The 51,175-nt window shown below is 45.7% G+C and carries 45 protein-coding genes; 5 read left to right on the top strand and 40 right to left on the bottom strand.

Features of this window, described 5'->3' with window-relative positions; genetic code table 11:
* Positions 1 to 588 precede the first annotated feature (588 nt).
* Complete coding sequence (locus NV381_RS30855; protein WP_258217160.1) at positions 589 to 1,512, top strand: aldo/keto reductase; 924 nt, start codon at positions 589 to 591, stop codon at positions 1,510 to 1,512.
* Between the two features lie 123 nt (positions 1,513 to 1,635).
* Here the strand turns inward: NV381_RS30855 and NV381_RS30850 are convergent, their stop codons facing one another.
* Complete coding sequence (locus NV381_RS30850) at positions 1,636 to 2,196, bottom strand: SLOG family protein (protein WP_258217159.1); 561 nt, start codon at positions 2,194 to 2,196, stop codon at positions 1,636 to 1,638.
* Between the two features lie 88 nt (positions 2,197 to 2,284).
* On the opposite strand from NV381_RS30850, the gene NV381_RS30845 reads away from it, so the two are divergent.
* Positions 2,285 to 3,643: a hypothetical protein gene (locus tag NV381_RS30845; RefSeq protein WP_258217158.1), complete on the top strand. Its 1,359-nt coding sequence runs from the start codon at positions 2,285 to 2,287 to the stop codon at positions 3,641 to 3,643.
* Positions 3,644 to 4,542: 899 nt separating this feature from the next.
* On the opposite strand, the gene NV381_RS30840 is transcribed toward NV381_RS30845, so the two are convergent.
* The 5 genes from NV381_RS30840 to nadX form a co-directional block, all read right to left on the bottom strand.
* A complete protein-coding gene (locus NV381_RS30840) occupies positions 4,543 to 5,370 on the bottom strand; it encodes a sugar phosphate isomerase/epimerase family protein (protein WP_258217157.1) in 828 nt (275 codons plus the stop codon).
* Positions 5,371 to 5,581: 211 nt separating this feature from the next.
* On the bottom strand, positions 5,582 to 7,003 hold the full coding sequence (locus NV381_RS30835; protein WP_258217156.1) for a TPR domain-containing glycosyltransferase: 1,422 nt from the start codon (positions 7,001 to 7,003) through the stop codon (positions 5,582 to 5,584).
* Positions 7,004 to 7,153: 150 nt separating this feature from the next.
* Entirely contained in the window at positions 7,154 to 10,585 is a 3,432-nt protein-coding gene (locus tag NV381_RS30830) for an Ig-like domain-containing protein (protein WP_258217155.1), read from the bottom strand.
* A gap of 985 nt (positions 10,586 to 11,570) precedes the next feature.
* Positions 11,571 to 12,974 carry an NAD-dependent malic enzyme gene (locus tag NV381_RS30825; protein ID WP_258217154.1) on the bottom strand — a complete coding sequence of 468 codons (1,404 nt, stop codon included), beginning with the start codon at positions 12,972 to 12,974 and terminating at the stop codon, positions 11,571 to 11,573.
* A gap of 34 nt (positions 12,975 to 13,008) precedes the next feature.
* Complete coding sequence (gene nadX, locus NV381_RS30820; protein WP_258217153.1) at positions 13,009 to 13,815, bottom strand: aspartate dehydrogenase; 807 nt, start codon at positions 13,813 to 13,815, stop codon at positions 13,009 to 13,011.
* 218 nt (positions 13,816 to 14,033) lie between these two features.
* Between nadX and NV381_RS30815 the strand changes: the two genes are divergently transcribed.
* Positions 14,034 to 14,369 carry a 2Fe-2S iron-sulfur cluster-binding protein gene (locus tag NV381_RS30815; protein WP_171656000.1) on the top strand — a complete coding sequence of 112 codons (336 nt, stop codon included), beginning with the start codon at positions 14,034 to 14,036 and terminating at the stop codon, positions 14,367 to 14,369.
* Positions 14,370 to 14,455: 86 nt separating this feature from the next.
* Here the strand turns inward: NV381_RS30815 and rbsK are convergent, their stop codons facing one another.
* The 19 genes from rbsK to NV381_RS30720 all read right to left on the bottom strand — a co-directional run bounded on the left by rbsK (position 14,456) and on the right by NV381_RS30720 (position 34,213).
* Positions 14,456 to 15,388 carry a ribokinase gene (gene rbsK / locus NV381_RS30810; protein WP_258217152.1) on the bottom strand — a complete coding sequence of 311 codons (933 nt, stop codon included), beginning with the start codon at positions 15,386 to 15,388 and terminating at the stop codon, positions 14,456 to 14,458.
* A gap of 88 nt (positions 15,389 to 15,476) precedes the next feature.
* Entirely contained in the window at positions 15,477 to 16,316 is an 840-nt protein-coding gene (locus tag NV381_RS30805; protein WP_258217151.1) for a carbohydrate ABC transporter permease, read from the bottom strand.
* 12 nt (positions 16,317 to 16,328) lie between these two features.
* Positions 16,329 to 17,198, bottom strand: a complete 870-nt coding sequence (locus NV381_RS30800; protein WP_258217150.1) for a carbohydrate ABC transporter permease — start codon at positions 17,196 to 17,198, stop codon at positions 16,329 to 16,331.
* A gap of 77 nt (positions 17,199 to 17,275) precedes the next feature.
* Entirely contained in the window at positions 17,276 to 18,607 is a 1,332-nt protein-coding gene (locus tag NV381_RS30795) for an extracellular solute-binding protein (RefSeq protein ID WP_258217149.1), read from the bottom strand.
* A gap of 31 nt (positions 18,608 to 18,638) precedes the next feature.
* Positions 18,639 to 19,535, bottom strand: coding sequence for a nucleoside hydrolase (locus NV381_RS30790; protein ID WP_258217148.1), 897 nt, complete (start codon positions 19,533 to 19,535; stop codon positions 18,639 to 18,641).
* A gap of 122 nt (positions 19,536 to 19,657) precedes the next feature.
* Entirely contained in the window at positions 19,658 to 21,280 is a 1,623-nt protein-coding gene (locus NV381_RS30785) for a response regulator (RefSeq protein WP_258217147.1), read from the bottom strand.
* A complete protein-coding gene (locus NV381_RS30780) occupies positions 21,258 to 23,012 on the bottom strand; it encodes a sensor histidine kinase (RefSeq protein ID WP_258217146.1) in 1,755 nt (584 codons plus the stop codon). Before NV381_RS30780 ends, NV381_RS30785 begins: the two co-directional genes overlap by 23 nt.
* 258 nt (positions 23,013 to 23,270) lie before the next feature.
* Positions 23,271 to 25,121: a hypothetical protein gene (locus NV381_RS30775; protein ID WP_258217145.1), complete on the bottom strand. Its 1,851-nt coding sequence runs from the start codon at positions 25,119 to 25,121 to the stop codon at positions 23,271 to 23,273.
* Between the two features lie 490 nt (positions 25,122 to 25,611).
* Entirely contained in the window at positions 25,612 to 25,911 is a 300-nt protein-coding gene (locus NV381_RS30770) for a hypothetical protein (RefSeq protein WP_258217144.1), read from the bottom strand.
* 63 nt (positions 25,912 to 25,974) lie between these two features.
* Positions 25,975 to 26,445, bottom strand: coding sequence for a RidA family protein (locus NV381_RS30765; protein WP_258217143.1), 471 nt, complete (start codon positions 26,443 to 26,445; stop codon positions 25,975 to 25,977).
* Between the two features lie 71 nt (positions 26,446 to 26,516).
* Positions 26,517 to 26,801 (bottom strand): 2Fe-2S iron-sulfur cluster-binding protein, encoded by a 285-nt coding sequence (locus tag NV381_RS30760; protein ID WP_258217142.1) that lies wholly within the window; start codon positions 26,799 to 26,801, stop codon positions 26,517 to 26,519.
* 35 nt (positions 26,802 to 26,836) lie between these two features.
* Positions 26,837 to 27,514 carry a GntR family transcriptional regulator gene (locus NV381_RS30755; RefSeq protein WP_258217141.1) on the bottom strand — a complete coding sequence of 226 codons (678 nt, stop codon included), beginning with the start codon at positions 27,512 to 27,514 and terminating at the stop codon, positions 26,837 to 26,839.
* Between the two features lie 78 nt (positions 27,515 to 27,592).
* Positions 27,593 to 28,123, bottom strand: coding sequence for a chromate transporter (locus NV381_RS30750; RefSeq protein ID WP_258217140.1), 531 nt, complete (start codon positions 28,121 to 28,123; stop codon positions 27,593 to 27,595).
* On the bottom strand, positions 28,120 to 28,707 hold the full coding sequence (locus NV381_RS30745; protein ID WP_258217139.1) for a chromate transporter: 588 nt from the start codon (positions 28,705 to 28,707) through the stop codon (positions 28,120 to 28,122). Before NV381_RS30745 ends, NV381_RS30750 begins: the two co-directional genes overlap by 4 nt.
* A gap of 124 nt (positions 28,708 to 28,831) precedes the next feature.
* Positions 28,832 to 29,305 carry a GlcG/HbpS family heme-binding protein gene (locus NV381_RS30740; RefSeq protein ID WP_258217138.1) on the bottom strand — a complete coding sequence of 158 codons (474 nt, stop codon included), beginning with the start codon at positions 29,303 to 29,305 and terminating at the stop codon, positions 28,832 to 28,834.
* Positions 29,306 to 29,346: 41 nt separating this feature from the next.
* Positions 29,347 to 30,825: an aldehyde dehydrogenase family protein gene (locus NV381_RS30735; RefSeq protein WP_258217137.1), complete on the bottom strand. Its 1,479-nt coding sequence runs from the start codon at positions 30,823 to 30,825 to the stop codon at positions 29,347 to 29,349.
* Positions 30,826 to 31,180: 355 nt separating this feature from the next.
* On the bottom strand, positions 31,181 to 31,885 hold the full coding sequence (locus NV381_RS30730; RefSeq protein WP_171656014.1) for a TenA family transcriptional regulator: 705 nt from the start codon (positions 31,883 to 31,885) through the stop codon (positions 31,181 to 31,183).
* Between the two features lie 174 nt (positions 31,886 to 32,059).
* Positions 32,060 to 33,463 (bottom strand): hypothetical protein, encoded by a 1,404-nt coding sequence (locus NV381_RS30725; RefSeq protein ID WP_258217136.1) that lies wholly within the window; start codon positions 33,461 to 33,463, stop codon positions 32,060 to 32,062.
* Between the two features lie 3 nt (positions 33,464 to 33,466).
* Entirely contained in the window at positions 33,467 to 34,213 is a 747-nt protein-coding gene (locus tag NV381_RS30720) for a creatininase family protein (protein WP_258217135.1), read from the bottom strand.
* 183 nt (positions 34,214 to 34,396) lie between these two features.
* On the opposite strand from NV381_RS30720, the gene yyaC reads away from it, so the two are divergent.
* Positions 34,397 to 35,002, top strand: coding sequence for a spore protease YyaC (yyaC, locus tag NV381_RS30715; RefSeq protein ID WP_258217134.1), 606 nt, complete (start codon positions 34,397 to 34,399; stop codon positions 35,000 to 35,002).
* A gap of 37 nt (positions 35,003 to 35,039) precedes the next feature.
* Here yyaC and NV381_RS30710 read toward each other — a convergent pair whose 3' ends face one another.
* The 7 genes from NV381_RS30710 to NV381_RS30680 all read right to left on the bottom strand — a co-directional run bounded on the left by NV381_RS30710 (position 35,040) and on the right by NV381_RS30680 (position 41,828).
* Positions 35,040 to 36,497, bottom strand: a complete 1,458-nt coding sequence (locus NV381_RS30710) for a hypothetical protein (RefSeq protein ID WP_258217133.1) — start codon at positions 36,495 to 36,497, stop codon at positions 35,040 to 35,042.
* Positions 36,498 to 36,967: 470 nt separating this feature from the next.
* The gene (locus tag NV381_RS30705; protein WP_258217132.1) at positions 36,968 to 37,849 is read right to left on the bottom strand and encodes an ABC transporter permease; all 882 of its coding nucleotides are present in this window, start codon (positions 37,847 to 37,849) and stop codon (positions 36,968 to 36,970) included.
* A complete protein-coding gene (locus tag NV381_RS30700; RefSeq protein ID WP_258217131.1) occupies positions 37,830 to 38,609 on the bottom strand; it encodes an ABC transporter ATP-binding protein in 780 nt (259 codons plus the stop codon). The genes NV381_RS30705 and NV381_RS30700 overlap by 20 nt, the downstream gene beginning before the upstream one ends.
* 4 nt (positions 38,610 to 38,613) lie before the next feature.
* On the bottom strand, positions 38,614 to 39,666 hold the full coding sequence (locus NV381_RS30695) for an ABC transporter substrate-binding protein (RefSeq protein ID WP_258217130.1): 1,053 nt from the start codon (positions 39,664 to 39,666) through the stop codon (positions 38,614 to 38,616).
* 92 nt (positions 39,667 to 39,758) lie between these two features.
* Positions 39,759 to 40,805: a Nif3-like dinuclear metal center hexameric protein gene (locus NV381_RS30690; protein WP_258217129.1), complete on the bottom strand. Its 1,047-nt coding sequence runs from the start codon at positions 40,803 to 40,805 to the stop codon at positions 39,759 to 39,761.
* A gap of 373 nt (positions 40,806 to 41,178) precedes the next feature.
* The gene (locus tag NV381_RS30685; protein WP_258217128.1) at positions 41,179 to 41,493 is read right to left on the bottom strand and encodes a DMT family transporter; all 315 of its coding nucleotides are present in this window, start codon (positions 41,491 to 41,493) and stop codon (positions 41,179 to 41,181) included.
* Complete coding sequence (locus NV381_RS30680; protein ID WP_258217127.1) at positions 41,493 to 41,828, bottom strand: DMT family transporter; 336 nt, start codon at positions 41,826 to 41,828, stop codon at positions 41,493 to 41,495. Before NV381_RS30680 ends, NV381_RS30685 begins: the two co-directional genes overlap by 1 nt.
* Positions 41,829 to 42,005: 177 nt before the next feature.
* Between NV381_RS30680 and NV381_RS30675 the strand changes: the two genes are divergently transcribed.
* Positions 42,006 to 42,860 (top strand): LysR family transcriptional regulator, encoded by an 855-nt coding sequence (locus tag NV381_RS30675; protein WP_258217126.1) that lies wholly within the window; start codon positions 42,006 to 42,008, stop codon positions 42,858 to 42,860.
* A 72-nt stretch (positions 42,861 to 42,932) separates the two neighbouring features.
* Here NV381_RS30675 and NV381_RS30670 read toward each other — a convergent pair whose 3' ends face one another.
* From NV381_RS30670 to NV381_RS30635, 8 genes are all read right to left on the bottom strand, one after another.
* The gene (locus tag NV381_RS30670) at positions 42,933 to 43,817 is read right to left on the bottom strand and encodes an ABC transporter permease (protein ID WP_258217125.1); all 885 of its coding nucleotides are present in this window, start codon (positions 43,815 to 43,817) and stop codon (positions 42,933 to 42,935) included.
* Entirely contained in the window at positions 43,798 to 44,577 is a 780-nt protein-coding gene (locus tag NV381_RS30665) for an ABC transporter ATP-binding protein (protein WP_258217124.1), read from the bottom strand. The genes NV381_RS30670 and NV381_RS30665 overlap by 20 nt, the downstream gene beginning before the upstream one ends.
* 4 nt (positions 44,578 to 44,581) lie before the next feature.
* Positions 44,582 to 45,637, bottom strand: a complete 1,056-nt coding sequence (locus NV381_RS30660) for an ABC transporter substrate-binding protein (protein ID WP_258217123.1) — start codon at positions 45,635 to 45,637, stop codon at positions 44,582 to 44,584.
* Between the two features lie 36 nt (positions 45,638 to 45,673).
* Positions 45,674 to 46,720: a Nif3-like dinuclear metal center hexameric protein gene (locus NV381_RS30655; RefSeq protein WP_258217122.1), complete on the bottom strand. Its 1,047-nt coding sequence runs from the start codon at positions 46,718 to 46,720 to the stop codon at positions 45,674 to 45,676.
* A 544-nt stretch (positions 46,721 to 47,264) separates the two neighbouring features.
* Positions 47,265 to 47,618: a Na-translocating system protein MpsC family protein gene (locus NV381_RS30650; RefSeq protein WP_171656027.1), complete on the bottom strand. Its 354-nt coding sequence runs from the start codon at positions 47,616 to 47,618 to the stop codon at positions 47,265 to 47,267.
* Positions 47,619 to 47,710: 92 nt separating this feature from the next.
* Positions 47,711 to 48,922, bottom strand: coding sequence for an MFS transporter (locus tag NV381_RS30645; RefSeq protein WP_258217121.1), 1,212 nt, complete (start codon positions 48,920 to 48,922; stop codon positions 47,711 to 47,713).
* Positions 48,923 to 48,933: 11 nt separating this feature from the next.
* Complete coding sequence (locus tag NV381_RS30640) at positions 48,934 to 49,389, bottom strand: MarR family transcriptional regulator (protein WP_308862373.1); 456 nt, start codon at positions 49,387 to 49,389, stop codon at positions 48,934 to 48,936.
* Positions 49,390 to 50,261: 872 nt separating this feature from the next.
* Positions 50,262 to 51,035 (bottom strand): sporulation protein, encoded by a 774-nt coding sequence (locus tag NV381_RS30635; protein WP_258217120.1) that lies wholly within the window; start codon positions 51,033 to 51,035, stop codon positions 50,262 to 50,264.
* Positions 51,036 to 51,175 lie beyond the last annotated feature (140 nt).

The following is a 51,175-nucleotide window of genomic DNA, read 5'->3' as shown; positions in this document are numbered from 1 at the left end:
AAGTTCGAGATATGACGGTTAAGTCCACTGCTCTTCGTCAGTTGCTAACTAATTTTTAAAAATTTTTATGGTTAGGTGTGTTTGAGTTACTCAAAAGTCAGTTTAAAGCTTATTGACATAGTACGCTGATATTATAAGAAAAGCTTCTGATCGAAGCCCTTTCGAGGAAGATACATTCGTGTCTAAGTTGTAGCTTTTCTTGCAATATCAGACTTCTTCAGCTCCGCTGAAAACTTATAAAGTCTGATATTATAAAATAACTGGTTAATAACAATATTTTAAGTCACGTTTATGTTATTTAATATAACATTAATTCTTATTATTAATAATTTACTTTAAATAAACGTATATTTCAATAGTTCATGTTATGTTTATTGACATTTTTCATATTATTTTTTAATAAATACGAACGTTTTCTAAAATAATTCATGTAATGTTCGCGTTAATCCAATAACAAAAACTTGCCCAATACTCCTCACGCCTCACATTGTTTAAACACAAAAACTCAAAGGTTTGACATCGCTTTTTCATGTATAATAAAGGAAGTCATTTGTAAGCGATTTCTACCAATTACTAAAGGAGTGGTGAATGATGATTTACCGCAGCTTCGGAAATACAGGATGGCAGGTTTCGTCTATAGGACTGGGTACTTGGAATATCGGGAATCAGTGGGGAGAGGTGGACGATGCAACCTCGTTTGCTACGATCCGTACTTCACTGGACCATGGCGTTAATTTGTTCGATACTGCTGAGTCTTATGGAATTCCAAACGGTTTATCCGAACAACGTCTCGGAAAAGGACTTGCGGGTGAACGGCACAAGGCTTATATCGTTTCCAAAATCGGAAATTTCGGCAAGCGTACCGGACAAGGAGTTCCTCTAACCACTCCCGATATGATCAGGCTTTGCGCACATGCTTCATTGCACCGTTTAAGAACCGACTGGGTGGATGTTATGCTCTGCCATATATCGAATATTGAGGATCCTTCTATATTTCTGGAGGGCTTCGAAATTTTGAAGCAAAATGGGGAAATTAGAGAATACGGCATATCTACAGATAGCCTGGAAGTGCTGAAGAAATTCAATGTTCATGGCAATTGTCGCGTCGTTGAAGTGGATTATTCCCTATTGAATAGGGCGGCCGAACAACAATTTCTGCCTTATTGCGAGGAACACGGCATTGGTGTCCTTGTGCGCGGTCCTTTATCCATGGGTTTATTATCCGGTAACTATTCGGCAGAAACTGTCTTTACCGATAGCGTACGTGTAAACTGGAACTCGGATGGCGCAGGGCGCCAGCAGTTCGAAAACCGCATCCACAAGCTGAACGCGGTCAAGCAGGTCCTGCACGATGGTGAAGATATGGCTACGGCAGCTCTGCGCTTCGTTATCTCTCACCCTGTGGCAGCCGTAGCTATCCCCGGTGCGAAGTCACCTAAGCAGGCTGCTGCAAACGCCCAGGCCGGCAATGAGCTATTCTCCAGGGAGCAGCTCGATAGATTCAATATGTAATATGTCAGCGCCATACGCTAGCTGATCCATGCTGGATTTATAATAAAATGCACAAAAACCACCTCAATGGCGTTGTTCAATCCATACACGCCTTGAGGTGGTTTTTAAGGCTTTTCCTTGAAGCTAATAATAATCAGGCTGCTGCTCATCTTCAGCAATACTTTGCAGATCGGAAGCCGTGATGCTAATAATACGGTAATTTTGCAGCTGAGCGAGCCTCGAAGCTTGCTCTTTAATAAACTTCGGCGAGCCCTCGTTATCCTCATCATATAACAGGATCATCCCATCGGAGTTGCGCAGCAGGAATTTATTTTTCTCTTTAAACTGCCAAGGCCCATCATACTTGCTCTTGGACACACTGTTTACATAATTGGCTTTTTGCATAATAGCTTCATAGATGCTTTTCTTCTCATCGCTCCACTTCTCTTCTTGCTCCAAGAAAGGCGTAATGACAGCCAATCTGAGATGGTTATACGACTCCTCCTGCTGCAATTCAAGCACAGCTTCCGCCGCCCACAGCTCCACTCCCCACTGTCCACTCACTATAACCCATTCCAAGCCTTCATCTATGAGGGCAATAATTTGCTTTTTGATGGCCTTCTTAATAATTTCAATTCCCTTATGCTTCAGCGAAAATATCCCCAGCTCAGAAGCCTTATATCCCATTACCAGAACTCTATTCACATGATTAACTCCTGTCCATTCAGATGCAATCCATGCTATAATACCCATGAATTTATTATAGTCATTTTTATCAGACAGGAGAATAGCTGTGATTTACTCCATGATGAACGCATCCAGATCTATCCTTTTCACCATGCTGGTCATTGCCTTTGTACTAGAGACTCTTACTGGATGGAGATGGCTGCAGGCAGTTGAAGGCACGCTCGCACTCCTCAGCTTGATTGTCTCCCTGCATGCCGCGAGAAGGATGTTTCAAATTGTTGCCGCTCTTTTTATCACTGCGGGTATTGCATGTATCGTGTGGGCGAATGTACCACTAACCGAGGTTCCTTTCTTAATGACGTCCAACGTCATGCTGATCTCCCTGTTGTATATGCTGCCGTTTGTAAACCGTGTCATTCGTATCGGGGGGTACGATCGGCATTTGAGCAGATGGCTCAATGTGCAGTCCGGTCACTTGGGGCATCTATATGTCCGTTCCTTGGCGGTCAGCTATTTGCTGAGCCTCTTTTTATTTTTTGCAGCCATTCCACTGCTTCACCGGGTGCTGAGCAAGCATCTTCAAGGGCAGGATTTAAGACTGACGAACCGCCTTATGAGCATGTCCATTCTTCGCGGATTCGGAATCGTATCTGTCTGGAGTCCTGTTGAGCCATTGGTTGCAACAGCCGTATTGATTACCGGGGTATCTTATTTATCCTTGCTGCCCTGGATGCTTGGACTGTCTGCCATTCTATTTATTGCAGGGGGATTATGGGGCTTGCAATTCCGTAAAATTCCACTGAAGCAAGAGACCGGCGTCACTCCATTAGCTCCCTCCTGGTCCAAAACAGGTGCTTTTCTGCTGGCTCTCGTGCTGTTAATCGCATCCGCTTTTGCGCTGCAGGCCGTGCTTGGCATTTCTTTTTTTGCGGCTATGACGTTCGCCCTGCTTCCCTTTTCCTTGCTGTGGTCCGTCATCTTGAGACGGTTTAAACGATTTGTGTCCACCAGCCGCAAACAGTGGAAGAACAGTGTGGACGGACTGCGTCATTTGCTTGTGCTGTTCTTATCATTCGGATTTTTCAACGGTGCGGTTTCCAAAACTCATTTGTTTCAGTTAATGGAAGAACCCGTCCAAGCCATGTCTCAGTGGCCCGTAGTGCTGTTTGTATTCATCTTTCTGGTCTGTTTGATTTTGCCGATAATCGGTGTGCATCCATTGGTAGTTATGAGCTTATTTGGAATCTTTTTGCAGCCCATCCTGCAAGTCATGAACCCGCTCAGCATCGCTATCGTTCTGGTTACCTCATGCTTATGCTCTTCTTTTATGGGGACCTTCAACACAACCGTCACAATAATGAGCGGACTCCTGCAAGTAAATCCTTACCGGATTACATTATGGAACTTTGTCTTCGGTCTTGTTTATGGAGTCATCGGCGTTATCGCCGCTCTTTGCTTGTTATAGTGAAGGGAAACACGGCGCTGACTCCATTAGAGGGAACCTACACATACCACCAACTCGTAACACTCCTTATTTCTCATAAGAAAAGCTTCTGATCGAAGCTCTTTCGAGGAAGATACATTCGTGTCTTAGCGGTAGCTTTTCTTGCAATATCAGACTTCTTCAGCTTCGCTGAAAACTTATAAAGTCTGTTATTATAAGAAAAATGCCTTACGGCGTCCTTGGCGTACGATCTACGTTTGTGCGCTTTGGAGGGATGGGTGTGGGATTATAGCCACTGGTGAAATCGTGTTCCTTTGAACGGAATGCTTTAAGTGAAAGGCAATGCGGAAGTAATTGTTCCTTTATCACCTGAAAAGTCCAAAAATCAGAGCGATACAGGAACAGCCAGTTCCGTTATTGCTCTATTTTTGTGCATACATGCTCCATTCGGCCTACATAACAGAATTCCTACTTCCGCTATCGATCCATATTGGGGGCGGCTGATGGAATAGCGGAACTCTCCGTTCCGTACAAAATCCTCCAGAGCTCATCGCCGCCGCTATCCCTATAAAAATCCCCCTTGATCAACTTATACTAGAAAGGGCATCTTACTTTAGCGCTGTAAAGCACTTAAACCTTCTTACATGGCAAGAAAAGACCTAGCCTATGCACTGCTGCATAATCCAGGTCTTTTTTATTTGTTCATATACAATCTCATATACTACTTATCTTTCTTAGCGTGTGAACCGTCACAGTTTCCTTCAGCATTCTTAGTGTTACCACAGGCACATTGTCCCATCGTATTCGCCTCCTTAGTTAAATTGGATAAGCCTATTGTACATTATACACTTACATAAGTAAAGCAATTTACTATTAATAAGTAAATGACAATGATTATCTTTCTCAAGCCATTGCCTAACTTACAAATAGGGTTGAACAATTGTGCGGATTCGCTCCAGTCCTTCCCACATGTCGCCCGGTCCATCATAAATAAGCACAACAGCACCCTTGTAATCAGCTGCCCTCAAAGTATCCAGACAGCTCACAAATTCTGTTTCATCCGGCATTCCCTTGTCATCATACTGCGCCTTGGCATGAACCGATACACTGTACGGCAGCGTCATAGCAAACTCTTCGTACTTAGATGGCAGCTTAAAATTGCCAAAATCGGTTATGAGCCCAACCTTATCACTGGCTTGCTCAAGAATCTTAAGGCAGCTCGCAGCTGTAGATGTAAGTGCCCGGAAATTTTCAGTAACGACCCGGACTCCCTGTATGGCTGCATAATCTGCAAGCTCCGTCAAAGCTTCAGCTGACTTGCGAATCGCCTCTTCATCGGAAGGCTCGGCGTCACCGGCAATTACACGGATTTGTTTAGCGCCAGCTGCTGCGGCAATATCGATCCAACTGCGGATCAGAGCATAATCAGCCTCGCGTCGAATGTCGTCCACTATAGTCAGATCGCCATAATCCAGCAGTAAAGTATCAAAGGAGATGCCTGCAGCAGCGAATTCTTCCCGCAGTTGTGCCAAATACGCAGCATCCGTGGATGGAAAATGAAAGTGGCACACCTCTATAGCCTTGTAGCCCCGCTTTGCGGCTTCCCCAGGCAGCTCCAACAGCGTCAGTACCTCCGGCTGCTCTTGTATACGAATTGAGTGTGTACTCGAATTGGCATCCCACTGAGTCCAGCGAAGCGGCCCTAACAGACGATGCAGGCTCCAGGTGCTTACGGATAAATAAGACATCGGTCATATCCTCCTAATATTTTTTAGAAATACTTATCAATTTTTACACAATTAGTATAAACGCTTTCATCATACCATAGCCTGTTGAAAATATGCGACTACATACTTGAGTAATATGCTTTATTTATTTAAAAAAAGCCTCCCGCTTCTACTTCAACAGCAGAAATGAGAGACTTCATTTTAAAAATATGGATTGCGAGTGGCAGCGGAGTCATTTCTCCAATTTTTGCAGCTTATTACGAACAGCCTCCAGACTCGGGTTACGTTCAAGCACCTGACGCAATATCGCGAGAGCATCTTGTTTTTTTCCTGAGATAAGAGCCAGATCTGCGATGGCCACATCGGTTTTCCACTGCGGAATTTGTGTATCGGCTGGCGTTGGACCACGGTAGGTTTGAAACTGCTCCTTAATACTGCGCAGCGATTTCTCGGAACTCTGAAGCAACTGAACTGCCTGCCTCATCTGAATTTGTGCAAGATAGTAGATTGCATCCGGAAAATTCGGTGCTTTGGAAAGTGCTCGCCTGCAAGCCTGTTCCGCCAAATCCAATTCTTTTCGCGACATGTAAATTTTCACGAGAAACATTTGGACATCCAGAGTACGTCCAAAGCGTGGATAGTCAGCAGCCTTTGCTTCAGCAGCCAAGAACAGCTCAATAGCCTTGTCTACGTTCCCGTAAGCCATACTTTCCCTGCCATAGTAGAGCAGCCAGCCTGGATTATCCGGTTCTTCGGCAACCATTTGCTCCAGTAGCCTGAGGTTGCGTTCAAGCTTTTTTTCATCTTTCACTATGGAAGGCTCGTAACCGTCGTGAAGCAGCCGTATTCGTACCGATTGACGGTAAGACTCTCCTTCAAACACACCTTGCCCCTCAAGAACAATTTGTTCATGAACACGCCCTCGGTAGAGCAAACCTCGCCTTGTCGGAAACATGCGCGTCTGTGTAAACTCATCCGAGAGCGTTCCGTCCATCTGATTAAGCTGCCAGATTAACAGCACAGGCGGAATCTCCAGCTCATCGAATATACCGGCTATATCGCGAACTGCATGCTTATCTTCAGCAACAAGATACTCATCGGAATCTACCCACAGTACCCAGTCACTTTCTACATGCTCAAGTCCACGATTTCTCTTCTCTGCAAAATCTTCACGCCACTCTACGTTAACAAGCTTAGCTTCAGGGAACTGTTTAACGATCTCTACGGTGCGATCTGTAGAATTAGAGTCTATTACTACGATCTCGTCTACCGCACCGATCAATTGGGTCAGACAACGTTCTATGGAACGTTCATTATTGTAGACCAGGATAGCTGCAGCAACGGTTACCTTTTTGACCTCAAGCAGCTCATTGATTGACGCTCTCTCCGGACCGTCAGAGACGTCCTTGACTGCTTTATGGACAGCATGTACCCAAGCCGACTGCGGGTCCAGCATCCATGCACGGTCAAATACCCGCCGCGCGGCCTTTCCATAGCCTTGATGCATCAAGGCTTCACCCAGATACACCCAGGCTTGCGCCAAGAGCCGATTGCTCCGCAGCACTTCGATGGACAGGGCTTCCGCTTCTTTGTAGCGTTTTGTTTTCAATGCGTCTATGATCGGTTGCAAGGGAATAGTTTGCAATGGTTTCACCTGTTTCCTCTTCCTCAAAATCGAATAATCTTTTTTTGATGTGCCAAATTAACGCCTTGCCTTGCCTTTTAGCATCCCTGTACTTCAAAAAGAAAGACCAACGGCGAGGTTGGCCTTTTTTTCATTTTTTCCATGAACCCAGCTTTTGATTTAAGGAAGGAGGTAATCGTAATAAAAATTAAACTTAATGGCTTTGGAAACCGTGTCTGGAGCATTGACATCAACGGTTATCGTAGTAGATCCGGTTAAAGGGAAGGGGCCCATTGAATCCTCATAGTATCTATCCAGAGTCAAATAATTTCCGTTTAAATTATAATTCAAAAAATAGTTTGTATAATTGGAGCCTGTATTAGGGATCGAAATAGCAGAGATAGGTAATGTACCAAATATATCACCCAAGTAAACATCGAACGACCCGAAAGCAGTAAGACTGTCATATACATAAACTTCATTAGGATCATAAACCTCAACATTAAATGAGTCTGCGACCGTATTTCCATGACCGTCATCGGCGGTTACTGTTATGGTGGATGTTCCCGCAGAGGCTCCTTGAATCATATACTTCCCAAATTCGGTGCTGCTTAAAGTTACTTTTGCTACTGCCCCATTATTGGATGTAACTGTATAGGATAATGGATCTCCGTCAGGGTCGATAAAATAAGAATTGGCTGTTCTGAAGACAAGACCGTTCCCCACGTTCAGTGCCCTGAGCGTAAATGGAATACCCTCGCCTTGTCTCAAAGTCGGTGGTGTACTCACATCAACGTCAAAGGTGCCGGTTACTTTACCCCCATGCTGATCATCTACAATTACAGTAACGGTTGTCGTGCCGGAATTCAAACCAGTCAGTTCTAGCGCTCCGCTGCTCGGATTGGCGCTAACAATACCTGTATTAAATCCGTAAACAGCAGTTATGGCCATATTGTCCTCATCCGCATCGTTAAAGATGTCACTGGCATACACGGTGACAGAGCCACCATTTGGCACATATTTGAGAACATCTGGTATGTGTTCAGGGATTCTGTTCACATTAACAATAAATGAATCGGTAACGCTGCCGCCATAATTGTCACTTGCTGTTAGTGTCACCACATTGGTACCAGCAGGCAGTCCCTCAATGTCCGCGTATATGTTGCCACTAGTTATCATTGTAACTGATAGATTCCCACCCAAATTCGATGCAGCGGAGTAATTAAGCGTGTCTCCATCTCCATCCCAGAATCGGCTGGAAACCACTACACGAGCCTTGCTGTTATGATTGATATTCATCTCAGGCGTAGGTGAACCAACCAGAATAGGCGCTTTGTTCAAAGTCATATCAAAGCTTGCTGTAGCAGCGCCTCCTTGGTGTCCGTCATTAGCCGTAACAGAGATAGTCGTCAATCCATGACCTGTAGGGGCGGGATATACCGTTAATTGCTTTCCAACAACTTCGACCGTTGCAAACTCAGTATTATCGCTTGCAGCACTATACATCAAGGTATCCTCACTGTCCTCATCAGTGAAGGCACCTGTTAAGTCAATTATTACAGGCTTGGCAAGAGACGGATCAACTATTAGGTTAGACAGGTAGCCAGCTGCGTACACCGGCGGGTTATTGGCTACATTCACGGTAAATTTATCCGTTACACTGCTGCCATAAGTGTCCGTTGCCCGAATCGTTACTATATTGGTGCCTATAGGCAGTCCACCTATAAAAGCATATGTACTGCCGCTGCTAAGTTGAGTTGTTACGTTCAAGATGCCACCCAAGTCTGATTCAGCGGAATAACTGAGCGTGTCTCCATCCGCATCCATAAATCGGGAAGAAACATTTACATTCACGATACTGTTATGTTTAATATTCTTCGTTGGAATAGCATCATTAATCAAAGCAGGCACTCTGTTCAGAGTCAGATTAAAGCTCGCTTGTGTCGCGCTATGGCCATCATTAGCACTCACTGTAACAGGAGTGCTTCCATGACTTGTCTGGGATGGGTATAAAGTTAAATTATTTCCGCTTACACCTGCCGTCGCCATCGCTAAATCGCTAATTATTGCATTGTATGTTAATAAATCGCTATCCGGATCGGTGAATGCTCCCGCCAAGTTAATCGTAACAGGACCGTTATCCGGACTGACCATCAGATCTGCTAAACTACCGGCAACATACACCGGAGCGTGATTCTCAGACACAACCTTCGTGTCAAAGCTGATCTGAGCTGTAGCGCCGCTATTATCCGTTGCTTTCAGCGTCACTGTCGTGGTGCCGATCGACCGGGGTACAAGGGATAATTGCCCGCTCACCAGGCTCGTATCTACTATACCTGCCGGAAAGGTTGATACGTTAAAGAACATGCTGTCCCCTTCATCAGGATCTGTAAAATGGCTGCGGGCATTGATCAGAACCGGAGGACCACCCATTGTTATCGTTTGGGGATCTATCGTTCCTGCTACCGGCGGATGATTAACAGGCGGTGCGCTCGCCACCGATACTACGAAGCTGCCCTGTGCCGACTCCCCCTTACTATCGTAAGCAGATGCCGTCACTGTCGAGGTACCTATTGCTGCACCATAAATTTTCAATAGCCCTTGAGTTTGTTCTACTTGAATGAAGTTAGGCGACGAAGGGCTAATGTAAACGGGATTAAATTGCATCGTATCCCCAGGGTCAATATCTGTAAATCCATTGTGTAAATCAATCGTGGCATAAGTCCCCTTGGTAACCGTTACAGCCGTAATTGAATTATTCCACACTGGAGCATGGTTAGCTCCATAAGTCGCATCTATTACGGACAATGGGTATGTATTGCTTGCTCTACCGCCGTGTCCGTCATTCACAGATACATTCAAGTCCAATAACCCCTGCTGCAGTCCGGTAACCGTGATACGATTGCCTGATAATGCGGTTGTTACGTTTCCTGATGTGCTAAGGCTGAAGGTTTCAATAGTAAGAGCATTGTTATCAATATCCTCGAACAATTGGTCAGGATTAATGATTAGAGATTCATTCTTATTAACAGAAAGTGATGTGCCCTTCGATTTTGGAGGGGTATTTGGAGTAAAGGGAGTCTGCGGCGCTATAAAATGAAGGATTTGATTCAAGCTTGTCCGGTCAACCGTATGGCTGCTTGCATAGGCTGCAATCTCACCAATATCAATAATGTTGTTATTATCTCGATCCATTGTATCCGGAATAACCGAAACATCGAACGTATCTGTCACTGTTCGCAAGCTGCCTGCCCTTCCGGTTATGCTTACCGTAGCTGTTCCCAGTCTGTCATTACTTAACGTAAGTAAATTACCGCTAATCGATGCACTAAAGCCCTGCAGATCGCTAACCGAGGATGAATATGCTGTAGCTCCATCAAAATACTGGCTTAAATCAAGCGTTATTGATTTTCCAACACCTGCCTTAATATCAGGCAGCGGACTTTTGACATAGGGAGCTATGAGAGGGGCTACTGGAGCAGAAAGCGCATGTACATAGGGTGTTGCGGATGGGAGCACATAAAACACGGGATTCATCACAAGTGATGCCGTTAATATCTTTGCTAATTTCTTGCCGGAACTTCGTTTGACGGCGTTTTTTTTCCTTTTCATCCATTCAATTCCCCTTAAAAAATCTATTATCCCGATTAAATCTATACCCTTTACTCTATCATAATTTCTACCAAAAAAGTGTGCATTTTAACACAGATTCATAGGTTTAAACAAAAATCGACATAATAATAATCGACAGCAGCTTCCTTTGGGGACCAGAACGCACACCCATTCCCTCTTTTGTTCTACTCTGTGCTTTGCGTTTCTTCTCTCACAAAAGAGGCTGCCCCAAAAGGGTATCAGTGAATGAATCAGTCCCAAATTATGAACAAATACGCCTCCAAAACCACTATGTAAGCGGAAATGGAAGCGCCTTTTTTGTAGGGAAATTCCCATCAGAGTGGGGGGGGGGGGAAAATCCAAAAATGAGTTCGGCCGCTTTTTGGATGTTGCTTAAGGGATGGGGCGAGAAGCGATGTTCAAAGGCTGCTTTCAATCTAGAGGAGGCCATGATTTGTCGGGGACGCTGCGGAAAGAAAAGAAATAGATGGAAATCCTCACGCTAATCCAGCGTGGATATCACCTTAAATCAATATAACTGGAAAAACTAACTCTAATAGAGGGGATATGGTGGATATCAGCCAAAATACGTAGAATTAGCATGAGAAATTCCAGCTATAAGGCTTGGAACGCTATTTTCGGAGTAACTAACTTGAGATTTTCCTGCTAATTGCACGGAGTGCGCCAGAATGCCATGCAATGCCGTAACCGAACCCCGAACCATGAACCACGAGCCATGAACCACGAGCCATGAACCACGAGCCACGAGCCATGAACCTGATACCCGCGATTAGCACGCGTTGGAAAGCTACCTCATCTTATGCGTCACTGAATACACAAGAATGTGTAAAAGAGCCTTCAATAATTAAAGTGGAATTGAGGGCTCTTTTACAACCATCTATTCAGAATAAAATGGTGGAGGGGCTGTCTCAAAATGTCTTTTGGGACAGCCCCTTTCATTGATCTCAATTTTCGGTTATTTAGCTTATCTGAATTCAGGCGGTATACGTCTTGCCACACCGGTTAATATTGCAGCTTCGATAGTAGCATGCCTTACTTTCGTAACGACCTGCTCGTTAAAAATACTAGGGATGATATACTGATCGTTCAGCTCCTTCTCGGAAACAACCGAAGCAATAGCGCGAGCCGCGGCAAGCTTCATAGGTTCATTGATGCGGCGGGCCCTGCAGTCCAATGCTCCTCTGAAAATACCAGGGAACACTAGCACGTTATTGATCTGATTCGGATAGTCGCTTCTCCCTGTGGCAAACACGCGAACATGCGGGAGAGCTTCCTCCGGGTCAATCTCCGGCTTAGGGTTAGCCATGGCGAACACAATGCTGTTCGGCGCCATTTTCTGAACGTCTTCCGCGCCCAAGAGCCCTCCCCTTGATACACCGATAAATACATCAGCACCCTTTATCACTTCCTTCAAGCTGCCCGATTCAGCTTCAACCTGAGGCTGCTCAGCCAGCCATTGCCACATGGGATAAGCATATTCGCCGCCTCGTACAATGGCTCCATCGCGGTCAACGGGAACCAGCCTCTTCACTCCTGCGGCTAGCAGCATTTTGCAAATGGACACACCTGCCGCACCAATCCCGTTTACAACTACCCGCACATGCTCCATACGTTTTCCTACTACCTTCAGGGCGTTCAACAGTCCCGCGATAACAACGATAGCCGTGCCGTGCTGATCATCATGAAAAACCGGCATATCCAGTTCCTCTGCCAAACGCGTTTCAATCTCGAAGCAGCGAGGAGAGCTGATATCCTCCAGATTGATCCCGCCAAATATGGGGCTGATCGCTTTGATCGTACGAATGATCTCCTCGGTATCCTTGGTGTCCAGGCAGATAGGGAAGGCATCCACACCGCCCAGCTGCTTAAACAGCATCGCCTTTCCTTCCATCACAGGCGCGGCTGCATGCGGCCCGATGTCTCCCAGCCCCAATACAGCCGTTCCATCGGTCACAACCGCCACCGTATTACGCTTGATTGTCAACGAATAAGCTTTCTGTGGATTTTCATGAATAGCGGTACAAACACGGGCCACACCCGGCGTATAAACTCTGGATAAATCGTCCCGGTTTTTAATAGGAAGATTCGGCTGAATGGATATTTTGCCTCCAAGATGCACCAGAAATGTACTATCGGATACATTGACAACTTGAATTCCATCCATCTGACGAAGTGACTCTACAATCAAGGCTTCCGCTTTATCCGCTATATGAACTGTGATGTCGCGAGTGGATGTTTCTTGTCCGGGACGGATAACATCAATAGAGGTAATATCCCCGCCCGCCTTACTAATGACCGATGCTACATCACCAAAATTGACTTTGGCATGATTTAATTCCAAACGCAGTATAATACTGTTGTACGCCATCCAATTCGCTCCTTTTCTTCTTTCCAAACCCAAATTATATGCCAATTACAAATGAAGAGCTCATATCCCGAAGCGTCTTAATTACACTCATCGCTACAATATATCCAGTTTTCGGATTTCGTGCGGATGGCGTGTTCTGAATTTGCAGCTTGATTTGTCCGAATTTGCCTCTGGCTTCTATCTCATGAATATTATGGCTAATATGTGGGTCTACGTATACTTTTACTTTCGTTTTATCAAAACCAATGCCAGCAAGACTCAACGCTGCTGATACATTCACACTTTCAGGAAATAATCGCGCCGAATCACGTGCAACTCCCTCGAATGCACAATACGGCTCACTTAATTCAGCCAAGTTGACTTGCTCTTCAATTAACGTTCCATACCAAGCCTTAGGCGGCTTTCTCGTAACCAGCGTTACTTCCTCCATCGGACCTACGCTTCCGGCTGCAATTCGATCCAATCCGCCTATCGCAGCAGAGGGAACTATGATTTTCCGCCCACTCTGTTCAGCTTTATCCCTGAGCAGCTTCTGCAACGATTCATCGGCAAAAGCTCCTATGCTGACCAATATAAGATCTGCGCCATGGTGCAATGCCCTTTCCCCATATTTCCTGACGGCTCCGTGACCGGCGCACTCTATAACGATGTCCAGATTTTGATTAAAAAACTCATCTTCATCTTCCGTAATTAAATATTCCGTCGAATTTGAATCCTCATATTTGGATTTATCCCTAACCAGGATCGCCTCCAGCTGCACCAAGCCAGCTCTTCCTTGATGCACCGCCTGGGCTACATCCTCTCCAATAGTTCCGTACCCGATAATCCCTACCTTTTTCATAAGCCCTCCTGCAAAAATTTCATAAAAAATAATTACCCTAAGTCTCTATTGGAATCTGCCTTGGCAAAACCAACTTCATAAACACATTCTTAAGTAAGCATAAGCTGAAATTTTTAATTTGGAACCACTTTTCTATCATATCAAAAATATCGCATTTGGTATACCATAAACCATATAGCTGTGTTATAATGGGCTTATACCGAAGGGGAGGGATACTTATGCCATCTGTGACTTTTCAAACATCAGGCAAAACTATCGAAGTGGATAAAGACGCGAATCTTCTTAGAACATCCATCAGATACGAGGGAGCCGTTCCCTTCAAATGCGGCGGAGGACTTTGCGGAACGTGTCGCGTACAGATCGTCGACGGAAACGAGCATCTCAGTAAAGTGATGAAGAAAGAAATCGATAGACTGGGAACCGAAAAGATTGAGCAAGGCTTCCGTCTCGCTTGTCAAACCTTCGTAACCGGAGACGTTACGGTCTTATGGGGCGAAGAGGATGTCGATCGTTTAAACAAAATCGCTCAAAGACGGATTAATGCAGCTCAATAAGAACTTATACTCATAATAGAATAAGCAAGAGCCCAGTTGAATTCCACTCGGGCTCCTTTTCATGTCCGGATACTTGTATTACAGATTTAGTTTCCAACCTTCTTATTGTTCAAAAACAAATTAACTTCGTCCGCAGACGGTATCGATTCTTGAGCTCCGGCCCGTGACACTGCAATAGCTGAAGCAGCGCTAGCCTGCTGCAGGGAATCGCTAATTGCCAAGCCTTGCTGCCTTGCCACAATAAAGGAGCCAATAAAGGTATCGCCCGCTGCAGTTGTATCCACGGTATTTACAGAAAAGGCAGGTGTGAAAATAGTTTCATCTTCCTTGTTCATATAGAACGAGCCTTTTTCACCCAATGTAACGATAACCTCCTTAACCCCTGACGCAAGAATCTGGGCTGCAGCTTGTTTAACGTTAGATAAATCTTCATCAAGCCGCACACTTGTAATGTATTCAACCTCAGATTCATTTAATATCATTACATCGATTAGAGGAAATACTTCCTCTGGTATAGCTAGAGCTGGAGCCGGATTTACATAAGTTTGTATGCCCTGTTGCCTAGCAGCTTCGAGAGCAAATTGCGTGCAGCTCCAAGGTATTTCATTCTGGACAAGCAAAACAGTCGACTCTTCAAACAGCCTCGGCAGCATTGCTAAATCCTCTACAGTCAAACAGCCGTTAGCCCCTTCGCTAAGGACAATACTGTTCTGACCTGATTCATCCACTGCAATAAAAGCTGTGCCAATGTCACTATCCTTCCTCAATATCCGGTCTATATTTACTTGGTAGCTTTTAAGGCCAGACACGATATCCCTGCTGTAGAAGTCGTTTCCAACGGCTCCGACTAAAGTTACCTTTCCACCCGCAAGCGCTGCTGCAACAGCCTGATTGGCTCCTTTGCCACCGGATTTCGTCTCCGTTTTATAGCTTTGAACCGTTTCTCCCGGCAGCGGAAGCTTGCGAATATAACAAACAAAATCCATGTTAATGCTGCCTACAACCACTATATTTCCCATTGAAACAACCTCCCTTTGTATAGGCCAAACGGATTTCTGTCTCTTCATCTTCATTTCAAGCAAAAATTCCATCAGTCGCTTCACGGCACTATTCTTTGGATCCTGTATTGGCGATACCGTTGACAAAATAACGCTGCAGCGGCAGTAAAACAAGGACGGGCACAATAACAGCTATGATGATACCAGCGAACATTTCATTCCAATAGGTTGCAAACTCGGTAACAAAATCGCTTAAAGCCACCTGTATAACCTTATACTCTTTCGAACGAGTTGCTATCAACGGCCACATGAAGGACTCCCACTGATGAATAAAAATTAACAATCCGGCACTTACCGTAACAGGCTTGCACAGCGGGAGGATGATGCCCGCATATATTTTGAACCATGAAGCTCCGTCAATCCGGGCCGATTCAATAAGCGCCTTCGGAAGATCAAGGAAAAATTGCCTGTAAAGAAAAATGACCAAACCATTGGCTAAACCCGGAACGATGATGCCTGAGTACGTGTCGATCCACCCCAAGCTGTCAACCAGGCCATACAAAGGGATTGCAATAACCTCAAACGGGATCATAAAAGTAAGAATAACGAGGAAAAACAATAAAGCTCTGCCTTTAAATTCAAAATATACAAAAGCAAAGGCAGCCATTGAAGCGATAACCAATCCCACCACAACATTGACAATAGAAACATAAAACGTGTTAAAGAAAATTCGGCCAAAGCCTCTATCTACAAATAAAGAGACATAAGCATCAAAAGTTATATGAGTCGGGATAAACGTCCTCCAGGAAACAGGGGACATGTAGCGAAAAATCTCATCCAGGGGCCGCAGCGAAGATACAAGTGCAAACGCCAAAGGAAGCAGAATGATTAACCCCAGAAGGATGTGAGCGATATACAGTAAAGGGACTGAGCCTTTATTACGTTTCATGGGATCTCCTCTCTAATGCTTTGCCTTCAGAAATTTGAATTGCAAGGCAACGATACTTAAAGTTAATAGCAGCAAAATAATAACGATCGCAGAGGCTCTGCCTGAATCGGAGTAAAGAAACGCGCTGTTGTAGCTCTCCAGCATCAGAACATTCGTGCTATGCTCCGGTCCGCCCTGAGTAAGAATATACATCGGGGAGAATAATAAGAAATTGGACACCGTCACCGATACTGCGACAAAGGTTATGGACCGTTTCATCATCGGAAAAGTGACCTGCTTAAACTGCTCCCAGCGGGATGCTCCATCCATAGATGACGCCTCGTATAAAGACACTGGAACCTCCTGCAAGCCCGCCAAGAAAAAGATAGCCCAATAGCCGATGCCTTTCCATGTTGCTATACCGATTATGGAAGCAAGGGCTTGTTTAGCTCCCGTTAGAAAAGGCTGCTGCTCCATGCCCAGACCGACAAGCATCGAATTGACGACTCCTTGCTCAGGGCTCAGCATGATGTTCCACAGGATACAAGCGGTAGAGACCGAAACGGCTACAGGAACAAAATGAATCCCTCTAAACCAACCGATATGTTTGAGCTTCGCATTAAGCAATAGCGCCAGCATAAAAGCAAGAATGACCTGAATCGGATTGACGAATACATTGAATAACAACGTAATTTTCAAAGAGCTCCAAAATACCGGATCGGTAAAAAGAAACCTATAATTCTGCAAACCGACAAACGCTTCGCTTGCATTTAAAAAGGACGGTGCATAGAAGCTGTCCTCCAAGCCTTTAAAAACGGGGTACAGCTTAAACATCAGCAAGCCTGCAATCGCCGGAAATAAAAATATATACGGGGTGATTCTCCCTGCTTTAATATCATTCACCTTCAATCATCTAAATTTCTAACAGCCCCAAAAAAGAAGGGACGGGGAACGGATTCCCCATCCCCAGCGCGGTTGTTTTACTTCACCACGGATTGATATTTCTTTAATTGGCTGTCTATTAAAGTCGCGGCATCATCCAATGCTTTCTTTGGATCCGTTCCATTCTTAATATCCTCGAATGCTTTGTTAACATTGTTTTCCCACTCCAGATAACCTGGCGTTTTCGGGCGTACAGCCGCTGTTTCACGCGCTTCGCCTGCGGCTAATTTCATAATGTTATTCGGGAAATCCTTATATTTGGGATCTTTATCGATTTGATCCAGCAGCTCCAGGCTGGCTGGCAGCGCACCATTTTCATTCAACCAAATTTGCGAGCCTTTGCCTAAAGTCAAATATTTGACGAACTTGGCTGCCGCTTCTTTTTTCGTTGAATATTTGGAAATACCCACGTGCCAGCTGCCTGTAGGAGTCGCAACCTTGCCTCCTGCGAAATATGGATGAGGCGCTATGCCAAAGTCCATGCCGGCATCTTTAATCCGCGGCATATTCTGGGTTGAAGCGAGGAACATCGCCACTTTACCGGAAATGAAGTAGTCCAGCGCTTCCTCACGTTTGATCTTTGGACTAACCTTCTCTTTATTGAACAGGTCCGAATAGAACTGAAAAGCGCTAACCATTTCCGGTGAATTCGTGTAGTCTTTGGCTGTTAGGCCGTTGTCGCTCAGCACCTTCGCATTTTTGCTTTGTCCAAGGGATATGAGCTGATAAGCCTTGCCTACCTGGTCGAAGCTGAAGCCAAATATATCATTTTGATTATCGCCGTTCGTATCTTTGGATAATTTCTTGGCGACTTCCAGTACGTTCTCCCAAGTCATGCGATATTGCAATTGATCCGATGGGAATGCAACGCCTGCTTTCTGGAATAAATCTTTATTATAAAACAGCACGACACTGGAGGTGTTCATCGGTGCAGCCATTAGTTGTCCTTGATAAGAGCCTGCGTCCGTTGCCGAAGAAATCCATTTTTGCTTGGCATCAGCGCCAATAAGAGCATCGAGCGGCTCCAAATATCCTTTTAACGAATAGCCCATGGTCAGCGGAACATCGACAGAGATAACATCCAGATCCTGCGCTTTGGAGGCCAGCTTGATCTCTATGGTTTCGGTCAGCTTGGTCGAAGGACTGAGCTGCAGATTAACCTTGATATTAGGGTTTTCCTTCTCAAACTCTTCGATAACCTTTTTGATAGGCTTTTCCCAGATCGAGTTAGCCAAATAAGAAATTTCAATCATGCCTGCTGCACTATCCGCTTGTTTGACCGGTTGAGCTTCTTTGCCCGGAGCACCGGAGCATCCTGCGGCAAGCAGCAGAGCAAGCGAGCAAACGATAGTGGTTTGTATTTTTTTCAAAGTAAAGCCCCCTTATTTAGATGAATGCGTGTTAGCAAAACACTCTTTCTTTTAACAGCTTAAGGAAGGTATCGCGGTCCACTTCAAGGCAAACCTCAACATTTCCCTCTTCATTCAGCTCCCCAACTGTAATGCCTGTCGGATGTCGATGATCGTAATCAACCTGAATGCTCATCCTTCTGGTCGTTACCAATTGGCGGTTTACTAACAGCGCAACAGCCAAAGGGTCGTGCATAAAGGTGAAATCTCTTTTCCGGTAATCCATATAGCCTTCGATTTGCTTGGTTAATGTAACGGCCAACGGAGTTCCCGAGGCTGCCAAATCGTCTTTGTCCTGTCTTGTAATGGAAACCTGCCTCGTAACATCAAGCCCAACCATGAGGATGGGAGCCCCGCTGGAAAATACAAGTGACGCTGCTTCAGGATCGCATTTCACATTATGCTCGATCGGTGGGAGCTCTACTGCGCTGCTGCCCAATCGTACGACTCCACCCATCATGACGATTTCCTTCACATTCTTCACTAGTCGCGGCTCCCGAATGATAGCTGCAGCAATATTCGTCAACGGCCCAATGGTCACCAAAGTTATCTCACCCGGGTTATTCATAACCGTTTCAATGATATAATCTACGGCGTGCTTGACGTCCTTCATGCTGTCATCCTCAATGTCCAGCCCTTCGCCTTCAATCCCGGCCCAGAATACCTCACGGTTATGCAGCAAGGTTTGTACCACTCCAGGATAAACGTTAACTTCGCTGTCGCCGGATAACGCCATTATTTTCTTGGCAATCTTAGCCCGGACATGCACGTTACCGTAAACCGTTGTCACTCCTTCTAGCTGGATCTCCGGTGATCTCAGTGCAAGCGATAATGCGACAGCATCATCTGAGTCCGTTCCGATATCTGTATCAAGTATTATGCGATTCATTACTGTATCCCCCTATAGGCTTTGAAAGTTGTTGCTGCTTCTTAACTAAAGTATAAGTTGTCCAGGGGGAGACGAATACGGATGATATTTTAAGATAATAGAGGACAATTTAAAGATAACACTTATTCCCGGTTGGACATACCGCGGTATTCTTGCGGCGATACATCGTAATAGCTTTTAAACAGCTTCGTAAAATAGGGGGTATACTGGTAGCCGAGCTGGGCTGCGATTTCATAGATTTTGGCTTTCGAATTTCTTAACAAATACGCGGCCTTCTCCATGCGGTAACGGTATATATATTCACTCAGATTCTCACCTGTTTCTTGCTTGTACGTAACCGACAAATAAGCAGGATGCAGATGCACGTGCTCGCTGATCGCCTGCAGGGTCACATCCTCGGACAGGTGACGTTCAATATACTGATGAATTTGCAAAACAAAGGAGCCCCTCGTCACTTTGCCGCCATCGGCTACACGCTCTTTAATCCGCTCCAGCACCTGCATCGCCCAGCCACGAAGCTGCTTCACCGTGCGAAACGTTGCGACATTATTCCCTGACATATAGGGCTCCTCTATCACATCCGCCATTTGCAGTCCGTTCATATGAATCACGTAGGTATAAGCATTCGATAATGCAAAGAACACTTCCGACAAATATTCCGCGGTATCCATACCATTGCTGCTTAGCTCTTCAAAAATATAATTCAATCTCTCCTGCGCATCCTGCCACCGGCCCGTTTCAATCAGCTGCAAAATGGTTGGAGGCTCATGCAAGCGTTGAAGGGGGCGCAATGGTGTTTGTGGCGGTTGATCCCACAGTCGAAGAAAGAGCTCCTGCTCGCTGCCAGGCAGCCTTCTGAATAACAGCAATGCTTTTTGATACACCTCGGCCATACCCGTTGGGAAAGCCTCGAAGTCACTGACGATTACAGAAATTTTCCCCTGCAAATACATCGTTATATAATGCTGCAATTGCGGAATCAGCTGCTCCAGAACCTTTTTTCTGGGTGTGTCCAACAAATCGCTGTTTTTCATTTTGATCAGGAAAGCCAGGTATTGACTGTCATCTTTGCAGGCCCAGACTTCAAAATGGTCGTTAAGCACTTCCTCGGTAATATTGACGACAGCAAATTCGAATAAGGAAATGCTGCGCTCGTCATATTCCAGAAAACGATTCTCAATTCTAAGCAGCATGATGGCTGCCCAATCACCTGCAGCGAAAGGAATATTCAACTTTTCCATTTCTTCGCTCAATTTCTCTGGAGTCAGCTTCTTCCCTTTGAGCAAATCGAGCAGCAAGGATGCTTGCAAGTGCACCAAATGAGAGCGAAGCGTCTCATGCGCCTTTTTGTTGGAGACTGCCGCTTCCCTCCTTTGCTGCAATACCTCCGCTGTTTGGAGAATGGTTTGCAGCAGCTCGTCCTTCTTCACAGGCTTCAGCAGGTACGCCGCTGCATTGGTTTTTAACGCTTGCTGCGCATATTCGAACTCAGCATAGCCCGATAAGAGTATACATTCGATATCCATCTGTTTTTGTTTGACATATTCGCAAAACTGAAGTCCTGACATCCCGGGCATGCGAATGTCTGTAACAACAATATCGATGGGGAATTGCTCTATTATTTCTACAGCCTCCTGTCCTGAAGCTGCCGTATATACTTGTTCAAAATGGGCTGTTTTATTGATAAAAAACGCCAGATCCTCCAAAATCATAGGTTCATCATCAACCAGAAGCAATCGAATCATGATCATAACCTTCTTTCCAATATATAGTTACACAAAGTCCTGATTGGGCTGCCGAGGATGTTATTTCCAGACCTGAGGATTCACCATACCAATACTTTAACCGCTGATGTATATTCCAGAGTCCGTATCCGATCGTCTCATCCATAGGTTGATTAAGCTGTTCCGTTAGCTGCTGCTGTCTGTCCGAGGAAAGTCCAACACCGCTGTCTTCAATCGTAATGCGGATATATTCGCCTATGACCTCTCCGCTGATAACGAGGGTTCCACCACCCATTTTGGGCTCCAGGCCATGTACAATAGCATTTTCCACAATCGGTTGTATGAGGAGCCTTGGCATCTGTATGTCCATCATTTCTTCAGGAACTTTAATTTCGTATTGGATTCGCTGCAGCCTTAGCGTGTGGATTTCCAAATAATTTTTCACTAATTTAAGTTCATCCCGCAAGCATGTGTTGGGATCATCAAGCCGGGTGATGTAACGATAGTAATCGCTTAGATTGTATGCCATGGCAATAACGGACTCATTACGGCCAAGACTTGCGGAGCTAATGATAAAATTAAGACAGTTGTACAAAAAATGCGGATTAATTTGCGCCTGCAGCTGCTTGAGCGTCGCCATCCGGGATCGGTTCTTCTCTTCGTACACATTTTCAATCAAGTGCTGAATTTGCCCGGCCATATCATTAAATCGAACGACGACAAAATCGAATTCACTATGAAACCATTTATGCAGCCTCACGCTAAAATCACCGTTTTGAAATCTTTTTAATACACCTGTGAGTGCGTGGAGCGGAGCCTGAACGTGTTTATACAGCAGGAAGGAAGCCATTACCCCCACTGCTAGCAATAGGATAATAAAGCCATAGAAAAAGTTGCGAATCTTAGTGATGGGAAATAGAATCTGCTCTAGCGGCGTGTAATCGACCACATAATACCCAAGTGCTTGCGAATAAACGTAGTTAACCAAATACGTCTTTTTGCCGATTTCCGAAACAAAGTCACCTTTTTCCTCCAGCGTTTTTTGAAAAAGAGCGTCAACAACAGCGCTTGTCGTTTGTTTATCGGAGCTGCGGTTGTAGCTGAGATGATTTTGTCGGTCAACCATGAAAGGGTCACCTTTACTGCCTGTCTTCAACTGATCCAGAAGAGAAGTAACATTGGACTCATAGAATGCCATTTCGGCAACAACCAGACTCTGATCAAGCTTCCCGTTTTCATTTATGGGCCCGCCTGCGTAATAAACAAATGATGACATATCCGGACGTTCAGGGTCAGGCCTATAGCTCCAACCGGGGACCCTCACACTTTTATCCAACTTGCGCTCATCGTAGGGAATTTGGCGAAATGAAGTCGACAACGTTCTTTGAACGGAAGGAAAGTACAAGGTGATATCGTTATTCCAACTGTTCGCGGAGCTCTGAAGGGTTAATTTCTCCTGAACGTTGGATTCGATTTGAATCAACTGTTGCTGTGGGCCTGATAACATTGCTCTTTCCATCCCCAGGACAGTTGTGTCTCTCGTAAGTGTGATCGCATTCATAGCCAGGCTTAGAGCTATCGCATCCAATTGCTTGCGGAAAAACTCCAGCTGATTGCTCTTTTCCTTCTGCAATAAACCCTCCACAACCTGGACGCTAACCTGATTCGATAAACCGTAAAGAAGTAAGATCGGGATTAGAAAAATAAAAATGACGGCATTGAGCTTAGTAAAAATATTTTTTTTAATTATCATAAGTATCCCCTTTGCGCTGCTGCTAACCTCTGATCCTTGAGATGCTTGCACAACTCGTGGCAATTATATGAGTTTATGCTGCGAAAAACAAGACAACTGCTATACCTCATTGTTCCCGCTTTCTGAAAAAAACAAAAGAAGATCAAGGCCTAAATGGCTTGATCTCTTAATTGAGAATATTTTCAGATATGGTAATTCATTCCCTGAATTGTTAACCTGACTCTGAAACAAATAGCCAGATACAATAGTCGAGGCTTTTTATGAAGGAGTATAAGATAAACTCGCGCTAAACGAAAGTTGGGTAATATCAGCTGCTGAGGGATCAGACGCTACATTCGTCCTTATACGAATACCAATACGATCACCCGCTGCGACTGTTAATGATCCGACATTTATATTGGTTGCTGCATAGAAGGTACCGGCATTAACCGTATTACCAGGACCTCCAAAAGTAAGCGAGCTAGTCAGCGGAGTTGTCACGTAAAGTGAGGCAAGATGACTAATCCCATTATTAGGAACTGAAGGTGCGACGAAAACTGTAAAATCATATACAAGAGCTGTCACATTTATAGAAACCACTGAAGCAACCAATAAATCTGCGCTTATTTGTAAATTTTGAACGGTTCCCGCAAAGGGAATTGGGAAAGCAAAACCACCTGCCTGTGGTGGCATAGTTGATTCTCCAGAACCGTTAATAATTTCAACCGTGTTATTACCAAAACCCATTAAAATTGGAGCAGCTGATACTACTGTAGCACCACTGATGATGATACCCGTTGAAAATGGAATTAATCCTCCAGCTCCCTGAGGTCCTTGAGCTCCTTGAACACCTTGCGGGCCTTGTGCTCCTTGGACTCCTGTAGTTCCTTGGGCTCCTTGCGGGCCTTGAGCTCCTTGCGCTCCTGTAGCTCCTTGCGGGCCTTGAGCTCCTTGCGCTCCTGTAGTTCCTTGCGGGCCTTGAGCTCCTTGCGTTCCTGTAGTTCCTTGGGCTCCTGTAGCTCCTTGCGGGCCTTGTGTTCCTTGTGGACCTGTAGTTCCTTGGGTTCCTGTAGCTCCTTGCGGGCCTTGAGCTCCTTGCGCTCCTGTAGTTCCTTGGATTCCTGTAGCTCCTTGCGGGCCTTGTGCTCCTTGGGCTCCTGTAGTTCCTTGGGTTCCTGTAGCTCCTTGCGGGCCTTGAGCTCCTTGCGCTCCTGTAGTTCCTTGGGTTCCTGTAGCTCCTTGCGGGCCTTGAGCTCCTTGCGCTCCTGTAGTTCCTTGGGTTCCTTGTGGGCCTTGAGTTCCTTGTGGACCTTGTACTCCTTGGGGCCCGCCCTGTGGACCTGCGGGGCCTTGGGTTCCCTGGGCTCCTGTAGTTCCTTGCGAGCCTTGTGTTCCTTGTGGACCTTGAGTTCCTTGAGCTCCTGTAGCTCCTTGCGGGCCTTGTGTTCCTTGTGGACCTTGAACTCCTTGGGCTCCTGTAGTTCCTTGAGTTCCTTGTGGGCCTTGAGTTCCTTGTGGACCTTGTACTCCTTGGGGCCCACCCTGTGGACCTGCTGGGCCTTGGGTTCCCTGGGCTCCTGTAGTTCCTTGCGAGCCTTGTGTTCCTTGTGGACCTTGTGTTCCTTGTGGACCTTGAGTTCCTTGAGCTCCTGTAGCTCCTTGCGGGCCTTGTGTTCCTTGTGCTCCTTGTGCTCCTTGTGCTCCTTGAGGGCCTTGTGCTCCTTGAGAACCTTGTGCTCCCTGTGCTCCTCTAGCTCCTTGCGGTCCTTGAGTTCCTTGTGGACCTTGTGTTCCTTGTGTTCCTTGAGTTCCTTGTGCTCCTTGTGCTCCTTGTGCTCCTTGAGGGCCTTGTGCTCCCTGTGCTCCTCTAGCTCCTTGCGGTCCTTGAGTTCCTTGTACCCCTTGTGTTCCTTGAGTTCCTTGTGTTCCTTGTGCGCCTTGTGCTCCTTGCGGGCCTTGAGCTCCTTGCGCTCCTTGTGCTCCTGTAGCTCCCTGTGCTCCTTGTGCTCCTGTAGCTCCTGTAGCTCCTGTAGCTCCTTGCGCTCCTTGTGCTCCTTGTGCTCCTTGGGGAATATTTACACTTACAATTTTCTTTCTGACGACAATTTTCTTACAACATTCTCTCTTCACAGGTTTTTTTCTCTTCGAAGGGCAGACAATAACCTGTTTCTTTATACAGCCCTTTTTTCGTTTCTCTAGGGGACAACCCAATCCAAACACCTCCAAATAGGTTTGATGTATCATACTCCATTCTTCTATTGGCGGCATGGACATTTGTCTTATAACTAATAGACAACGGTCTATTTATTACTAAAATAGGTTTTTGTATAGGGTTAATATACAGTTACAACTACTTTTTAGAAAACATAAGATATAAATGGACAACTCAATACAAGCACTAAGACCCTCCTATGAACACTATTAGAGAGGGTCCTTTTTAGTTTTCATATAAACTTAGTTCATCAATGACAGACGAAAAACAGATATCATGTATATTGCAAATGGTGGCGGTAGCCAAAACGCTGTTTAACAAGGCTTCAATTAAGAAAAAGGAAATGCTGGATTATAACACAAAAAAGGCGCAAGCTTCATCAAGCCCGCACCTTCTACTGCAACCAGTCTATATAACCTTAACGATCTTGCTGTCTTTATCCATATCCAACTCGTAGATTTCTTTCTCTATCTGTTCGGTTGTTTCAAACTTGGGAAATACCTTAATAGGAATACTGTTGTCCGGGAATACCTCGGATACGCCTTGAATTACGATTCTAGTAACCGGATTTTTAATTTTGCAAATGGAGAATGTAGTTTTTTTCTTACCAAAAAAGTGATATTCATATTCAGCTATTGTTTCCAAGTCAGGATTGTCAGTAACCGTCTTGTAACGCTCTGTTGTGGATACCATAATAAATTCGCTCATTTTCAAAACCTCCAGTTAATCTATTATTTAATGGCATAAACCAGTTCAATTCAGATTACATTGTTATTCATACCGGACAATTAGCTCCACTTCGACTGCGGCGCCACCAGGCAAGGCAGCAACACCAATGGCTGAACGGGCATGTGCGCCTTTTTCACCAAATGCTTCAACAAGCAGATCAGAAGCACCATTCAACACATAAGGCAGATCATAGAAATCAGAAGCAGCATGGATAAAGCCTTCCATCTTGACAATGTTCACCACTCGGTCCAAATCCCCCAGAATGGCCTTTAGTGTACCCAGTTGGTTAATTATACATTGCCGAGCCGCTTGATAGCCTTCTTCCTTCGTTAAATCCAACCCTACTTTGCCTTTATATTGGAGCACACCGTTTACTTTAGGAGTTACACCGCTCATATAAATCATCGGCTCTACTATCGTATAGGGAACATAATTACCACTCGGCTTAGGAAGTGACTCTAGTTGAATATTTAGCTCCTTAAGCTTCTCCTCGACCTGTATGCATTTTTCCATTGGAGCGCCCCCTCCAGGCTTGTCTGAAAGCCAAGGTATAAGCTCACGGCAGTGATTCCGAGAAGCTCAAGCTATTCTTGGCGGATCTCAATATCATCTGAAATATACAATTGGCATGCTAAACGGCAGCCATTATTTAATTTGTCGCCAAGCATTTTATTCTCTTTCCAGTTAGGCTCGGCAAGAGCCTCGCCGCCTGCAAGAACGGTGACCATACATTTGGTGCATTTACCCATGCCGCAGCCATACTTCAGATGAGGAAACTTCTTGATCCCGGCTAATACAACTAAATTGCTGTTTGCCGCCACTTCCTGCTCATATAGTTCTCCATTATGGTGTAATTTCACATTGGGCATAGCAAACCTCCTCTAAACAATTTAGCATCCTTCAACTACTCTTTTTCTAATGCTTCCATATAAGCCTGCTTGGAATTTTCCAAATGGATTTTCGTTAGCTGCTCCGCAAGATCTCCATAGCCGTTAAGGACTGCCAATGCCAGCTCCCGGTGCTCCTCTGCGGCTTTACGCATCCGTCCTGGAAGCTCATAACCAAGATGGGCAAAAGCACGGATATAATCCGACAGGCTATCCAGCATCTGTGTCAATCTTGGGCTCTGCGCAGCGCGGAAAATAATTTCGTTAATCGAAAAATGGAACATGCGATTTTTCAAATCAAACACCGGCTGTGCAAGTGCCTGATCAATTTCCTCAATGATGCGCTTCAATTCGTCACGGTGAGATTGCTCCGCTTTTTGTGCGGCCATCTTCATCGCCAAGCTTTCTAGCGCGGCAAGTATTGTAAATATTTCAACGATTTCTTCCGGCGACAGCTTGGACACAACCACGCCTTTACGCGGCATCGTTTTGACAAAGCCTTGGGATTCAAGCCGGAACAGCGCTTCTCTGATTGGGGTACGGCTTACATTTAGTTGATCCGCCAGCTCACGCTCGATAATGCGTTCACCCGATTTATACATTCCTTGAACAATGGCTTGTTTAATATACTGGTACACTTTATCTCGAATAGGGCTTAATTCTTCATCTTTCCATATGACTGGCATGTCTGGCATCTGGTATACCTCCGAATGTTGTTTCTTCTCAGTGTAATCGAAATGTCATATAGTGTAAAACAAATTCGAAGGTACTATTCAACTAAGAAAAAAAGCTCCGTAGACCATAGCAGAGGCTACCACCAAACCCGGATGAATTTTCAGCTTCTCCAAGGCTATTAAACTGACCGCTGTAAGCGCTGCTGTCTGCCATATCCCTGCGGACTGATAAGCACTAGCAAAAAACTGAAAGGCTAACGTTCCCAGCAAAACCGCTACGATCGGGCGTACGATCTGAGTCATAGCCGCAACCTGCGGAGCCGATTTAAAAAACTGCAGAAATTTGAACAAGATCACCATGGCGATGGCAGTTGGCGCTATAGTTGCAATCAAAGCCACCACCGCACCCGTAACGCCTCCTACCTGATAGCCGATGTATCCGGCAAGCTTGGTTGCAATCGGACTCGGCAGCGCATTTCCCAGCGCCAGCACATCACCGAATTGCTCCAAAGTCATCCACCCGTAATGATCAACAACCTCGGCTTGCAGTAAAGGGATGATCGGCGGCCCGCCGCCGTATCCCAAAATATTAGGAATGAAAAAGGCCCAAAATATGTGCAATAGTATCATGCTGAAAAACCCCTGTCAGAATCAGCCTGCTTTTTCTTCCTCTTTTTGAATAAATAGGTCGATTCGATAAATGCGTAAGCAAGAGCAATGCCTATGAGCAGTCCCGGGTTCAAATCCAGCAAAACCAAGACAACTAACGAGATGACCGTCCAGCCGATTGTTCTGCTCTTCGTCCAGCCTTTCCAGGATTTCAGGAAAAACTCATAAGCCATAACGGCCATCATCACACCGATTACCGGCTGAATACCGTGCGTCATACCGCCTACAATTCCGGAATCCTTCAGCTTATAAATGAGACCGAGCAGAAAAATCATCGCGGCTAGAACAGGGATGACCATGGCCAAGATCGCGATAAAGGCGCCTGCTGTCCCTTTCACCTTATAGCCAATGTACCCGGCCATTTTCGTGGCGATCGGTCCTGGCAAAGCATTCCCCATAGCCAGCACGTCCGTAAATTCCTCGTCTGTCATCCATTTATACTTCTGTACGGCTTCCGCATGAACAAGAGGAATCATGGTAGGTCCTCCGCCGTAACCCAAGACGCCGATCCGGAAAAATCCGAGGAACAAATTCCAATACTCCATCTTGCCTCTCCATCCTTATCTGTCACAAGTCTGCGAACAAGTCCAGCTGAACGGCCGAAGCATTCGGATTCGCAAACGCTTCACCAGAACGCCTTCGGCCGTTCCGCTCGTACTCTCCACACAATTACTTCTTAATATCCGCCTGTGTCATAACTTCGTATTCATTGCCCAAGTAATTTTGCAGCGCCTTCAGTGCAGCTGTCCCAACAGCTGTATCCTGCTCCCCATTGCCTCCGCTGACACCAACACCGCCGACGACTTCCCCGTTCACTACGATTGGGAAGCCCCCAACGAATATAGCGAACTTGCCAGGCAGCATGGCATGAATACCGAATGCTTCGCCGGTAGTTGAAGCCGGTCCGCCCGGTTGATTGAACAAATGGGTCGACCGCTTGTGTCCGCTTGCTGTAAACGCCTTAGCTATAGCAATCTCGGGGCCTGTGATGCGCCCGCCATTCATACGCTCCAGAGCTATGACATATCCGCCGTCATCGACAATACATATCGATTCCAGAGCTTTTACTTCCTCAGCAGCGATTCTTGCCGCCTCCAGCATGACTTTCGCTTCTTCCAATTCCAGCTTCAATACTGATTTCATAGGTTCGTAGCTCCTCCATTCCCAATAATTAAACCCATCAATTAATCGATGCTTTTTACCCCGTGGTATACACTTTTAATTTGCGTGTAGAATTCAAGCGCTCCGCGTCCCGACTCACGGTACGTAGCTGTGCTGGACATTTTCACGCCGCCAAACGGTGCGTTATAAGCATTTCCTGTTGTTGTCCGGTTAACCTTGACCACACCTGCTTGAATGTTATTAATAAAGTGCTGAATATGATTAGGGTCAAAAGTACAAATAGCTGCTGACAATCCGAATTCCACATCATTAGCAATGCGCATGGCTTCTTGGAAAGAGGTAACACGAATGATCGAAATGACCGGTCCGAATATTTCTTCCTGAGCAATTCTCATATTCGGCAGCACATTGGTGAAAATAGCCGGTCTGACATAATAGCCGCTTGCATACTCGCCCTCGGACAAATGCTCACCGCCATATACAAGCTCCGCACCTTCGGCTTTGCCGATCTCTACATATTCCAGCACATTCTTCAATTGGCTGGCATTCGCGAGCGGGCCAACTTCGATGCCCTTGGTTAGGCCACTGCCTACCGTCAATAGTTGAGTTTTGGCAATAAGCGCATTAACAAACTGATCATGAACGGAGTCCATTACGATGACGCGGCTGGTGCCTGTGCATGCCTGGCCAGTCAATTCGAAGCCGCCTTTAATAGCTAATTCAGCCGCTTGCTCCACGTCGGCGTCCTGCATGACGATAAGCGGGTTTTTGCCGCCAAGCTCCAGTTGAACGCGAGTGGACAAACGAACGGATTTATTAATTTTCTCACCTGCACCAGTTGAGCCCGTGAACGTCACAGCTTTGACTGCTGGATGAGTTACAAGCGGAGTACCTGTTCTTGACGCTGATCCGGTGACGAAGTTGATCACGCCAGCAGGCAATCCTGCATCATGCAATGCCTGAACCAGACGAAACGCAATTAAAGGCGTATCTGATGCCGGTTTGAAAACCACCGTGTTACCTGAAACCAAGGCAGGAGCAATCTTTCGAACAGGAATGGATAATGGAAAGTTCCATGGAGTGATGACTGTTATAACGCCTAATGGCTCTTTTTTTGTATAAACAAAGGTTGTAGGGTCGTCAGAAGGAAGTGTCTCGCCTGCTACATTCAAGCCTTCTGATGCATAGTAACGCAATGTTTGAGCTGAACGCTTAACTTCCATACGGCTGCTTGCCAGCGTTTTCCCTTCTTCCCGGGTCAATTCCTCCGCATACTGCTCCAGGCCAGCCTCCAACAAGTCGGCTGCTTTATATAAAATTTCAGCGCGCTTGGTTGGAGCTACATAACGCCAGGTTTGAAACGCACGGTCTGCGGATTCAATCGCCAGATTGACATCCTCTTCTACTGAGGCTTGGAAGCGTCCTACGATTTCAGCTGCATTCGCTGGATTCGTATTCTCGAATGTAGCTCCGCTTACCGAATCCACCCATTGTCCGTTAACCAGGTTTTTAAATGTTTGTACCGCTGTCTCGATTGCCATATAAATCCCCTTTCCTAAAGCTCGCACCAGATAGGGCTATTGTTAAACCAATTCCCGAGAAAGAGGGAATTCTCGGGAATTATTAACGTGCTATGAGTCTATCCGACGAAAGCAAGCTCGTGAGTATTTATCCATCCCAATGGTTATTACGGAAAAGGGATGGTACTCCACCGCTCTTGAAATTTAAGTTGTCTTTAATGTACCTTGCGGTAACAACTTAATTTCAAAGGCGGCCGTAAACTTTCCGTACCATTCCCTTATCCCTCCATAACCTTATGAATAAATACTCACGAAAACCTATCGTCGGACAGAATCCTATATCGTAAATAATAAGATGTACTATATAAGGGCTGTATTATTCTAAGCAGAACTCGCGAGAGATAGCTGCAATGTACATTCTGCGCATTTTGGTTGCTTCTTCAACGATTTCAATGCAACGCTGTTGATCTTCAGGCGTTCTAGCATATTCCAGAACGATTTGATAGCCGCGTTCGCCGTGAATTTCATCGGATACGATGTGAAGATCGAAGAATTCCACTTCTTCATCCGTGAAGCCGTATTTCTCACGAAGTGTAGGTGTTTGTCTGCGGTAAATAGCAGGCACTTGTGATTCAAGCCCTACAACCAGAGCCGCCGTAGCAAACAAGAAGTTCTCTTTGAATGCCATCCGGTAGCACCAGGATTGAAGACCGATTGTTTCAGGAAGCAAATGCTCCATCGATTCAACACGCTCACGGGTAGTGCCACAAGCCTCTCCGAAACGAATCAACAGATCAGTATGACGGTCGCCGCCAAGCTCTTCCTCCCACATGTTTTGCAGCAAGAAATCTCTTGCATCCTCATGCGGACAGTTAGCATATATATAAGCCAAATACTCTGCGAACGGGCCCACGTATGCGTAGTGCTGCTCAACCCAGCTGGCAAAATGCTCTTTCTTCAATTCACCGTTTGCCCACATAGTTGTAAAAGGCGCTTTAGCTACCGCATTTCCTTCAATGGCTTGCTCCAAAGCGTGGCGGAATTCCTCTTTGTTCATTAAGCGTGATTTAGTCAATGTCATTATAAAAGCACTCCTCTCAAATTTGAAAAAAAGTAGGATAAATTGCACTAGCTCATTTTCTGCAAAGCGGGCCTTTATTGATCCGAATTATTCATTTCATTCTTTCATTTGGTTTTTGGTATATTGTATACCAAAAATCTTATAACTGTATTATTACTTACCTGGGCTCATCTGTCAACCCACTTTTTTGAGGATTAGCAGAAGCAGCATCGCCATTAGTAAATACGCGGCCGTAAAAGGAATATTCCAATTGGAGACACGATATGAGCTCTGCCCTGAGAGTCCCGCCATCATCCCTGCCGTTGCATTATAAGGACCTACCATAAAAGCCGCAGCCGCTCCTGTAAGCATAGCAATTGCCGTAAGCTCGACAGAAAGTCCGAGTGCATTCGGATTAAGAGACTCAGCAGCAAGAGCCAAAGCAACAGCTGGGTGCAAGCCGGCAAAAGCCAGTACCAAAGGGATCAATGGAATGAATAATAGAAACAGATCCGCTCCAACCATATCTTTTACATCCATAATCCAACTATTAATAAGATGTCCCGCACCCGTAGTTTGAATGGCCGAAATCATAAAGCCCGCACTGAGAAAAACGAAGAACTGCTCTTTCATTCTCAACAGATGCTCCGGCAGCAGGCTCCGGCTCCTTTTAATAAACAGCTTGCCCTTGCCCAACAGCAGCGACCATAGAAATGCAAAAGGTATAACGGACACGGCAACCAGCAGCAAAAAGCTGAAATGAGAGTATTTCTCCAATAACGAAATCAAACTATTAAAAACAAGAATCGCAATAAGAATTTGTATGGGATGGCTTGCCTTAAGCCCTTCTGCCTGCCCTTGCCCGGAATACGGCAGTTCTTCCCTGGATGCGGCTATTTCATCAAGAATGGTTTGGCTTAGCAGCTTCTGCCTGCGATTAGCGATCCATCTCCCCATAAAGCCGTCCAAGGCAAGCCCAAGCAGGCTAAACGGTATAACGATGGGTAAAATAGAGCTCCAGGCGACCCCTGTCATCTCGACAATAATGCCAACAATCGGCGCTACTGGCGTCCAAACAATCGGCATACTATAGCCATGGGTTATCGCTCTGCTTATAAAGCGTTCCTTCTTTTCAATCGGAAATAAATCAAGCGAAGGACGAATGGTATGATACATCATCGGCAATGTGGCCAAATTCATAAAAGAGCTTAATATATACGACAATCCGGAAGTGATAGTATAGAGCAAACCGGAATGCTTGATTTTACTTTGAATGATTAACTGAATCCGGGATGCGTATTGCCCAAGCTCGATCGGCAAAGCAATTAGCGGGAGCAGGGCAAATAAGCTTAAAATATTCAGCATATTGCCAAAGCCCGATACAAAGCTTACCCATGATGCTCCGTTCACAATCAGAAGCATAATGCCTATGCCTAAGAATACAACGCCCATCCCTTGCACGAATCTTTTAACGGAAGGGAAAACAAAGATAACAATTAGCAAACATACTACAGAGATAACCCATTGAAATAGCTGGATAGGATAGAAGGCCGAGCAAAGATAAGCAGCTATCGCTATTATGAATAAAGTTTGCTTCATATTTTATATCACTTCTTTGACTGCCTTGGTTAAGCGCTCCAGAGCGGTTTCCACTATTTCCTTACCTATGTCTTCACTGGCTTTAGTAGCATCTCCAATACAGCCGTTACGCGTCATTTCATCATAATAATAAAATCCTTGCAACGGATTGCCCGGACGCAGCTTCTTCCACCGGCCTTCCTGATAATCGGCCGCTTCCAGCTTATCCTTCCGTACTATATGAGGAGCCAGATAGAGCGCTTCCGATACCTCGCGGTCACAGCTGTGGCCATACAGCTTCGATTCGATCCGTCTATCCATGACATCTTTAGCCGATGCGGTCGTTTTGGCATAGTAGATACGCACATCCAGCTCAGTGGTGAGCATATCGACGGCTACTCCAAGCGTAGCCTGATTGCCGCCATGGGAGTTGAGTATAAGAAATTGATGGATACCATGCTGCTTTAAAGACTTCATCATATCTCGTAGAATGGCAATCACAGTTGTCGGCTCCAAAGAGATCGTTCCTGGAAAATGAATATGATGCGGCGAAACCCCCATATTAATAGTTGGAGTTAAGACGGCCTCAGGGTGCAATCTCTCAGTCAACCGTTTACCCATCTCCTCTGCGAGAACTGCATCGCAGCTTTCTACCATATGAGGACCATGCTGCTCATGCGCCCCAAGTGGAATAATAGCAATCTTAACGGTTTGAAGCGCTTCTTTCACTTCAGGCCAAGTCATCTGTGTTAAAAAATACGGGTTCGGCATAATGGCATAATCTCCTTCCTTGCTATATAATATGGTGTATTGTATACCATTATTACGAGAAATGAATAAAACTTTTTCTCTCTTTAATGTTTATTGCACTATCCCTTATGGTTTACAATATAGTATAACGTCATATACGACTTGCAACCAATCAAAGATCAGCAAGAAAGCAGGCGATTCAACATGATGCATCACAAGCATTACCTGGATAAAAAATCAGCGCCTTATATTTCGGATTTATTAACCAAGCATTTTATGAAAAATCCGGACTTTACTGAAATAGTTATCATTTGCATAGGAACGAACCGCTACAACGGTGATTCCTTAGGCCCTCTGGTTGGCAGCCGTCTGACCGAACGACTCGAGGGGCATCCTCATGTTCATATTTACGGAACATTGGCCAAACCTGTACATGCTTTGAATATGCACAGAACGTTAGCCGACATCGCGAGCAAGCATAGCCGCGCTTACGTCATCGCCGTTGATGCTTGTCTCGGGCAATTTTATAAAATCGGTACGCTTCAGCTCGTGGAGGAGCCTCTTCTACCAGGAGTCAGTCTAAACAAGCAGCTGCCTCCCATTGGCCACATTCATATTAAGGGTATTATCAACAATCACGGTCCATTAAATCATAAAGTCTTGGAGCATACCAGCCTGACCTTCGTACAGGAAATGTCGGCCGTTATTAGCCGGATCCTGGTCAAATCGAGTCAAGATATCATTGCCAAGCTTGTACAAGACCAGCTCCCAATCGAGCCGTTATCGGATCAATTATCCTCGGGGAGATAATGTTCTCCAACGTTCTAGCAAGCTGAGCCTTACACATCTACCACAGCAGCATAGCAGCAATAGTCGATACGATTAATCCAATACAAACCGGCAGGAAGTTTTTACGTGCCAACTCAATAACGGATACTCCAGCAAACCCCGCTACAGCTACGAGTGATGACCAGGCAATAAGCGTTCCACCACCAGACCATACCGAACCCATTTGACCGATAGCCGCTAAAGTTGAAGGATCCATGCCTACTGTTGGTGCCAATGCACCCGAAAGGGAGCCCGTTAATGGCAAACCAGAGAATCCCGATCCTTCCAACCCTGCGATAATACCGATAAGCAAGATTCCGAATGCTGTGAAAAACTCATTGGTTGGAATGGCATATTGCACAGACATAACCAGATCATACAGAAAAGCGGGAGCCTGAACATTATCGGCTAACGACAAAACGCTTTTCGAAAAATCGGCATTACCCAAGAAGAAGAATCCTGCAATTGGAATAACCGGTCCCATCGCTTTAAAGGCAAATACAAAACCTTCTGTAAGGTGATCCCCAATCTTATCCAACGCACTGATTTTGGAGAACACGGTACAGGACAGAATAAGCAGTATTACTGCAACACCGCCGATAAAAGCCGCTCCGTCTCCACCTTCAAAGCCGCCCATGTTCGCACCGCCGAATTTACTTGCGGCCATAACAATCATGACTCCAAGCATAGATACCGGCACAAGTACGGAAAAGATTTTGGACCATCTAAGCACGGATGGCGAAAGGGATTCCGTTGCTGCTGCTGCCTCCGCATACTCAACTGTAGTTGCGGCTTTCAATTCTGTCACTGTCGCCTCTTGTTGAACAACCGGAGCATCCGATTTACTGCGGATCGCCTTGCGGTGCATCAAGTATGCGCCCATGATGGATACTACACCCGTGATCAGTGACAACACCATAGCCTTGTCCGCTACAAGCGCTGTTGAAACACCGGCTCCTTTGGCACTTAGCATGGGAGCAATTTGCATGACATAGTCGGAGGATAACGCCATCCCCTGACCCGCAAGAGCAACAGACATGGCCGCAGCCATCGGCGGAAGCCCCACACGAATTGCCGCAGGGAACAATAATGCTCCAATCAGAGGCACAGCCGGTGTCGGCCAGAAGAACAATGAAATAACATACGTAACCGCCGCAAGTACAAAGAATGCTACATGGCCATTAACGATTAGCTTCTGAATAGGCCGTATCATTCGGCGGTCCGCCCCGATATCTCGTAAGGATGCCAGCAAAGCCACCATAAACGTAATGATCAGGAAAATCGTGAAGAGTTCTTTTGCAGCGGTCAGATTCGCGTTATAAACCGCTTTGAAACCGCTAATCACATCACCCTTGTAAATCCATCCGACTAAAAAGGTCCCGATTAAAGTCGGAATAATAACACCACGTCTAAACAACATAACTACAATTACTGCCACTGTGATAAAAGCGTACATAAGATGTGATGATGTGATCATTCGATTCCCCTGCCTCTTCGATGTAATGTACTTCACAGTGATTGTAGCACATTTTTATTCGCTTAAATAGTCTTTTTTGGCATTTGGTATACAAAATTAATAGAATTTGAGTTTAGCTGTCCAGTATTTTCCTCGATATTGTTTTTTAGTGTTATATATGATGACACGAAAAAAGAAGCCTGCGGCATCAGCTTGTTTGGAACTATTTGCTTTATTTCCATATATTGTGTTAATTGTCGATTTCACACCCCCGTAGAACGTATTTCATTCTAAATTAATGAAAACGGTTAATGGAAGCGATTACATTTCTGACAAAATGTATTTTATCACACTTCCAAATAAATAACTAGGCATATTGCATATTGTATACAATAATTTTAGTGAAAACCCGCCGATCTCATCAATAAAACATGAATAGGGCAGGCTTTTCATCATTAACAATTCCATCATTTGCCTTAATCTTACAGGCATCAACCTTCAAAATGATACTTCTTCTTCGCAAACCGACCCACGGCATTAACCAAGCCATACAATATAATAGACAATACAGCCAACATGGCGATACTGACCATAACCATATTCATTTGAAACACTTGGCCGCCATAGATGATCAAGTAACCAAGTCCCGCCTTGGAGGATAAAAACTCGCCCATTATAACTCCGACCAGCGTCAAACCAACATTTACCTTCAACGTTGCAATAAAATTCGGAATACTTGCGGGCAGAAGCACCATCCTGAGCATTTGAGCTTTGGTAGCGCCGAACGACTCCATCAGCTTCAGCTTTGTTTTGCTAATTTCCTTGAATCCGCTCTCAATCATAATAATAGAAACAATAACGGATATAGCCATCGCCATCCCATAAATCGAATACTTATCACCCAGCCAAATGTAGAAAATAGGGCCAAGCGCAACTTTAGGAAGCGCGTTCAACACGACAACATAAGGCTCCAATACTTTGGAAGCAAACGTCGACCACCAGAACACAATGGCTATTAAGGTGCCTGCCGCCATGGAAACCACAATTCCAATCAAAGTCTCAAACGCCGTTGTCCACGTATGCTTGAACAGCTCCCCTTGAAATGCGAGCTCCTGAAAGGAGGTAACTAATTGTGACGGCTTGCTGGTCAGCATCGAATCGACCCATTTCATAGTAGCAGCCAATTCCCACAATCCGAGAAATCCGGCTAATAACAATAATTGGGTGATTCGCACCATCCACAGTTTGCGCTTTTGGACTCGAAGATATTCGGAATACAGCTGCGAGGCCTTATTCTCTACAACTAATGCTACCGACTGTTCCTTCCGCGATTCCTGACCGATAGTTGACTTTCTAACCGGTAGCGACGACATGTCCTTCCAGCTCCCTCCAAATTTGGTTAAAGTAATCATTGTAGCGACTCGCTTCCCGCTTCTTCCACGGAGAAAGCTCCTTACCCTCGCCCAACTCAATATTGTAAATCGAAGAAATCGTGCTCGGCCGCTTCGACATGACCATCACTCTGTCCCCCATGCTGATAGCCTCTGAAATATCATGCGTGACCAGCACCGCCGTCTTCCCTTGATCCTTAATGATCTTAAAGATTTCATCAGCAAGCGTTATTCTTGTCTGATAATCCAGAGCAGAGAACGGCTCATCCAGCAGCAGGATATCCGGCTCGGTCACTAGTGTGCGGATTAACGCCACCCGTTGTCGCATACCGCCGGAGAGCTGTGCCGGACTATGATGAGCAAAGCCCCCCAAGCCGTATCGTTCCATCAGCTCCATCGCCTTGCGCTCGGCTTTCCCCAAATCCATCCTGCGGATTTCCGCTCCAACCATCAAATTGCTCAAAATATCCCGCCATTCGAACAGATGATCATGCTGCAGCATATACCCTACCTTGGGGGAGGTGCCGGACACAACCTGCCCATTGATCATCACTTTGCCCTTCGTCGGCTTGTACATACCGGAAATCAGGGATAACATCGTACTTTTACCACAGCCGCTTGGTCCCACAATACTGATGAACTCACCAGCTTCAATGGACATATTGATGTCGCGTATAGCTTCTGTTTCTTGCTTCAATGTAAAGTAGCTTAAACAAACATCCTCCAATTGAATTTGCGCCATAGACTTATTTCCCCTTCCCGATATTTTTCACGAAGCTCATATCAATGACCGCATTCATGTCAGCCACCTTCTGCTCCGGCTTAAGAACACCGTTGTCGATCAGCACCTTTTGCAATGCTTCGAATTGCTCCGCATTCAGCTCAGGAACAGCAGGCCACGTATCCTGTTTCTTATAACGATCGATCGATTGAATAATAATCTCCTTAGGCGTTCCTTCAAAGAATGGCATTAACGCTGCTGAAATCTCATCAGGAGAAGCTGTGTTCAACCATTTCGTCCCTTTGGATACAGCGTTTACGAATTTCTGAATGATTTCAGGATTCTTTTTAATGTAATCAGACGTTGCCACATAGGAGGTTTCCGGAAAAGAGCCGAAGGCTTGTCCTACAGAAGCCGCATAAAAGGCTTTGCCCTCTTTCTCCAAAGTGGAGGCAATCGGCTCGAATACTTGAATATAGTCGCCTTTACCGCTCGTAAAAGCTCCCGCCATTGCCGTCGAAGCAATATTGGTCACAACATCGACCTTGTTCACTTTCTCCAGCAGCAGCTTATTATTTAGCACCATTTGGGGAGCACTTCCCGGTCTCCAGCCGATGACTGACTTCCCTTCCAGATCACTCCATTTAAAAGCATCCGCTTTGGTACGGGAGAGCAGGAATGAGCCATCCTTCATCGTCAGCTGGTGAAAGACTTTAAGCGTCTTGTCCCCTTTTTGATTATAAATATAAATGGCAGTTTCCGGTCCAACCAAAGAAATGTCTGCGACCCCTGCAATCAAAGCAGCCGCTCCCTTATCAGAGCCTTGTGCTGTGTTCATATCTACATTCAGGCCTTCTTCTTTAAAAAAACCTTTTTGCATGGCAATATAGTGGGGAGCGTAGAAGATAGAACGAATAACTTCCGAAAATTTGACTGTTTTTAACGCTTCCTCCTTCTTCCCTTCCGAAGCTGCGGCTGGTTTAGCATTCGATTGGACAGCAGGCGCAGAGCCGCATCCCGCGGCAAGGGCTAACAGCACGGCAGAAAGCAGTATACAGGCGGTTTTCTTCATTCTCATTTAAAGATCATCCTTTCAGAATATACTTTTACGATATCGAATAAGCTTCCTGAAAAACTTCGTGATCAAAAGGGGGCTTTTGGAACAACCTCTTATAGCAGTTGAACAGCCTGGGGCGGTTTGGACACCAGATGCATTTCTGCCATTTCTTTGCCGTATTTAACCATTTGAGAGTGACCGACATCTTTAAGCGCGACAGCCGTTATGCGTTCTCTTAACAGGAATACCTCAACCTGCGGAAGCAGCATTTCCAATGCATAGGCGAGCGGAAGCCCATTTTCCATAATCTCAACCGAATGTGAATTGCCTACTATGAAATTAAGCCCTCGATGTTTGGCTAACCGTACGAATTCATGATCCTCCCTCACCCTGCTGATACTGGCAATAATCGTATCCGTTTCCGGATACATTTGCAGCGCCGTTTCCAAATGCTTCATCGAAAATCCGGTATGCGGAAAAAAGTGAAGGAAGTGCTTGACCGGACTATCCGGTGTGCCGCTCAGCAGCTTGGCCGGATTCGAGATTGTCGCCTCCTGCAAGGTGGACTCTCCGCGGATTGCCCGCTCGGCCTCCAGCATATCCTGGTCGATTTCCCGACCCATGAAACGGTCTATTCTATCCAATACATCCCCCGCGGTATGAACCTCTGGCAGCGCAACACCCTTATGCAGCACATTGCCAGGGATACCGCCAAAAGCAATATCCGTTGTCAGCTTGGTATGTCCATGCAGCAGCGTAAGTCCCGGATGAAGCCCGTGGAAAGCTTCATGCATCTCGATCAGCGATAGATTATATAAGGGCAAATAATCTGCGAACGGTACACCTCCCGAGCTGGCTGCATCCGCTACAGGATGATGGACGATGATAAGATCAAGTCTCATAGCCGAAGCCAGCTCGATAACCGACTCGGTCAGGGTCATTCCAACACCTATTCGTGATACCGGCTTACGTTTATCGCCAAATATGAGCCCCGGAATTTCAATGACACTTTTCCCCGGGATATTCGAGGTTTTCGTAACCACATACGGATTAGTGCCGGAGGTTACCTCGTTCCAATCCATGACCATCCTTCCTTTGGATATTACATTAAGCGCTTCCAACACATTTCCCACATCCGTTTGAACCCTTGTTTCCTTCATACGCTTCCTCTCCCTTGCTGCATCTGTTTAAATTGATTTCATGTAATGGTTCAGTTGAGAAATAGAAAAAACCGCCACCATGAGCATACGGATTCCTTGCGGACCCGGATATGTCATAAAGTAGCGGTTGCAAGGCTCTCCGAAGAGTTCCTTATTACCTGCTTTAGGCATGGTCTTGTGAAAGAAGCAAAATGGAGTCTAATCTCTTTCAACTAAAAGGATTCGATCCTTAATGCTCTCAAATACCATACTTATCGTAAAAATCGACTGGTAAAGCTTGTTTTTGAAGCGCTTACACAGATAATAACATACTTCAGCGAATTGCGCTAGGCTTGTTGCACATTGTATACGAAATTTATTTCAACTATTTAGTTTATGAAATTAATTTAAGACCAGCAGCCGATACCAGTATGAGGCCAATGAAAAGAACACGCCTCCACTCCTTCTGTTCACCGAAGACAAGCATCCCAAGTATTGTGCTGCCCGCCGTACCAATACCCGTCCAGACCGCATAAGCAGTACCCATAGAAATTTGAGTCATAGAGAATGTTAACAGCGAGAAGCTCATCCCGAACGCAATGATAAGGAACAAGTAAGACCCCCAGCTGCGGTACTCGGTAACGCGTTTGATGGACAGAACGCCGAGCACTTCGCACAGACCCGCAGAGATAAGTGCAACCCATGCCATTAAGACTCACTCCCCTTAACATCCTTAGTTACGAGCTTCAGCCCCATCACCCCTACCGCTAACGCAGCAATGAACACCAGCTTCAATGGATGGACCGGCTCCCCGAAGAGGAGTGCTTCCGTGATTACAGTACCAGCGGTACCAAGTCCTGTAAATACAGCGTACACCGTACCCAGCGGCAGTACGGCGGCCGCATCGAGCAATACTTTAAAGCTGAACAAAATAGATGCGATTGTGATCAGCCACTCCCACCAAGTCGTCGAATGCTTCAGACCGGATACCCAGACGACCTCCATAGCACCAGCCAGCACCAAAAGCCTCCATTCTTTTTGCATAGTGATGTTCCCTCCGTTGTCTTGTTTGAACTATTATTTTTTTCTGCATATTTAATACTGGCAACTCATTGTTGTAAGCTGAATATCCTCATTGTAAACAATTATGCGCATATCGTATAATGATTGATATTGATATTCCCATCATTATTTTTGATATCTTAACGGAGGTATCGCCTTATGGAATTGACTGATCTCAAAGTTTTTATCACTATTGCCGAGGAAGGCAGTATATCCCGCGCAGCTGAGCGTATGGATTACGTGCAATCGAATGTGACCGCTCGGATACGGAAGCTGGAGTCGGAGTTGGGAATTCTCTTATTTCACAGAAATCCGAAAGGCGTCACCTTGACTGAAAAAGGAACGCTATTTCGCAACTACGCTATTTCGATCCTAAACATGGCTGAGGAAGCGATAAGAGAGGTACAAGAGACAGCTTATCCAAGCGGTCCCTTAGCTATCGGAATTGTAGAGACCGTGACCTGCGGCAATTTTATGAATAAACTGTCCGACTTTCAATCCCGGCATCCTGACGTCTCGTTGTCCATATCAACCGGATCTTCAGCGGAGCTTCTTTCTAAAGTGCTTAATCATCAGTTGGACGGAGCTTTCGTTACCGGAGACATGCGGTCGCCTCAATTGAATTTCGAATACATGATGCAAGATGAAATTGTATTGCTGACCCCTAAAGCCGGTGACGCTTACCCTGCCTTATCTGTTACGAAATGGGCCGTATTTCCGAAGGGATGTCCCTTCAGAGCTATATTGGAGGAGTGGCTTCACAGCGAAGGAATCCCTCTCGTCAATATCATAGAGATAAATTCATTGGAAACTCTGCTAAGCTGTGTGCGTTCCGGGCTCGCTTCCACACTGCTTCCCGATTCCGTATTAACCGGAGAGTACAAACTTCTCGGCTCCCACCCTGTTCCAGCAAAGTTCAGATTTACGACAACAAGTCTCGTGCGCCGCAATGACCGCTTTTCCAGCAAAGCACTTACTGCATTTGTGGAGATGGTTAAAGTAAACGGATTTTGACTTGTTAGATACAACAAACAAGCCGTTTCCACCAGGAGCCTCGCTCCAAGGAAACGGCTATTGTATACAAGCTTAATTTTCAAAGTGATATTTTTTCTTCGCAAAGCGACCCACCACATTAACCAAGCCATATAAAATAATAGACAATATAGCCAGCATCGCGATACTCACCATGACCATGTTCATTTGGAACACCTGGCCGCCGTAAATGATCAAGTAGCCAAGCCCTGCCTTAGAGGATAAAAATTCACCCATAATGACCCCAACCAGAGTCAAACCAACATTCACCTTCAAAGTTGCAATAAAATTCGGGATGCTAGCCGGCAGAAGAACCATCCGAAGCATTTGAGCCTTGGTAGCTCCGAACGACTCCATCAGCTTAAGCTTCGTTTGGCTAATCTCCTTAAATCCGCTCTCAACCATGATGATAGTAACAATTACCGATATCGCTATGGCCATGCCATATATCGAGTACTTGTCTCCCAGCCAAATATAAAAGATAGGGCCAAGCGCTACCTTCGGCAAAGCGTTCAGCACGACCATATACGGCTCCAGAACCTTCGAGGTAAAGGTAGACCACCAGAACACAACAGCAATCAGCGTTCCGAGCAGCATAGAAACAACAATACCAATCAGCGTCTCCATGCTTGTCGTCCAGGTATGCTTGAATAGCTCCCCTTTAAAAGCCAGCTCTTGAAAGGACATGAACAATTGCGACGGCTTGCTGGTCAGCATCGAATCGACCCATTTCATGTTAGCGGCGAGCTGCCACACCCCAAGGAATGCCACAAACAACAGCAGCTGGGACAAGCGAACCATCCACTGCTTACGCCTCTGAGTCTGCCTGTACTCGGCGTATTGCGGGGAAACGGATGGTTTACTTGCAAGCGCTGCACGGGTTTTCACCTCCTGAGTCTCCGCTACGACTGACGATTCACTAACCGGTAGAGACGACATGACCCTGCAGCTCCTTCCAAATGTCATTAAAGTAGTTGTTATATTTATCTGCTTCCCTTTTCTTCCAAGGAGTTAGCTCCTTGCCATTACCTAGTTGAATCGAATAAATTGTAGAAATCGTACTCGGCCTCTTGGACATAACCATAACCCGATCCCCCATGCTGATAGCCTCTGAAATATCGTGGGTGACCAAAACAGCCGTCTTCCCCTGATCCTTAATGATCTTAAATATTTCATCGGCGAGCGTTATTCTTGTCTGATAATCCAATGCCGAGAAGGGTTCATCCAGCAGCAGGATATCCGGTTCTGTCACCAGCGTACGGATTAACGCCACCCGTTGGCGCATGCCTCCGGATAGCTGCGAGGGACTATGATGCGCAAACCCGCCCAAGCCGTACCGTTCCATCAGTTCCATCGCCTTACGCTCGGCTTTTTTGCGGTCCATCTTGCGGATTTCCGCCCCAACCATCAGGTTGCTAAGAATATCCCTCCATTCAAACAAATGGTCGTGCTGCAGCATGTAGCCCACCTTTGGGGAGGTGCCTGACACCTCCTGCCCATCGATTAGCACTTTGCCTTGGGTCGGTTTGTACATACCCGAGATGAGAGAGAGCAGCGTGCTCTTCCCGCAGCCGCTCGGACCCACAATGCTAATAAATTCGCCCGCCTCAACCGACATATTAATGTCCCTCAGAGCTTCCGTTTCCTGCTTCATAGTAAAGTAGCTTAAGTTCACTTCGCTCAATTCAATCTGGGCCATAGGCTTACTTCGCCGCCTTCCCGATATTTTTGACAAAGCTCATATCTACGACGGCCCCCATGTCTGCGACCTTTTGCTCCGGCTTAAGCACACCGTTATCTATTAATACCTTTTGCAGCGTTTCAAATTGCTCGCTTGTCAATTCCGGTACGGCAGGCCATGTATCCTGCTTCTTGTAGCGCTCTATAGACTGAATGACAACATCCTTGGGAGTCCCTTCAAAAAAAGGCATCAGCACTTCAGCAATTTCATCCTGCGATGCGGTGTTCAGCCATTTGGTACCTTTGGCCACGGCATTCACGAATTTTTGCACGATTTCCGGGTTGCTTTTAATATAATCGGAGGTTGCTACATAAGAGGTTTCGGGAAAGGCGCCAAACATTTGCCCTACCGAAGCGGCGTAGTAGGCTTTCCCCTCTTTTTCCAATGTGGAAGCAATTGGCTCGAACACCTGGATGTAGTCACCTTTTCCGCTCGTAAAAGCACCGGCCATAGCAGGGGACGCAATATTCGTTACAACGTCGACCTTGTTTACTTTTTCCTGCAGCAGCTTGTTATTTAACACCATTTGAGGCGCACTGCCGGGTCTCCAGCCAATGACAGTCTTCCCTTCCAGGTCACTCCATTTAAAAGCATCCACTTTGTTGCGCGACAGCAGGAACGAACCATCCTTCATCGTTAGCTGGTGGAAAATTTTGAGCGTCTTCTCACCCTTCTGATTATAAATATAAATGGCGGTTTCAGGCCCCACTAACGAAATATCCGCAACACCTGCAATCAAAGCAGCCGCTCCTTTATCCGAGCCTTGCGCTGTGTTCATGTCTATAACCAAACCTTCTTCTTTGAAGAACCCCTTCTGCATGGCAACATAATGCGGCGCGTAAAAAATGGAGCGGATAACCTCGGAAAATTTAACGGTCTTCAGCGGCTGCTCTTTCTTAACTTCTGGAGTGGGTGCGGAAGCTTTTGTTTCAACAGCAGGAGTGGTACCGCAGCCCGCGGCAAGTGTCAGCAACACTACAGAGAGCAGCATACAGGCGGATTTCTTAATTTTTATCATGGTTTCTTCCTCCCGATTTATGTATTCAGTAATTTATTAATAAGTTTGTACCGCTCTAGCCGGCTTGGAAACCAGATGCATCTCAGCCATTTCCCTACCGTATTCAACCATTTGACGATGACCCACATCCTTCAGCGATACAGCTGTTATGCGCTCTCTTAGCAGAAATATCTCCAACTCCGGAAGCAGCAGCTCCAACGCATAGGCAAGCGGCAGTCCATTCTCCATAATTTCTACGGAGTGAGGGTTGCCTACGATAAAATTAAGCCCCCTCTCCTTGGCGAGCGTGACGAATGGATGATCCTCCCTGACTCTGCTGATACTAACGATAATTGTGTCCGTTTCGGGATACATCTCAAGAGCCTTCTCCAACTGCTCGACTGAAAATCCGGTATGAGGGAAAAAGTGCAGAATATGCTGTACCGGACTCGTCATAGCACCGCTCAGCAGCTTAGACGGATTGGAGAGAGTTGCCTCCTGCAGCGTTGGCTCCCCGCGGATTGCCCGCTCCGCCTCCAGCATATCCTGATCGATTTCCCGTCCCATAAACCGATCTATTCTTGCTAATATATCCCCCACCGTATGTACATCCGGAAGCGCAACTCCCTTATGAAGCACATTGCCAGGGATGCCGCCAAAAGCAATGTCCGTCTTCAGCTTGGTATGTCCGTGCAGCAGTGTAAGTCCGGGATGGAGCCCATGAAACGCCTCATGCATTTCGATTAACGCCAAGTCGTACAGAGGCAAATAATCGGCGAACGGCACTCCTCCCGAGCTTGCCGCATCGGCTACTGGATGGTGAACAATGATAAGATCAAGCTTCATGGCGGAAGCGAGCTCAATGACCGATTCTGTCAATGTCATTCCCACACCGACTCGCGATACCGGCTTATGCTTGTCACCGAAAATCAGGCCCGGGATTTCGATTACACTCTTACCTGGGATATTCGAGGTTTTCATAACCACATAAGGGTTAGCTCCAGAGGTTACTTCATTCCAATCCATCACCATCCTTCCTTTGGAAATTTTATTTAGAGCATCAAGTACACTTAGCACTTCTGTCCGCGCTCTTCCTGCCGTCATCTGCTTTCTCCTCTCTCGGTGCATTCGGTGAACACCCCCGCTGCGCGCCCAAAACATTCTTCCGATCACTGTTGTCCCCCGATTCCCCTATGAGATAAAACCTTAAGTTGACGAAATCAGAGGACAAAGGCGAACGCTCACGCTTCTCCAGGATACTTTTGGCCGCTCCGCTCCTTGTTCACCTCACTAGTTTAACTAGACAAAAAAACCGCCATCATGAGCATACTGAGACTGATAGAAACCAGACCCGGATACGTCACAATTAGCGGTTGTAAAGCTCTCCGTAAGGAGTTCCTCAGCACCTGCTGCATGTATGGATTTCGCTTGAACTACACAATGGAATCGAATCTCTCTTTTGCAAAAGGATGCGATACCTTAAATGTACACAAGCACAATGATTGTGTGAGCTATTGTATAAACAGCTAGAACAACTCACTAATATGTCAGTTAATATAACACTTAAATACAAGGAAATCAATATAAATTTATTGATATCGAGAAAATAATGAAAATTACGTTATTTACATGTCATATATATTAACATTTATTCTAATGGTTCTTTCAAAAGAATAACAGTCCCCGAAAATTCCGTTACCGGATCATAATCCTTGAGCACAAGCTTAACCTCTAGTCCCAATGTGCTCTCGATCTGCTCCTTGAGCATCCGTTTGTTGGCCTCCATTAACAAGATGTCTACACTGGCCGTCAAGCTGCGGTTGGATTCATCGAGTATTTTCAAGGCAGGTATACGCTTATGTGTCGCAAAAATAAACACTTTATCGCCGGAAATTTCAATTTTCTGTGATTTGATGCCTGTCCCAAATATTTCCTGATTAATTGAATTATAGATTTTTATAAATTCCTGCTTCAATACACCGGTCGAATATGGTTGCTTCATCCAGACTTCCCCCTTCGTAGACAGTAACATCTATGTTAATTTCTACGAATACGGGGAACAATCCTTTTGTGAGAGTTTAAATAGGTGATGAATTATTTGGCAGCTGACTGCGGCTTCAAACCGTTTCTGGTCTTTCTCCCCTTCGCAATCCAGTAGAACACATACACTATAAGAAACAGCAGCATAAATCCTGCCGAGTAACGATACATGACCGCATACCCGGTTAACGAAGATATAGCTCCCAGAATTAAGGCGCCAATTGCAACACCGAAGTCAGTGGAGTTATAAAACATACTGTTCGCTGTACCATGCTGGGCTTGCGGCGTCGACCGAAGCATCCAGGCTTGAATGGTCGGCTGAATAGAGCCGAAACCAAGTCCATACAGCAGAGCAGATACGATCAGCATCGGCATCGATGCGGTATAGGAGAGCAACACCATACTGGCCAGCACACAGATTGCCGCGGGAATGAGGACAGCTGCATGCCCTTTTTTGTCAAATATTTTGCCGGATATCGGCCTTATAATGATTATAGTGATTACATTAAACAGGAAAAATAAACCCACCTGCCCCAGATTCACGGATTCCCCGAATAAAGCAATAAAACTGAGAAGTCCGCTGTAGGTTACCGATAAAAACACATTCAGCAGAGCGGGAAATAATAATCCGGAACTCGACGACGGGTTCGCAGCGACTGCACTTGTGCTACGTCCTATTACGGGTTCCGGGGGAACGGAACGAGACAGCCATATGATTGGAAATATTAATAACACCGTGGCGGCACCCGTTACGGCAAGAGTTCCGAAGCCGTAATGGTTCATCATATTTAAACCGATCATCGGCCCCACGGACATAGCAAGGCTGGTCGAAAGGCCAAAATAACCTATTCCTTCGCCCATCCTTTTGCTAGGAATAATAGGTGATACCAATGTCGGTATTATCGTACTCGACATGCCAAATCCGATGCCATAGGCGACGCGCATAGCAAGCAGCGATCCAATGGAATCGGCCCACCCGTAAATAGCGGTGATGATGCCCGCCACAGCGATTCCGATAAACAAAATCACTTTACGCTGCATCCTCCGAATCAGCGCCGCGGTCAAGAATCGGGTAGCTATCGCCGAGATGGCAAACACACTCGTTACAAGGCTGACCGTCAAATCCCCAACCAGAAATTTATCCTTCACATAGGCGGGAAATGAAGAAAGCAGCATTTGCAAATTCAGAAATAACAAGAACGAGCAAATTGTTAAGCTAATAAAAGGTTTCGTCCATAATCTTGAAGATGGTTCATGAGTATTCATCGTGTCTTCTCCTACTCTATGTCTGTTAATTCACTCATGCGATTGTTGATTCGAAGCAGAAGCTCCAATAGCAATTCATATTCGTCAGCAGTCATCCACTCTTTAACCTCATTAATGACTTGCCGCTCGATGGGAAGCGTCTTTTCGATCAACAGCTTTCCTTTGTCCGTAATATGGACTAGGAACGAACGTCGGTCATTCTCCCCTGTTTTCTTATAAATGCAGCCCTTTCCCTCCAATTGATCCAGAATTCGGGTCGTCGTTGGTCTATCCTTACCTGCGCGATCCGCAATTTCCTTTTGAATCAAACCATCCGCCCTGGCTACCTGATAAAGAACGGACCACTGCTCCGGCGTAATATCGTATTCCTTCAGACGATATTGCAGGAGATTCGTCAGCTTGCGGTAGGTTACCCCCATATTAAAACCTATTGAATGTTCCATACCATTGCCGGTTGTCTTTTCCACTTGTCTTCACCTCTTCGATAATTAGTTGTTAAGACAACTATATCCTTGACAACTATATTTGTCAAGAAGGGATGACCGGCAGCTCCACCCTCAAGGTGAGTGCGTTCAATCCTGATTTTTAACTGGATGGTTAGCTGGTATAGTATAAATCGCAGGATTCGGGGTTCGTTTACAGCATGGCATGGCAGCCTAACTAACCCCACGCAATTATCAGGAAATTGTCATGTTATTTTCTCCGAAACATAGGGTTTCAAGTCCATTAACTGGAATTTCCCATGCTAATTCTAAGGATTTTGGCTGATATCACCCCGATCCCCTTTATTAGCAGGAGTTTTTCCAGTTAGCTTGCTTTCAAACGATATTCAGGCTGGATTAACGGGAGGATTTCCATCTATCTTCTTTCATTCAGCAGCCTAGGAGGTAAGATTATCCTACTCTCCTTTCAATGAAAGCAAAGCAACCTTTGGACATCTGTTCACGCGCCATCACTTGTGCAACATTAGAAAGCCCCAATTCCTGCTGAAATCTCACTCCCATTCGCTAGAGGAACGTGATCCCTCTATTTGTTAGGCTCCCCTCTAATTGAAAATTTCAAGGAACTTTAATACCTAGTTTCGTCTAAAACCTGTCGAATTGCTCCTCAGCTCGAGCAAATAAGTGATCGTACTTCCGTTTCACTTGAATGCTCACGTATGAATAGAAAAAAAGGGTATCCCTGTTCCTCATCTTGAAGATCGGTTGTTACCCGAGTGAGTGAATCCGTAAAATGTGCAAAAAACCTTCAATCCCCTATAAATATGGGAACAGAAGGTTCTTTTTCGACTATTTTTTTCATGAGAACAACATAAGAGTATTCCATTTAAGTGTTCTAGCTATATAAACCTGCGGATGATCTGGGACAACTCTTCAGCAACAGAATCTGCTCCTCTACGCAGGTCGGAGATACTAAAGTGACAACGGACAAAGCTCTCATCCGTATCCGTTGCTTCAGCAAACATCCCTAACAAACCACGTGCTTTGCGATCTATCTGCAGCAGCAGCTCCACGCCGTTTTCATCCGGTGAAAAGATAACCTCAAGCTCATCCAAATTACTACGAAAGTGTGTCGTTGGAACAAACTCGAATTCCTGAACAAATGGAAGATTTCTTCCAAGCTTCGGAGCGTATTCGCACGCAACCTCACGGCGTCGAAACCCAAGCTTCTCAATGGCATCCAGTACCGTCTGAGAATGTCGGTGAGGGATGACTTCCAGTCGATCCTCATCCTTCGGATCAACAGCCTCTTTAATATCAAGACCAGTCTGTATCCAGACAATAGTCCGTTTCACTGTTATGGGAGTTCCAGCCGGAAGCTGGAAAGAAACCGGAAATTCATAAGCTTGCTCAGCTTCTACTGTAAATTTACTTGCGAGCAAAAACTTGCCTACTGTTGTTTCCACCAAAGATTTCTGTTTGTCCTTTTCCTGCACATATTGCGTTTTCACGAATGCGTATACATCATCCACTTCTTGATTAACCCGCCCGCCTTGAATATAAACGACACCTGTTACCATATCACCAGCAGCTACCCGATCATTATCTATCTGTAAATCAACCTTCGCAGCACCTATTCCGACAGTGGCGAGCATTCTCTTAAACGTGGACATCCGTATTCCCCCTAAGGATTTTACTTTAGCAAAACCAACATGGTATGCAGTATTCGACTTCAGCTTCCCCATTATCTACGATGCAGAAAACAGTTGGTTTCTTTTAAATCCTTCTTGGGAGGGCGGTCACAGAAAGTTCA

Origin of the sequence: Paenibacillus radicis (ex Xue et al. 2023), assembly GCF_024722015.1 — a bacterium.
In the GTDB taxonomy this organism is placed as follows: Bacteria; Bacillota; Bacilli; order Paenibacillales; family NBRC-103111; genus Paenibacillus_S.
Note: the sequence above shows the minus strand (reverse complement) of the source record. Positions and strands in the feature narration are given on the sequence as shown.

What these genes read in the sequence shown, in the direction of transcription:
- NV381_RS30855 (WP_258217160.1), top strand. Translation starts at nt 589, where the DNA reads ATGATGATTTACCGCAGCTTCGGAAATACAGGATGGCAGGTTTCGTCT.
- NV381_RS30840 (WP_258217157.1), bottom strand. Translation starts at nt 5,370, where the DNA reads ATGTCTTATTTATCCGTAAGCACCTGGAGCCTGCATCGTCTGTTAGGG.
- NV381_RS30830 (WP_258217155.1), bottom strand. Translation starts at nt 10,585, where the DNA reads ATGAAAAGGAAAAAAAACGCCGTCAAACGAAGTTCCGGCAAGAAATTA.
- NV381_RS30825 (WP_258217154.1), bottom strand. Translation starts at nt 12,974, where the DNA reads ATGGCGTACAACAGTATTATACTGCGTTTGGAATTAAATCATGCCAAA.
- nadX (WP_258217153.1), bottom strand. Translation starts at nt 13,815, where the DNA reads ATGAAAAAGGTAGGGATTATCGGGTACGGAACTATTGGAGAGGATGTA.
- NV381_RS30815 (WP_171656000.1), top strand. Translation starts at nt 14,034, where the DNA reads ATGCCATCTGTGACTTTTCAAACATCAGGCAAAACTATCGAAGTGGAT.
- rbsK (WP_258217152.1), bottom strand. Translation starts at nt 15,388, where the DNA reads ATGGGAAATATAGTGGTTGTAGGCAGCATTAACATGGATTTTGTTTGT.
- NV381_RS30805 (WP_258217151.1), bottom strand. Translation starts at nt 16,316, where the DNA reads ATGAAACGTAATAAAGGCTCAGTCCCTTTACTGTATATCGCTCACATC.
- NV381_RS30790 (WP_258217148.1), bottom strand. Translation starts at nt 19,535, where the DNA reads ATGAATCGCATAATACTTGATACAGATATCGGAACGGACTCAGATGAT.
- NV381_RS30785 (WP_258217147.1), bottom strand. Translation starts at nt 21,280, where the DNA reads ATGATTCGATTGCTTCTGGTTGATGATGAACCTATGATTTTGGAGGAT.
- NV381_RS30780 (WP_258217146.1), bottom strand. Translation starts at nt 23,012, where the DNA reads ATGATAATTAAAAAAAATATTTTTACTAAGCTCAATGCCGTCATTTTT.
- NV381_RS30770 (WP_258217144.1), bottom strand. Translation starts at nt 25,911, where the DNA reads ATGAGCGAATTTATTATGGTATCCACAACAGAGCGTTACAAGACGGTT.
- NV381_RS30765 (WP_258217143.1), bottom strand. Translation starts at nt 26,445, where the DNA reads ATGGAAAAATGCATACAGGTCGAGGAGAAGCTTAAGGAGCTAAATATT.
- NV381_RS30760 (WP_258217142.1), bottom strand. Translation starts at nt 26,801, where the DNA reads ATGCCCAATGTGAAATTACACCATAATGGAGAACTATATGAGCAGGAA.
- NV381_RS30755 (WP_258217141.1), bottom strand. Translation starts at nt 27,514, where the DNA reads ATGCCAGACATGCCAGTCATATGGAAAGATGAAGAATTAAGCCCTATT.
- NV381_RS30750 (WP_258217140.1), bottom strand. Translation starts at nt 28,123, where the DNA reads ATGATACTATTGCACATATTTTGGGCCTTTTTCATTCCTAATATTTTG.
- NV381_RS30745 (WP_258217139.1), bottom strand. Translation starts at nt 28,707, where the DNA reads ATGGAGTATTGGAATTTGTTCCTCGGATTTTTCCGGATCGGCGTCTTG.
- NV381_RS30740 (WP_258217138.1), bottom strand. Translation starts at nt 29,305, where the DNA reads ATGAAATCAGTATTGAAGCTGGAATTGGAAGAAGCGAAAGTCATGCTG.
- NV381_RS30735 (WP_258217137.1), bottom strand. Translation starts at nt 30,825, where the DNA reads ATGGCAATCGAGACAGCGGTACAAACATTTAAAAACCTGGTTAACGGA.
- NV381_RS30730 (WP_171656014.1), bottom strand. Translation starts at nt 31,885, where the DNA reads ATGACATTGACTAAATCACGCTTAATGAACAAAGAGGAATTCCGCCAC.
- NV381_RS30725 (WP_258217136.1), bottom strand. Translation starts at nt 33,463, where the DNA reads ATGAAGCAAACTTTATTCATAATAGCGATAGCTGCTTATCTTTGCTCG.
- NV381_RS30720 (WP_258217135.1), bottom strand. Translation starts at nt 34,213, where the DNA reads ATGCCGAACCCGTATTTTTTAACACAGATGACTTGGCCTGAAGTGAAA.
- yyaC (WP_258217134.1), top strand. Translation starts at nt 34,397, where the DNA reads ATGATGCATCACAAGCATTACCTGGATAAAAAATCAGCGCCTTATATT.
- NV381_RS30710 (WP_258217133.1), bottom strand. Translation starts at nt 36,497, where the DNA reads ATGATCACATCATCACATCTTATGTACGCTTTTATCACAGTGGCAGTA.
- NV381_RS30705 (WP_258217132.1), bottom strand. Translation starts at nt 37,849, where the DNA reads ATGTCGTCGCTACCGGTTAGAAAGTCAACTATCGGTCAGGAATCGCGG.
- NV381_RS30700 (WP_258217131.1), bottom strand. Translation starts at nt 38,609, where the DNA reads ATGGCGCAAATTCAATTGGAGGATGTTTGTTTAAGCTACTTTACATTG.
- NV381_RS30695 (WP_258217130.1), bottom strand. Translation starts at nt 39,666, where the DNA reads ATGAGAATGAAGAAAACCGCCTGTATACTGCTTTCTGCCGTGCTGTTA.
- NV381_RS30690 (WP_258217129.1), bottom strand. Translation starts at nt 40,805, where the DNA reads ATGAAGGAAACAAGGGTTCAAACGGATGTGGGAAATGTGTTGGAAGCG.
- NV381_RS30685 (WP_258217128.1), bottom strand. Translation starts at nt 41,493, where the DNA reads ATGGCATGGGTTGCACTTATCTCTGCGGGTCTGTGCGAAGTGCTCGGC.
- NV381_RS30680 (WP_258217127.1), bottom strand. Translation starts at nt 41,828, where the DNA reads ATGCAAAAAGAATGGAGGCTTTTGGTGCTGGCTGGTGCTATGGAGGTC.
- NV381_RS30675 (WP_258217126.1), top strand. Translation starts at nt 42,006, where the DNA reads ATGGAATTGACTGATCTCAAAGTTTTTATCACTATTGCCGAGGAAGGC.
- NV381_RS30670 (WP_258217125.1), bottom strand. Translation starts at nt 43,817, where the DNA reads ATGTCGTCTCTACCGGTTAGTGAATCGTCAGTCGTAGCGGAGACTCAG.
- NV381_RS30665 (WP_258217124.1), bottom strand. Translation starts at nt 44,577, where the DNA reads ATGGCCCAGATTGAATTGAGCGAAGTGAACTTAAGCTACTTTACTATG.
- NV381_RS30660 (WP_258217123.1), bottom strand. Translation starts at nt 45,637, where the DNA reads ATGATAAAAATTAAGAAATCCGCCTGTATGCTGCTCTCTGTAGTGTTG.
- NV381_RS30655 (WP_258217122.1), bottom strand. Translation starts at nt 46,720, where the DNA reads ATGACGGCAGGAAGAGCGCGGACAGAAGTGCTAAGTGTACTTGATGCT.
- NV381_RS30650 (WP_171656027.1), bottom strand. Translation starts at nt 47,618, where the DNA reads ATGAAGCAACCATATTCGACCGGTGTATTGAAGCAGGAATTTATAAAA.
- NV381_RS30645 (WP_258217121.1), bottom strand. Translation starts at nt 48,922, where the DNA reads ATGAATACTCATGAACCATCTTCAAGATTATGGACGAAACCTTTTATT.
- NV381_RS30635 (WP_258217120.1), bottom strand. Translation starts at nt 51,035, where the DNA reads ATGTCCACGTTTAAGAGAATGCTCGCCACTGTCGGAATAGGTGCTGCG.